Source organism: Micromonospora aridisoli, from assembly GCF_056150025.1.
Window position 1 is genome coordinate 114,616 of sequence record NZ_JAXCFK010000002.1, and the last position, 57,671, is coordinate 172,286.

At 70.1% G+C, this 57,671-nt stretch carries 47 protein-coding genes, 2 tRNA genes and 1 pseudogene (1 of these 50 running past the window's edge); 28 read left to right on the plus strand and 22 right to left on the minus strand.

The window, feature by feature from the left end; all coding sequences use genetic code 11:
* Nucleotides 1-78: 78 nt before the first annotated feature.
* The 4 genes from rplI to rpsF all read right to left on the minus strand — a co-directional run bounded on the left by rplI (nucleotide 79) and on the right by rpsF (nucleotide 1,719).
* Complete coding sequence (gene rplI, locus SM447_RS04000; protein ID WP_474571360.1) at nucleotides 79-525, minus strand: 50S ribosomal protein L9; 447 nt, start codon at nucleotides 523-525, stop codon at nucleotides 79-81.
* Between the two features lie 14 nt (nucleotides 526-539).
* Entirely contained in the window at nucleotides 540-779 is a 240-nt protein-coding gene (gene rpsR / locus SM447_RS04005) for a 30S ribosomal protein S18 (RefSeq protein ID WP_007073789.1), read from the minus strand.
* Between the two features lie 41 nt (nucleotides 780-820).
* Nucleotides 821-1,330 carry a single-stranded DNA-binding protein gene (locus tag SM447_RS04010; protein WP_093409371.1) on the minus strand — a complete coding sequence of 170 codons (510 nt, stop codon included), beginning with the start codon at nucleotides 1,328-1,330 and terminating at the stop codon, nucleotides 821-823.
* A 98-nt stretch (nucleotides 1,331-1,428) separates the two neighbouring features.
* Nucleotides 1,429-1,719, minus strand: a complete 291-nt coding sequence (rpsF, locus tag SM447_RS04015) for a 30S ribosomal protein S6 (RefSeq protein ID WP_089004747.1) — start codon at nucleotides 1,717-1,719, stop codon at nucleotides 1,429-1,431.
* A gap of 509 nt (nucleotides 1,720-2,228) precedes the next feature.
* Here rpsF and SM447_RS04020 point away from each other — a divergent pair.
* Nucleotides 2,229-3,020, plus strand: coding sequence for a deoxyribonuclease IV (locus SM447_RS04020; protein WP_474571361.1), 792 nt, complete (start codon nucleotides 2,229-2,231; stop codon nucleotides 3,018-3,020).
* Entirely contained in the window at nucleotides 3,017-5,368 is a 2,352-nt protein-coding gene (locus tag SM447_RS04025; RefSeq protein WP_474571362.1) for a hypothetical protein, read from the plus strand. The genes SM447_RS04020 and SM447_RS04025 overlap by 4 nt, the downstream gene beginning before the upstream one ends.
* Before the next feature lie 14 nt (nucleotides 5,369-5,382).
* On the opposite strand, the gene SM447_RS04030 is transcribed toward SM447_RS04025, so the two are convergent.
* From SM447_RS04030 to SM447_RS04040, 3 genes are all read right to left on the minus strand, one after another.
* On the minus strand, nucleotides 5,383-6,957 hold the full coding sequence (locus SM447_RS04030; RefSeq protein ID WP_474571363.1) for a glycosyltransferase family 87 protein: 1,575 nt from the start codon (nucleotides 6,955-6,957) through the stop codon (nucleotides 5,383-5,385).
* 435 nt (nucleotides 6,958-7,392) lie between these two features.
* Complete coding sequence (locus SM447_RS04035) at nucleotides 7,393-10,236, minus strand: transglycosylase domain-containing protein (RefSeq protein ID WP_474571364.1); 2,844 nt, start codon at nucleotides 10,234-10,236, stop codon at nucleotides 7,393-7,395.
* A 197-nt stretch (nucleotides 10,237-10,433) separates the two neighbouring features.
* Nucleotides 10,434-10,895: a DUF5318 domain-containing protein gene (locus SM447_RS04040; RefSeq protein WP_474571365.1), complete on the minus strand. Its 462-nt coding sequence runs from the start codon at nucleotides 10,893-10,895 to the stop codon at nucleotides 10,434-10,436.
* A gap of 174 nt (nucleotides 10,896-11,069) precedes the next feature.
* Here SM447_RS04040 and SM447_RS04045 point away from each other — a divergent pair, with 174 nt between their 5' ends.
* From SM447_RS04045 to SM447_RS04055, 3 genes are all read left to right on the plus strand, one after another.
* Complete coding sequence (locus tag SM447_RS04045) at nucleotides 11,070-11,708, plus strand: PadR family transcriptional regulator (protein ID WP_474571366.1); 639 nt, start codon at nucleotides 11,070-11,072, stop codon at nucleotides 11,706-11,708.
* Between the two features lie 23 nt (nucleotides 11,709-11,731).
* Nucleotides 11,732-12,811, plus strand: a complete 1,080-nt coding sequence (locus SM447_RS04050; protein WP_474571879.1) for an inositol-3-phosphate synthase — start codon at nucleotides 11,732-11,734, stop codon at nucleotides 12,809-12,811.
* Between the two features lie 504 nt (nucleotides 12,812-13,315).
* The gene (locus SM447_RS04055) at nucleotides 13,316-13,840 is read left to right on the plus strand and encodes a hypothetical protein (protein WP_474571367.1); all 525 of its coding nucleotides are present in this window, start codon (nucleotides 13,316-13,318) and stop codon (nucleotides 13,838-13,840) included.
* Nucleotides 13,841-13,925: 85 nt separating this feature from the next.
* Here the strand turns inward: SM447_RS04055 and SM447_RS04060 are convergent, their stop codons facing one another.
* From SM447_RS04060 to SM447_RS04070, 3 genes are all read right to left on the minus strand, one after another.
* Nucleotides 13,926-14,405 (minus strand): methylated-DNA--[protein]-cysteine S-methyltransferase, encoded by a 480-nt coding sequence (locus tag SM447_RS04060; RefSeq protein WP_474571880.1) that lies wholly within the window; start codon nucleotides 14,403-14,405, stop codon nucleotides 13,926-13,928.
* A gap of 147 nt (nucleotides 14,406-14,552) precedes the next feature.
* Nucleotides 14,553-16,823, minus strand: a complete 2,271-nt coding sequence (locus SM447_RS04065) for a S8 family serine peptidase (RefSeq protein ID WP_474571368.1) — start codon at nucleotides 16,821-16,823, stop codon at nucleotides 14,553-14,555.
* Between the two features lie 237 nt (nucleotides 16,824-17,060).
* Nucleotides 17,061-18,521 carry a CCA tRNA nucleotidyltransferase gene (locus SM447_RS04070; protein WP_474571369.1) on the minus strand — a complete coding sequence of 487 codons (1,461 nt, stop codon included), beginning with the start codon at nucleotides 18,519-18,521 and terminating at the stop codon, nucleotides 17,061-17,063.
* A gap of 125 nt (nucleotides 18,522-18,646) precedes the next feature.
* Here SM447_RS04070 and murJ point away from each other — a divergent pair, with 125 nt between their 5' ends.
* From murJ to SM447_RS04105, 7 genes are all read left to right on the plus strand, one after another.
* Nucleotides 18,647-20,398 carry a murein biosynthesis integral membrane protein MurJ gene (murJ, locus tag SM447_RS04075; RefSeq protein ID WP_474571370.1) on the plus strand — a complete coding sequence of 584 codons (1,752 nt, stop codon included), beginning with the start codon at nucleotides 18,647-18,649 and terminating at the stop codon, nucleotides 20,396-20,398.
* 441 nt (nucleotides 20,399-20,839) lie between these two features.
* A complete protein-coding gene (locus SM447_RS04080) occupies nucleotides 20,840-22,435 on the plus strand; it encodes a protein kinase family protein (RefSeq protein WP_474571371.1) in 1,596 nt (531 codons plus the stop codon).
* A 34-nt stretch (nucleotides 22,436-22,469) separates the two neighbouring features.
* On the plus strand, nucleotides 22,470-23,207 hold the full coding sequence (gene sigM / locus SM447_RS04085) for an RNA polymerase sigma factor SigM (RefSeq protein WP_474571372.1): 738 nt from the start codon (nucleotides 22,470-22,472) through the stop codon (nucleotides 23,205-23,207).
* A complete protein-coding gene (locus SM447_RS04090) occupies nucleotides 23,204-24,301 on the plus strand; it encodes a hypothetical protein (protein WP_474571373.1) in 1,098 nt (365 codons plus the stop codon). The genes sigM and SM447_RS04090 overlap by 4 nt, the downstream gene beginning before the upstream one ends.
* A gap of 174 nt (nucleotides 24,302-24,475) precedes the next feature.
* On the plus strand, nucleotides 24,476-25,429 hold the full coding sequence (gene trxB / locus SM447_RS04095; RefSeq protein WP_474571374.1) for a thioredoxin-disulfide reductase: 954 nt from the start codon (nucleotides 24,476-24,478) through the stop codon (nucleotides 25,427-25,429).
* Between the two features lie 17 nt (nucleotides 25,430-25,446).
* The gene (trxA, locus tag SM447_RS04100) at nucleotides 25,447-25,770 is read left to right on the plus strand and encodes a thioredoxin (protein WP_164448776.1); all 324 of its coding nucleotides are present in this window, start codon (nucleotides 25,447-25,449) and stop codon (nucleotides 25,768-25,770) included.
* A 203-nt stretch (nucleotides 25,771-25,973) separates the two neighbouring features.
* Nucleotides 25,974-27,140, plus strand: a complete 1,167-nt coding sequence (locus SM447_RS04105) for an N-acetylmuramoyl-L-alanine amidase (RefSeq protein WP_474571375.1) — start codon at nucleotides 25,974-25,976, stop codon at nucleotides 27,138-27,140.
* An 18-nt stretch (nucleotides 27,141-27,158) separates the two neighbouring features.
* Here SM447_RS04105 and SM447_RS04110 read toward each other — a convergent pair whose 3' ends face one another.
* Nucleotides 27,159-27,824 carry a GNAT family N-acetyltransferase gene (locus SM447_RS04110; protein ID WP_099848413.1) on the minus strand — a complete coding sequence of 222 codons (666 nt, stop codon included), beginning with the start codon at nucleotides 27,822-27,824 and terminating at the stop codon, nucleotides 27,159-27,161.
* 317 nt (nucleotides 27,825-28,141) lie between these two features.
* Here SM447_RS04110 and SM447_RS04115 point away from each other — a divergent pair, with 317 nt between their 5' ends.
* Together SM447_RS04115 and SM447_RS04120 are read left to right on the plus strand one after the other, a co-directional pair.
* The gene (locus SM447_RS04115; RefSeq protein ID WP_474571376.1) at nucleotides 28,142-29,455 is read left to right on the plus strand and encodes an aminotransferase-like domain-containing protein; all 1,314 of its coding nucleotides are present in this window, start codon (nucleotides 28,142-28,144) and stop codon (nucleotides 29,453-29,455) included.
* Nucleotides 29,456-29,463: 8 nt separating this feature from the next.
* On the plus strand, nucleotides 29,464-30,453 hold the full coding sequence (locus tag SM447_RS04120; RefSeq protein ID WP_474571377.1) for a D-alanine--D-alanine ligase family protein: 990 nt from the start codon (nucleotides 29,464-29,466) through the stop codon (nucleotides 30,451-30,453).
* 738 nt (nucleotides 30,454-31,191) lie between these two features.
* On the opposite strand, the pseudogene SM447_RS04125 reads toward SM447_RS04120, so the two are convergent.
* The 9 genes and pseudogenes from SM447_RS04125 to rpmH all read right to left on the minus strand — a co-directional run.
* A pseudogene (locus SM447_RS04125) lies at nucleotides 31,192-31,792 on the minus strand (hypothetical protein); the annotation flags it as partial.
* Nucleotides 31,793-32,975: 1,183 nt separating this feature from the next.
* The gene (locus SM447_RS04130) at nucleotides 32,976-33,992 is read right to left on the minus strand and encodes a ParB/RepB/Spo0J family partition protein (RefSeq protein WP_474571378.1); all 1,017 of its coding nucleotides are present in this window, start codon (nucleotides 33,990-33,992) and stop codon (nucleotides 32,976-32,978) included.
* A gap of 27 nt (nucleotides 33,993-34,019) precedes the next feature.
* A complete protein-coding gene (locus SM447_RS04135; protein ID WP_474571379.1) occupies nucleotides 34,020-35,309 on the minus strand; it encodes a ParA family protein in 1,290 nt (429 codons plus the stop codon).
* 286 nt (nucleotides 35,310-35,595) lie between these two features.
* A complete protein-coding gene (gene rsmG, locus SM447_RS04140) occupies nucleotides 35,596-36,384 on the minus strand; it encodes a 16S rRNA (guanine(527)-N(7))-methyltransferase RsmG (protein WP_474571380.1) in 789 nt (262 codons plus the stop codon).
* A 3-nt stretch (nucleotides 36,385-36,387) separates the two neighbouring features.
* Nucleotides 36,388-36,975 carry a Jag family protein gene (locus tag SM447_RS04145; RefSeq protein WP_474571381.1) on the minus strand — a complete coding sequence of 196 codons (588 nt, stop codon included), beginning with the start codon at nucleotides 36,973-36,975 and terminating at the stop codon, nucleotides 36,388-36,390.
* A gap of 212 nt (nucleotides 36,976-37,187) precedes the next feature.
* Nucleotides 37,188-38,177 carry a membrane protein insertase YidC gene (gene yidC / locus SM447_RS04150; protein WP_474571382.1) on the minus strand — a complete coding sequence of 330 codons (990 nt, stop codon included), beginning with the start codon at nucleotides 38,175-38,177 and terminating at the stop codon, nucleotides 37,188-37,190.
* A gap of 3 nt (nucleotides 38,178-38,180) precedes the next feature.
* Nucleotides 38,181-38,414: a membrane protein insertion efficiency factor YidD gene (gene yidD, locus SM447_RS04155; RefSeq protein ID WP_474571881.1), complete on the minus strand. Its 234-nt coding sequence runs from the start codon at nucleotides 38,412-38,414 to the stop codon at nucleotides 38,181-38,183.
* 50 nt (nucleotides 38,415-38,464) lie between these two features.
* The gene (gene rnpA, locus SM447_RS04160) at nucleotides 38,465-38,878 is read right to left on the minus strand and encodes a ribonuclease P protein component (RefSeq protein WP_474571882.1); all 414 of its coding nucleotides are present in this window, start codon (nucleotides 38,876-38,878) and stop codon (nucleotides 38,465-38,467) included.
* A gap of 35 nt (nucleotides 38,879-38,913) precedes the next feature.
* The gene (gene rpmH, locus SM447_RS04165) at nucleotides 38,914-39,051 is read right to left on the minus strand and encodes a 50S ribosomal protein L34 (RefSeq protein ID WP_013736606.1); all 138 of its coding nucleotides are present in this window, start codon (nucleotides 39,049-39,051) and stop codon (nucleotides 38,914-38,916) included.
* A 643-nt stretch (nucleotides 39,052-39,694) separates the two neighbouring features.
* Here rpmH and dnaA point away from each other — a divergent pair.
* From dnaA to SM447_RS04190, 5 genes are all read left to right on the plus strand, one after another.
* On the plus strand, nucleotides 39,695-41,494 hold the full coding sequence (gene dnaA, locus SM447_RS04170) for a chromosomal replication initiator protein DnaA (RefSeq protein ID WP_474571883.1): 1,800 nt from the start codon (nucleotides 39,695-39,697) through the stop codon (nucleotides 41,492-41,494).
* A gap of 777 nt (nucleotides 41,495-42,271) precedes the next feature.
* Nucleotides 42,272-43,405 (plus strand): DNA polymerase III subunit beta, encoded by a 1,134-nt coding sequence (gene dnaN / locus SM447_RS04175; protein ID WP_474571383.1) that lies wholly within the window; start codon nucleotides 42,272-42,274, stop codon nucleotides 43,403-43,405.
* A gap of 41 nt (nucleotides 43,406-43,446) precedes the next feature.
* Entirely contained in the window at nucleotides 43,447-44,319 is an 873-nt protein-coding gene (gnd, locus tag SM447_RS04180; RefSeq protein WP_474571384.1) for a phosphogluconate dehydrogenase (NAD(+)-dependent, decarboxylating), read from the plus strand.
* A 15-nt stretch (nucleotides 44,320-44,334) separates the two neighbouring features.
* Nucleotides 44,335-45,468, plus strand: a complete 1,134-nt coding sequence (gene recF, locus SM447_RS04185; protein ID WP_474571385.1) for a DNA replication/repair protein RecF — start codon at nucleotides 44,335-44,337, stop codon at nucleotides 45,466-45,468.
* Nucleotides 45,458-46,171 (plus strand): DciA family protein, encoded by a 714-nt coding sequence (locus tag SM447_RS04190; protein ID WP_474571386.1) that lies wholly within the window; start codon nucleotides 45,458-45,460, stop codon nucleotides 46,169-46,171. The genes recF and SM447_RS04190 overlap by 11 nt, the downstream gene beginning before the upstream one ends.
* 41 nt (nucleotides 46,172-46,212) lie before the next feature.
* On the opposite strand, the gene SM447_RS04195 is transcribed toward SM447_RS04190, so the two are convergent.
* Nucleotides 46,213-46,794 (minus strand): hypothetical protein, encoded by a 582-nt coding sequence (locus SM447_RS04195; protein WP_474571387.1) that lies wholly within the window; start codon nucleotides 46,792-46,794, stop codon nucleotides 46,213-46,215.
* A gap of 537 nt (nucleotides 46,795-47,331) precedes the next feature.
* Between SM447_RS04195 and gyrB the strand changes: the two genes are divergently transcribed.
* The 9 genes from gyrB to SM447_RS04240 all read left to right on the plus strand — a co-directional run bounded on the left by gyrB (nucleotide 47,332) and on the right by SM447_RS04240 (nucleotide 57,194).
* Nucleotides 47,332-49,278 carry a DNA topoisomerase (ATP-hydrolyzing) subunit B gene (gene gyrB, locus SM447_RS04200; protein ID WP_474571388.1) on the plus strand — a complete coding sequence of 649 codons (1,947 nt, stop codon included), beginning with the start codon at nucleotides 47,332-47,334 and terminating at the stop codon, nucleotides 49,276-49,278.
* Nucleotides 49,279-49,411: 133 nt separating this feature from the next.
* Nucleotides 49,412-53,191 carry an intein-containing DNA gyrase subunit A gene (gyrA, locus tag SM447_RS04205; RefSeq protein ID WP_474571389.1) on the plus strand — a complete coding sequence of 1,260 codons (3,780 nt, stop codon included), beginning with the start codon at nucleotides 49,412-49,414 and terminating at the stop codon, nucleotides 53,189-53,191.
* Nucleotides 53,192-53,195: 4 nt separating this feature from the next.
* Nucleotides 53,196-54,107, plus strand: coding sequence for a DUF3566 domain-containing protein (locus SM447_RS04210; protein ID WP_474571390.1), 912 nt, complete (start codon nucleotides 53,196-53,198; stop codon nucleotides 54,105-54,107).
* A gap of 293 nt (nucleotides 54,108-54,400) precedes the next feature.
* Nucleotides 54,401-54,474: transfer RNA gene (locus SM447_RS04215), tRNA-Ile, on the plus strand.
* Nucleotides 54,475-54,517: 43 nt separating this feature from the next.
* Nucleotides 54,518-54,646, plus strand: a complete 129-nt coding sequence (locus SM447_RS04220) for a DLW-39 family protein (RefSeq protein WP_210936323.1) — start codon at nucleotides 54,518-54,520, stop codon at nucleotides 54,644-54,646.
* Nucleotides 54,647-54,683: 37 nt separating this feature from the next.
* Nucleotides 54,684-54,759 (plus strand) — tRNA-Ala (locus tag SM447_RS04225).
* Nucleotides 54,760-54,843: 84 nt separating this feature from the next.
* On the plus strand, nucleotides 54,844-55,617 hold the full coding sequence (locus SM447_RS04230; RefSeq protein WP_474571391.1) for a methyltransferase domain-containing protein: 774 nt from the start codon (nucleotides 54,844-54,846) through the stop codon (nucleotides 55,615-55,617).
* 251 nt (nucleotides 55,618-55,868) lie between these two features.
* A complete protein-coding gene (locus SM447_RS04235; RefSeq protein ID WP_474571392.1) occupies nucleotides 55,869-56,159 on the plus strand; it encodes a hypothetical protein in 291 nt (96 codons plus the stop codon).
* A gap of 72 nt (nucleotides 56,160-56,231) precedes the next feature.
* Entirely contained in the window at nucleotides 56,232-57,194 is a 963-nt protein-coding gene (locus tag SM447_RS04240; RefSeq protein WP_474571884.1) for an L-threonylcarbamoyladenylate synthase, read from the plus strand.
* Nucleotides 57,195-57,254: 60 nt separating this feature from the next.
* Here SM447_RS04240 and SM447_RS04245 read toward each other — a convergent pair whose 3' ends face one another.
* A protein-coding gene (locus SM447_RS04245) for an HAD-IC family P-type ATPase (protein ID WP_474571393.1) crosses the window boundary here: on the minus strand, nucleotides 57,255-57,671 show its end. The gene runs 4,047 nt beyond the window's last position; only the last 417 of its 4,464 coding nucleotides appear in the window; its start codon lies off the right edge, out of view — the gene reads right to left on this strand; its stop codon occupies nucleotides 57,255-57,257.

Here is a 57,671-nt window from a genome sequence, read left to right on the forward strand (position 1 = left end):
GGATGATCCGTGAGCGACAACGACAGCAGGGCCCGCACCGTGCGCGGTGCAGGCCCTGCTGTCGTTCGTCGGCTGGGATCAGCCCTGCACGACGTTGAGGTTGAACGAGGCGGTCACCTCGGGGTGCAGCTTGATCCGCACAGGGTGCGACCCGATCGACTTGATGTGGCCGGAAACCTCCAGCCGCCGCCGGTCGAGCGCCGGACCGCCGGCCGCCTTGACGGCGTCGACGATCTCGGCCGGGGTGACCGAGCCGAAGAGGCGGCCGCCTTCCCCGGCGCGGGCCTTCAGGTTCACCTTGAGGGCCTCGAGCTGTGCCTTCACCTCGTTGGCGTGGTCCAGGTCGCGGATCTCGCGGGCCGAGCGGGCCCGCTTGATCAGGGTGACCTGCTTCTCCGCGCCCTTGGTCCAGGCGATCGCGAAGCCCTGCGGGAGCAGGTAGTTACGGCCGTAGCCGTTCTTGACCTCCACGATGTCGCCCGGGGCACCGAGCCCGGACACCTCCTGAGTCAGGATGATCTTCATGTCGGTGCCTTTCCTCAGCGGGCCGTCGCGGTGTACGGCAGGAGCGCCATCTCACGGGCGTTCTTGACCGCACGGGCGATCTGCCGCTGCTGCTGCGAGGTGACGCCGGTCACCCGCCGAGCGCGGATCTTGCCGCGGTCGGAGATGAACTTGCGCAGCAGCGCGGTGTCCTTGTAATCGATGTAGGTGATCCCGTCCTTGTCGAGCGGGTTCACCTTCTTCTTCGGCTTGCGCAGTGCCGCAGCCTTCGCCATTGCTCTTGCTCCTGGTTTACGATCACGGGCGCTCGGCGCCATTAGAACGGAGGCTCCTCGTCGAAGTTGCCGCCACCCGAACGGGAGGGGGCCGGTGCAGCCGAAGCCCAGGGGTCGTCGAAGTTGCCTCCGCCGCCCTGGCCACCACCGCCACCGCTACCGAAGCCGCCGCCACCGCCGCCGGACCGGGACATCTTCTGCACCTTCGCCGTGGCGTAGCGCAGCGACGGGCCGATCTCGTCGACCTCCAGCTCGATGACGGTGCGCTTCTCACCCTCGCGGGTCTCGTACGACCGCTGACGCAGTCGACCCGAGACGATCACGCGGGCGCCGCGCTGGAGCGACTCCGCCACGTGCTCCGCGGCCTGCCGCCAGACGGTGCACGAGAGGAACAGCGGCTCGCCGTCCTTCCACTCACCGGAGGCCTTGTCCATGAACCGGGGCGTCGAGGCGACCCGGAACTTGGCGACCGCGGCACCGGAGGGGGTGAACCGCAACTCGGGGTCATCGGTCAGGTTGCCGATGACCGTGATGGTGGTGTCTCCTGCCATGACCAACTCCTCGCGCGCTCATCCGTTCCGCCGTACAGGTTCTCAGAACCCTCCGACAGCGACGGTGAGGCTGATCCGGGTGGGGCCGGGTGGATTTGCTAGCGCATCTCCGGCCGGATGACCTTCGTGCGCAGCACGGACTCGTTGAGCCGCAGCTGGCGGTCCAGCTCGGCCACCGCCTCCGGCGTCGCCTGGAGGTCGATGACGGCGTAGATGCCCTCGGCCTTCTTGTTGATCTCGTAGGCGAGGCGTCGGCGGCCCCACACATCGGTCTTCTCCACCGAGCCACCCGCGGTCCTGATCACGTTCAGGTACGTGTCGAGCGACGGGGCGACGGTGCGCTCCTCGAGGCTGGGGTCGAGGATCACCATGATCTCGTAATGACGCAAGACGTGCTCACCTCCTGTGGGCTAAGCGGCCACGGTCCTTCCGTGGCAGGAGGTCGTGCGTCGTGGCCCGTTCCGGTACCGGGGGGACCCGGCCGGGGACGGGCAACCGGACCAGGATACCCGGCCCGGACGATCACCATCACCGAGGTGACAGGCACAGCGAACCGGGGGTCCGGCCGACGTCGCTGTCGGCACGGACCCCCGGCCACGGGGCCGCGGGGCGCCTGGTCCGCATTCCTTGGGTGGGACCTGGGGAGGAACGACCACACCGATGAGGTTGGACCGGAGACGCCCCGCGGAGCTTTATCATGTTGTTACCTGACGTTATCGCGGAAGTCGGCTCTTCATGGGGCAAATCCCGGAATTACCGACAATTTTCTCGGTCACCTCCGGCCAGGTCACTTGACCGGGAGGATCCACCGGAATCAACGACCGCCGTCGGTGCCGGTGACGCGGCCGGGTCGCGGGCATCGACGCGGGCGTCGGAGGCGGGACGTAGGCTCGCCTGCATGCGTATCGGAGCCCACGTCGATCCGACCGACCCGCTGGCGGAGGCGACCGCCCGAGCGGCAGACGCCGTGCAGTTCTTCCTCTCCGACCCGCAAGGGTGGAAGACGCCGCAGCCCCGTGCCGACGCGGAAGCGCTGCGTACCACCGACGTCGACGTCTACGTGCACGCGCCGTACGTCATCAATGTCGCGACCGGCAACAACCGCATCCGGATCCCCAGCCGCAAGCTGCTGCTCGCGCACGCGAAGGCGGCTGCGGCCATCGGCGCCAAAGGGCTGGTGGTGCACGGCGGGCACGTCAACGCCGGTGACGACCCGGCGACCGGGTTCGACAACTGGCGCAAGGCCCTGTCGTACGCGGCCGAGTCCGGCGGCTTCGGGCTACCGGTGCTGATCGAGAACACCGCCGGTGGTGAGAACGCCTGCGCCCGGCGGCTGGACGCACTGGCCCGGCTGTGGGACGCCGTCGGTGATCACGAGGTGGGTTTCTGCCTCGACACCTGCCACGCACACGCCGGCGGGGAGGAGCTGCTGGGCCTGGTCGACCGGGTGAAGGCGATCACCGGGCGGATCGACCTGGTGCACGCCAACAACTCCAAGGACGGCTTCGGATCGGGTCGGGACCGCCACGACAACCTGCCGGGCGGGACCATCGACCCGGAACTCGTGGTCTCGGTGATCCGCGCGGCGGGCGCCCCGGTCATCGTCGAGACTCCCGGAGGCGTCGAGGGGCAGAGCGGCGACATCGCATTCCTGCGCGGGCAACTCGCCGGGGAGACCGGGCCGCGATGACCACGGACCAGTCCGCCCCCGGCGGCCCGAGACCACCTTCACGCGACGGCCGGGCCGCCGACGGCTCGACGTCCGGCGGTACGCCGACGAACGAGGACCGCGCGTCGAAGAAGCGCGCCGGCACCGACGTCGCCTCCGAGCGCCCAGCCGCTCCGGCCGAGGGCAGCACCGACGGCACGGCCAAGAACGCTGCGGGTACCGGTGGCGGAGCCGGCGGTGCCGAGTCCGGCGGCACCGGAGGTGCCTCACCCGGTGCCGCCACCGGGGACCGGGTTCCGGACCAGGACCTCGGCCCCGAGCGGAGCGACGGCAACGACGACGCCTCCGACAAGGCCGCAGGCCACCGGGCCGGCCGAGCGGCGGAGCCGGACGCCGCCTCGGGCACGGCCACCGGGAAGGCCGAGGGCGCGGAGACAAACGCCGCCACCGAGAAGACCGACGACGCCGGGAAGGACATCGCCACCGGGAAGGCTGACGACGCGGGGAAGGACGCCGCCACCGGGAAGGTGGCCGGCGACGGCGAAGACGGGGCCGGCGGCAAGCAGGACGGCACTCCGGCGGCGGGCGGAAGCAAGCCGGACCGGTGGGCTGCCTTCGGGCCCGCGCCCGAGCCGGTCCCCACCTGGTACGGGCGACTGGGGCGGTGGTTCGGCCGGCTGCTGATCCACGAGTGGACGCTGGCCGCCTTCGCGTCCCTTGCGCTGGCCGTGCTGATGACCTGGCCGACGCTGCGCTACCCGGCACACACGCTGCCACAGGACTACTGGGACCCGAGTCTCCAGGCCTGGCAGATGGCCTGGTCCGGGCACATCCTGCTGACCGATCCGGCGCAGCTGTGGCACTCCAACGCGTTCTATCCCGAACGGTGGAGCTTCGCCTTCTCGGACACTCTGCTCGGGTACGCACCGGCCGGCATGATCGGCAGCGGCCCCGAGGCCGCCCTGGTCCGCTACAACATCATGTTCGTGCTGGCGCACGCCCTCGCCACCTTCGGCGCGTACGTGCTGGCCCGGCAACTCGGCGCGAGCCGCACCGGGTCCGCGGTGGTCGGTGCCGCCTACACCTACGCGCCGTGGCTGCTGGCCCAGGCCGGTCACCTGCACGTCGTCTCCAACGGCGGCATTCCGCTGGCGCTGGCCATGCTGGCCAGGGGGCACGGCTGGTCGCTGCGGCACGGCTACCGACCCGAGCGCCGGCACGAGGGCTGGGTGTACGCCGGCTGGCTGGTGGCCGCCTGGCAGCTGAGCCTCGGCTTCGGCATCGGCCTGCCGTTCGCGTACCTGCTCGCCGGCATCGTGCTGGTGGCCGCCGTCATCTGGTACGCGAAACGGATCTTCTGGCGGCTCAAGCGGCCCTTCGGCCAGCGGCTGTTCGTCGCCGACCTGATCGGTGGGCTGATCTTCGCCGGGGTGGGCGTCCTGATGGCCATCCCGTACTTCACCGTCGCGCAGCTGCACCCGAACGCGGAGCGGACGCTCGGCGACATCGCGATCTTCTCGCCGCCGGCGAGCGGCTTCGTCACCGCGCCGGCCGAGTCCCGCCTCTGGGGCGGGCTGCACGAGGGCGCCCGGTCGCTGCTGCCCTGGCATCCGGAGATGACGCTGCTGCCGGGCTTCGTGCTGTACGCGCTGGCCCTCGGCGGGCTGTTCTTCTCCGTCTGGAAGGTCCGCCAACGCCTGTTCCTGCTCGCCGGGGTGCTGGTGGCGATGCTCCTGTCGATGGGCACCGAGTTCTTCGGCGGTCGCTTCACCTACGCGCCGCTCTTCGACCACCTGCCCGGCTGGAGCGGCATCCGGACACCGGGGCGGCTGATGCTGTGGGCCACACTGCTGCTCGGGCTGCTCGCGGCCGGGGCGGTCAGCGCCTTCGCCGAGCGGGTCCGGGAGATCTCCGCCGAACGGATCCCCTCCTGGCCGAGCCCCTGGCTGCGGCTGGCGACGCTGGTACCGCTGCTGCTGGTCATCGCCGAGGGCACCAACACCACACCCCATCCGGTGGTGCCGGCCCAGCCGGCAGCCATGCGTTCGGTCGACGGCCCACTGCTGGTCCTGCCCAGCGGGCAGAACCACGACCAGCCGGTGATGCTCTGGTCGACCACCCGGTTCCAGGACATCGTCAACGGTGGCAGCGGGTTCACCCCACGCCAACTGGCCGACGTACGCCGGGTCGCCATGACGTTCCCCGACCAGACCAGCGTCGACTACCTGCGTACCCTCGGCGTCCACAACGTCCTCGTGCTGCGGGACAAGATCAAGGGCACCCCGTGGGAGGTCAGCGTCGACGCGCCCGTCGACGGGCTGGGCATCACCCGCGAGGAGATCGACTCAGTCGTCGTCTTCCGTCTCTGAGCGGCGTCACCGGATCACGTGGTGGTGGCCACGGGTGCCGGCGCTGCTTCGATCTTCCGGCCAGAGCTTCGCCAACGTTCCAGCCAGGAAGCGTCGGGAGCGCCGTCGAGCAGACCACCGTCCGGGTCGTCCGCGTAGGTCTGGCGCACCGCGTCCTGCTCGGGGTTGAGGATCTCGCGGACGACCAGGACGACCAGGGCCACCACGGCGGCCAGGCGCAGGCTCGCGGCCAGCACGAAGACGCCCTCCGGGAAGACCGGCGTGCCGGTCGACGCGCCGAGCAGCTGGCCGTAGAAGGCGACGAAGTAGCAGACCTCGGCGACCTGCCAGACGAGGAACGCTCCCCACTTGGGCCGGGCGAGCACCACCAGCGGCAGTAGCCAGAGCACGAACTGCTGCGACCACACCTTGCTGAAGATCAGGAAGACGGCGACCACCAGGAAGGCGAGCTGGGCGAGCCGGGGGCGCCGGGGTGCCAGCAGGGCGAGCGCACCGATGCCGAGGCAGGCCAGCCCGAACAGGGCGTACGACAGGTGGTTGAGGGTGGGAATGTTGCCGTCGAGCCACTGGAAGGGGCCGATGCTCGCGGGGTCGCCGAACTTGCCGTCCAGGTAGCGGCCGATGTACCAGAAGGTGCCCCAGTCGATGGGGCGCGTGGTGTTCAGCTCGAAGAAGCGGTTCCAGTTGTCCCGGTACGGGATCGCCACCGGCAGGTTCACCAGCACCACCGTCACGGCGGCCGTGATGATGGGCAGGATGCCCGCCCAGATCCGGCCGGTCCGGATCGCGAGCACCAGGATCGGGCCGAGGATGAACAGCGGCCACATCTTCGCTGCACCGCCCAGCCCGAGCAGCACCCCGGCCAGGGCGACCATCAGCACCCCGAAGAGAGACACACCTGGCGGCGACCCCCCGGGCAGGTTGGCGCCCAGCCCCCGCCCGCTGCGCGCCCAGGCCAGCAGGCCGAACGCGGCGAACCCGATGGCGAGGAAGTCCCAGTTGACGGTGGCGGTGAGCAGCAGCGCGGGCGCGAGCGCGAAGAGCGCGGCGTCCCACGGACGTCGTCGGCGCAGCGCCAGGATGACCGCCACGGTGGCCACCGCCAGCGCACCGAGCACGAGGGCGTTGAGGTTGTAGAACCACTGGCCCTGGTTCATGTCGGGGTTTCCGTCGCCGGCCGCGTGCACCGGCAACCCGAGCGCCCCCATGAAGTATCCGGTCAGCACCGGGTACTCCACCGGGTGGTCCCGGTAGGGCACCGCGCCCTCGTTGAGGCGCTCGGCGTAGTAGAGCGCCAGCACGTCGGTGTAGCAGAAGCGGGTGTACTGCTCGTTGTTCGCCCATGCGCCGTCCTGGCAGGGCGACTTCTGCACCCAGTGCAGGGCCAGCGTCAGACAGGTCAGCGCCAGGACGATCCGTACCGCCGTCCAGAACCGACGCTCCGCGCCGACGGGCCGGTCGCGGGCGACCGCGTGGTCACCGAGCGGGCCACCGATCAGTCCGGAGAGCCCTCGGACGAAGCCGTCGGAGCGGGACGGGTGATCGGGCGCGCCGGATCCATCGATGCCTGACGTCGACTTCGTGCTCATGACCGTGCATCCTGCCGTATCCGACGACCGCGTTGAAGCCGAAACCCACAGCGAATCCCCGAGGCGCTGCCGCCGTTGTGTGGGCACTCGGCCGCCCTAGGCACCCGGTACCCGGCGCTCGCGGTCTGCGGCATGTCGCGGTATCCCTGGGCTCGGAAACCCCGACATGCTGCATCTGGCGATCGGGCGGCCGGTTGCGCTCAGGTACGGAAGCTCAGAGCACGAGGAACAGGACCGCCGGGGTGATGGGCAGGGCGGCAAGTGCGATACGGACCGCTCGGGACAATGGTCTGAGGACTCGCCTGGCCCAGGATCTGGGGATCAGCGCGGGCCCAGAGGTGGAGCAGCTCTACCACCGACTCCTGGACAGGACGTACACGACGGCTTCGGGCGGCCGGACCCGAGGTCCGGCCGCCCGCTGCGGCTACGAGAAGATCACTCCCGGTTGGTGGTTCTTGGTGGCAGCAAGCCGCCGCCTTCACCGCCCGGCCGTTGATCACCATCACCGGGTGGGGTGAACGGGTTCCCACCGTTGTTGCCGCCGTTGTTGCCGCCGTTGTCACCACCGTTGTTCCCGCCGCCGGTGATCCGGCAGAAGAAGTCCGTCGGGTCGCAGTCGCGCTGGTCGCCGCCGGGCGGCGGCGGTGGCGGCGCCGGCTCCTCGCCGTTACCGGCGTCCTGGTCGCCAACGCCGGTCACGCTGGGCAGGTTTGACGGGTCGGAGCCCTTCAACGCCTCGTCCATGTACCGCTTCCACAGCGCGGCGGGGAGGCCGCTACCGCCGACGTTGTCGCCGTTCCGGTCGAGGATCGCCGGCTTCTTCGGGTTGCGGCTGCCGATCCAGACGGCGGTGGCCACGTTCTCGTCGTAGCCGACCATCCAGGCGTGCGCGTTCTTGTCGGTGTTGTTGTACTCCCAGGTGCCGGTCTTGCCGGCGGCCTGCCGGTTGTTCGCGAGCTGAGCGTTGCTCTTGCCGGGGATCTCCTTGAGCACCGCGGTCACCTCCTCGGCGACCTCCGGCCGGATCACCTGCTGCGGCTTGAGCTTCTCGCCGGTGCCGGGCACCTTGTCCCACTTGCCGGTGGCCTTGTTCTGCTTCTCCACCGTCCGGACGAAGTGCGCCTTGTTGTACTTGCCCTTGTTGGCGAGGGTGGCCAGACCGTTGGCGTGGTCCAGCACGGTGATCGGGTACTGGCCGAAGCCAATCACCCGGTCGAACTGCTTACGCCCGAGATCCTCGGGCTTCTCCTTGGTCAGGTCGTACGCCTTCGGCGGGTCCACCGTCCACATGGTGCGGACGCCGGCGCGGCGGGCCATGTCGATGACCTTGGCCTCGCCGATGTCCTCGGTGAGGTGGAAGAACGGCACGTTGTACGACCGGACCGTCGACTCCTGGAGCGAGCACCACTTGTTGCAGGTCTGCCGCACGTCTCGACCCGCGTTCTGGATCGGATTGGCGTAGTCGTCGGGCGTGAACGGCGTGGCGTCCCAGTGCGACTTCACGGAGATGCCGGCGTCGATCGCCGCAGCCAGGGTGTAGACCTTGAACGACGAGCCTGGCGGGTGACCACCGACGAGATCGCCGTTCTGGTTGGTGTTCAGGCCGGCGTAGTCGAAGTCCGCGCCGCTGTCACCACCGTAGTAGGCCAGCACCCGGCCGGTCTTCGGCTCGACGGAGACCACCGCCGACATCAGGTTCTTCGGCTGCCCCTTGAGCACGGAGCCATTGCGGTCCGGCTGGGCCGCCTCCTCCAGCGCCTTCTGCATCTTCGGGTCGATGGTGGTGGTGATCCGGTAGCCACCCTCGCGCAGCTCGTCGACGCAGCTCGGCTTGCCCTCGGCCCCGTAGTTGGAGCAGAGACCCCACTGCTCCATCTCCTGGCGCACGTAGTTGATCACGTTGCCGCGCGGGGAGGCGACACCGAAGCCGTTGTTCTTCTTCGGCTTCTCGACCTTCGGGTACTCGGTCGGCCGCTTCTCCTTGCCCGGGGCGTCCAGCCAGCCCTCCTCGACCATCCCGTTGATGACGTACTCCCACCGGCCCCTGGCCTCGGCCTCGTTGACGTCCGGGTCGTACCCCTTGTGGGTGGCGCTGGCGACCGGCTGCTTGATCAGCGCGGCGAGCACCGCGCCCTGGGCCACCGTCAGCTTCTTCGCGTTGGTGTTGAAGTACGTCTGGGCGGCCGCCTCGATGCCGTACGCACCTCGACCGAAGTAGATCACGTTGAGGTAGTTCTCCATGATCTGGTCTTTGGTGTAGTTGTCGTTCAGCTTCGAGGCGAGGATCGCCTCCTTCACCTTCCGGGCGTAGCTGTCGTCCTGGAGGTTCTCGTAGGCGTTGCGGGCGTACTGCTGGGTGATGGTCGAGGCGCCCTGCTTGTCGCCGCCGGAGAGGTTGTTCCACGCGGCGCGGGCGATGCCCTTGTAGTCGACGCCGGAGTGCCGGTAGAAGTTGCGGTCCTCGGCGGCGGCGACGGCGTCCCGCACATGCTGGGGGATGTTGTCGATGGTGACGAAGGTGCGGTTCTCGTTGCCGAGCTTGGCGACCAGCGTCTTGCCGTCCTTGGCGTAGACGGTGGTGGAGAGCGGCAGCGGGATCTCCTTGGGCAGCACCACGTTCGTCGAGTAGTAGGTGAACCCGACGACGCCGATGCCGGCCAGCATGATGAACACCGCGAAGCCGGCGATCAGGAAGTTCATCCGCTTGCGCTTGCGGGCCCGAGCCGCCGCGCCCGGGTCACGACCACCGCGCCCCGGCCCGGTCGGTCCACCCGGACCGCCGGGGCCACCCGGTCCACCGGGACCACCGACGCTGGCCCGGGCCACCGCGGCCCGACCGCCGGCACCGCCCACGGACGCCGAGCCGACGCTCGCCCGACCGGCCGAGGCCGCGCCGACGGCACCGACCGAGGCGCGCCCCGGACCGGCCGGCGACACTGGCACCGAAGCTCGACCGGCACGGCCCGGCGCGGGAGAGACAGGCACCGAGGCGCGCCCGGGACCGGCCGGCGAGACCGGCACGGAGGCACGTCCGGGACCGGCCCGGCCAACCGGGGCCGCTCCGCCACGAGGCGGGACGCTCGCCGAGCCGCCGACCGGGGCACGCCCGCCGACCGAGGCACGGGCCGACGGGCCGGAAGTCTCCGGGCCGGTCGACCAGTTGACTCCGCGCGGTTCACCACCCGGGCGGCGGTACGCGTCGTCCGCCTGCCCCGGGTCGTCCGGGCCCGGAATCCGGGCCCGGCCGCGCGAGGAGCTGGGATCGCCGTACGAGTTCATTCCTCACACCCTGCCGTCGCGGTGGGGCGCGGTCGCACCGCCACCGGTTTGCCGTGAGTTGTGACACCTGCCAGCCACGGCACGGGGGTGCCGTGGTCGCGACGTCAGATCCGCATCAATCGGACCATTCAGACCTACAAGCTGTCGGTCACCCCAGCCGCGTCGTACGCGGCCGGGGCCGGCCGATCGAGCTCGTTTCACCGTTGCGCCTCTCGCCTTCGCCGGACACCCGTTCCGTCGGCTGTCATGCCGCTCGCCTCACCATGCTCCGGCTCGCCGTCGACGACGCCGGTCAGACCGTCCCGCCCGAGCAGGTACTGCTCGACGAGATGGTTCCAGTCACAGCCGAGGCACACCTCCACCACGAAGACCTGGAACTCACGCAGCGTCATCGCCAGCATGGCCAACTCGGCCAGAGTACGGGCCTGGCCGGCCGACTGCTTGAGTTCGTCGCCGTAAATGTAATGGACGAGGGTCAGGTTCTCGCTGCGGCAGATCGGACAGCGCTCGTCGGTGGACTCACCATGGAACCGAGCGGCGTTCTTCAGGTAGGGCGACGCGTCGCAGAGGTCATAGGTGCCGACGCGGCCGGCGAGAAGCTCACGCAGCGCCGCTCGCTTTCGGAGCGAGTAGTCGACGACCTGGCGCTGCGTACGCATGCGGCAAAGGGTACGCGGTCTCTTCTGACGAGGCGACCACCGTGACGATCCGTGACCGCAACACCTCGGAGCGGGGGTTTGCCCTGACCGGAGCGAGACGCTACGGTGCGATGTATCGGTCCGATACATCGTGGTGGTTAGCACTCCACGCACAGGGTAAAGGGAGGGTGGCCGGTGCTCGAACTCGCCATCCTCGGCCTGTTGCAGGAGGCCCCGATGCACGGCTACGAGCTGCGCAAGGAGCTCACCGCCAAGCTCGGGGCGATCCGCGCCGCCATCAGTTACGGCTCGCTCTATCCGACCCTGCGCCGGCTCCAGGCGGCGGGATGGATCACCGAGGCCGACGAGACACCCGCCACCGCCGAGGAGGTTCCCGCGCTGACCAGCCGACGAGGTCGGGTGGTCTACGAAATCACCGCGGAAGGAAAAGAGCGCTTCGCCCAGCTCATCGCACAGACCGGGCCGGAGACGTACGGCGACACCGGTTTCGGTGTGCACTTCGCGTTCTTTTCCCGAACCGACCGGGCGACCCGACTTCGCATCCTGGAAGGTCGCCGCCGCACGATCGAGGAACGTCGCGAGGGGCTTCGCGACATGCTGGGCCGGGCAGCCGAGCGCCTCGACGCGTACACCCTGGAGCTGCAGCGCCACGGCCTGGAGGCCTGTGAGCGTGAGGTCCGCTGGCTGGAGGAGCTCATCGCCAACGAGCGCTCCGGCCGTGCCCCGACGGTCCCGCAACCCGGGACGGCCGGCGGCCCACGAGAAGACAACAGCCCGCCTCCGCCTGGCGAGACCAGGACAGAGCGGCCGTGACAGAGAAGAAGGAGGCACACGCGATGGGCTCCGTCCGCGTCGCCATCGTCGGTGTGGGTAACTGCGCCTCGTCCCTGGTACAGGGCGTCGAGTACTACCGGAATGCCGACCCCAACGACCGCGTCCCGGGTCTCATGCACGTCACCTTCGGCGACTACCACGTCTCAGACGTGCAGTTCGTCGCGGCGTTCGATGTCGACGCCAAGAAGGTGGGCATGGACCTCGCGGAGGCGATCGTCGCCAGCGAGAACAACACCATCAAGCTCTGCGACGTGCCGCCGACCGGTGTCACCGTGCAGCGTGGCCCGACCTTCGACGGCCTCGGGCAGTACTACCGCGAGATCGTCGAGGAGTCTGACGCCACCCCGGTGGACGTGGCCAAGGCGCTGCGCGACGCGCAGGTCGACGTGGTCGTCTCCTACCTGCCGGTGGGCTCGGAGGAGGCCGACAAGTTCTACGCCCAGGCCGCGATCGACGCCGGCTGCGCGTTCGTCAACGCCCTGCCGGTCTTCATCGCCTCCGACCCGGAGTGGGCGCAGAAGTTCACCGACGCCGGCCTGCCGATCGTCGGCGACGACATCAAGAGCCAGGTCGGCGCCACCATCGTGCACCGCGCCCTCGCGAAGCTGTTCGAGGACCGGGGCGTCGAGCTGCTGCGCACGTACCAGCTCAACTTCGGCGGCAACATGGACTTCATGAACATGCTGGAGCGCAACCGCCTGGTCTCGAAGAAGATCTCGAAGACCCAGTCGGTGACGTCCCAGGTGCCGCACGAGATGGCCAAGAGCGACGTGCACATCGGCCCGTCCGACCACGTGCCGTGGCTGGACGACCGCAAGTGGGCGTACATCCGGCTGGAGGGCCGTTCGTTCGGTGACACCCCGCTCAACGCGGAGCTGAAGCTCGAGGTGTGGGACTCGCCGAACTCGGCCGGCGTCATCATCGACGCCGTCCGCGCCGCGAAGATCGCCCTCGACCGGAAGATCGGTGGCCCGATCCTGTCGGCCTCGTCCTACTTCATGAAGTCCCCGCCGGAGCAGTACGCCGACCACGACGCGCACGCCGCCGTCGAGGCGTTCATCGCGGGCGAGATCGAGCGCTGAGCAGCTGACCAGCAGCACCGGCGGGGCCGGGTCCACACGGACCCGGCCCCCGCCGTCTTCCCTCAGGCCGGCATCTTCCGGTACGGGCCGGACGCGCACTCTGCCTCGATGACGGGACTCGGGCCCGGCCTGCCGACCCGACATGCGGCATCTCGCGCCCAACCGCCGGCCTGACAGCCCCGACTCACCGCATCCCGTGTACGACTTCCGCACGGCGGCCCGACCCTGCCACTGGGGTCGGTCAGGCTGCTGGTCGGCACGCATTCGGGGCATCGCCGTCGATGGCGGAACGTTACGCTGATCGCCGTGCCGTTCGACCACGCTACGCACGCCACCGGTGCCAGTGCCGAAGTCTCTGGCCGGCCTGCGACCGAGGGCGACGATCCAGGCCCTGGATCGGGGCGTCGGGTCGCCGTGGCACTCGCAGGCGCGCTGCTGTCTTCCAGCCTGCTCGCCTGCGCCATGCCGGGCAGCCGGCCAACGGCCGGCTCGGACGGAGAGGCCATGCCGCCCGCTCCTCTGCCGTCGGTGGCCGAGGCCAGCTGCGTCGCCGCCGCGATCACGCCGCCGGAGGTCGCGACCAGACCCGACACCGCCTCCGGCGCGTCGAGCGAACCGCCGTTGTCCGGCACCGGGAACCCGATGACCGACGAGCAACTGCGCGAGGAGATGTTCCGGCGTCAGCAGGCCGCCAACGACGCCTTCCGGCAGCGCGGCACGCTCGAACCCGAAGTCGCCAACGGTGCTCGCGCCTGTGCCACCGAGGTGCTCAAGAACCTGAACCTGCTGACCGCCGGCGGCCGGGACGAGCCCGACGAGAAGGCCGTGAAGCGGGCGGTGACCGCCACCGGTCTCACCGACGTGACCGTGCGGCCGCCCGGACGGCTCGACCTCGGCCCCGGGGACGGGCTGATCTTCGCGGGATGGACCGGTCGGGCGTGCGTCTTCGGCAGCGTCCGCCAGGACGACGTCACGGTGGAGATCGGTACCCGGATCGCCGACGGCGGTTGCCTACCCGCGCCGGACTGATCGGCCACCCGCAGGCCCAGGGCCAGGCCGGCGCAGCCGGGACCGGCTGTGTGCGACCACCATGATCTGGCAGCACCACGACCGGTCAGGACCAGGCGCGTTGCAGGGCCACCCGGGCCTCCAGCTCCAGGAGTCCAACCTTGCGGTCCAGGCCGCCACCGAAGCCGACCAGCTTCCCGCCCGCCCCGACGATGCGGTGACAGGGCACGATGACCGGGATCGGGTTGCGGTTGCAGGCCACCCCGACCGCCCGGGCCGCACCGGGATCGCCGACCCGTCGGGCCACCTCGCCGTAGGTCAACGTCTCGCCGTACGGAATGCGGGTCATCTCCCGCCACACCGCCCGCTCGAAATCGGAGCCGCGCGGCACCGCCACCGGCACGCCGAAGTCGGTCAACTCCCCGGCGAAGTACGCCCGCAGTTCCGCCACGGCCCGGCGGGAGGTCTCGTCGGTCGGCTCCGTCGCCGCGTTCGCGACCGCACCGAAGTGGGTGCCGCGGACGCTGCCCCCATCCGTGGCCACGGAGAACTCCCCGATCGGCGAGTCGAGCACCGTCCAACGCATGTCACCCATTGTCCCCCCTCGGTAGTCCGCCCCGCCGCCGGCAACAGGCCGCAGTTCACCACTACCGGAGGCAGGAACGGCGACGCCCGCCGGAGCAGGTCCCTGGGATCGGGTGCTCCGGCGGGCGCCGGGTTGTGCGGTGAGACGTCAGGCCGCCGATACGGTGAACTTCTCGCCGTTACCCGGAGTCGTCCTGAGACTCTTGCTCGCGATCAGCTGCTTGTTACCGTTCGGACCGGCGGTGACCAGCTTGTTGTCGCCGCCCAGCAACGTGATCGTGCCGTCCGGCAGGTAGTCGTAGAACGCGAACTCCTCCCAGTAGCCGACCGATCCCTTGCTGGCAATCAACGGATTCTTGCCGTTGTTCGGCGTGGTCACGTACTTGCCGTTGGACAGGGCCTTCAGACCGAAGAACCCACCACCACGGTTGACGATCTGGAACTTCGCCGACTTGGTGACGGTCTTGCTGCTGGCGATCAGCGGCTTGGTGCTGCTGGCGGCGACCACGTACTTGCCGCTGGCCTTCGACTTGATGCTGATCACCGGTGCCGGCGCCTCGACGGTGAACTTCTCGTTGGTGCCGACGGTGGTCTTGTTGGCCCGGAGCACCGCGGTGCCGGTCTTCGACGCCGTCACGTACTTGCCGTTGATCTTGGCCTTGAGACTGATGCGACCGTCGGTGTGGTTCACGATGGTGAACTTCCCGGAGGTGACGATCGTCTTGTGGCTGGCGATCAGCGGCTTGGTGCCCTTGCTCGGGGCCACCACGTAGCGGCCGGTCTGCTTCGAGCGCAGCGCGACCAGGCCGCTGCCGGCGTTGACGATGTCGTACTGCTGCGCCTTGCCCAGGCTCTTGCCGTTGTTGACCAGCGCCTTCGTGGTGCTGGGGGCGGTGACGAACTTGCCGTTGGAGCTGGCCTTGAAGCCGTACGCGCTGCGGGCCGGGGTGACCGAGCCGACCGTCAACAGCCGGTCGATCGAGCCCTTGGTGTCGTACACCGCACCGGCGATGCCGGTGGTGACGATCCGGTCACGCACCTGCTTCGGCTTCCAGCTGGGGTTGGCGTGTAGCAGCAGGGCCGCAGCGCCCGCCACGTGCGGGGCCGCCATCGAGGTGCCGCTCAACCCGACACTGCCGGTGTTGTTGTCGTGCCGCGCCGAGACGATGCTCACTCCAGGCGCGAACACGTCAAGGCACTTGCCGTAGTTGGAGAAGTTCGCCCGCATGTCGACCCGGTCGGTCGCGCCCACCGTGATCGCATCCGGCACCCGCGCCGGGGACACCTTGCAGGCGTCCTGCGCCTCGTTGCCGGCGGAAATCGCGTAGGCGATGCCGGAGCTGATGGACCGCTTCACCGCCGCATCGAGCACCGGGTCAGCTCGGCCACCGAGGCTGAGGTTGACCACGGCCGGCTTCTTCGCGTTGGCGGTCACCCACTCGACGCCGGCGAGCACGGTCTCGGTGTTACCGCCTCCGTTGCAGTCGAGCACACGTACGCCGACGAGCTTGACGCCCTTGGCCACGCCGTACTTCGTGCCACCGACGGTGCCGGCCACGTGCGTGCCATGGCCGTTGCAGTCGCCGTTGGCCTGGGCCTGCACGGCACCCGGGTCGGTCGGCTCCGTCGGCTCCCCGGTCGGCTCCGTCGGCTCCTCGGTCGGCGTGGGGGTCTCGGTCGGCGTGGGAGTGGGCGTGGGCGTGGAACTGGGGGTCACGCTGGGCGTGACCGTCGGGTTCACTGTCGGCGTCGGCGTCGGCGTCGGCATCGGCGACGGCGTCGACGTGGGGGTGGGGGTCGGCGTGGGCGACGGCGGCGGCGGTGGCGGGTTGAAGACGTCGAAGCCCATGCTTGCCCGACCGCCGAAGTCCTGGTGCTTGACGTTGATGCCGGTGTCCAGGATGTAGGCGGTGACCTTGCTACCCGTGTTCGGGTACTTGTAGGTCTTGTTCAGCTTCGCGGAGGCCTGGTCGATCCGGTCCAGTCCCCACGACGGCGGGCTGCTCTGCGTGCCGTTGATCGAGTAGGTGCGTACCGGCTCGACGGAGGCGACGGCCGGGTTGGTTGCCAGCTTCGCCGCCTGACGCTCGTTCATGGCGACCGAGTAGCCGCTCAGGGCGTTGCTGAACACCGTACGCAAGGTGCCACCGTTGGCGCGGGTCAGCGCGGACGCGGCGGCTCGGGCGGAACTGAAGCTGGTCCCCTGATCCTTCAAGACCACGATGTAGCGGCCGGGCACCACGTCGGCGCCCTCGCCACGGCGTACCTCGGCACCCTTGGTGACGCGTGCCTCGGATCGGCCCTGGTCGGCGGGACCTGCCACTGCGGCACCGCCGGACACGACGCTGATGATGGACGAGGCGGTGGCGAGGGCGAGCCCTGCCACCGCCGAGCGGCGCAGTACGCCACGGCGTTTCACTAGGTGTAACCCCCGTCGGTCGTCGACCGTTTCAGATGGACGGTCGGACAAACATTGGATCGTCCGCTGCGGCTGACGAGCAGCGAAACCGGCGGACGTTCCAACATCATGAATGAGCACGGAGAGAGCCGCGTCAACCTTTCGGTCGAAACGTAAGCGTCTCGTCGTATCGACCGTCCTGGCGTGCGCGTTCCGCAGTGGAGGGGGCCACCGATGACGCCGTCGCTCAGGCTGCCCTCAGCCGAGGATCCCCTCGTCACGGGCCCAGCGCAGCAGCTCCGCCTCGGCCGTGTCGCGATCCAACGGCCCACGCTCCAGGCGCAGGTCCTTCAGGTGCTTCCAGGCCCGTCCGACCACCGGTCCCGGCGGCACACCGAGCAACTCCATGATCGCGTTTCCGTCGAGGTCGGGCCGGACCCGGGCAAGGTCCTCCTCGGCGGCGATCCGGGCGATCCGCTCCTCCAGCGCGTCGTAGTCCGCCGCGAGCTGGGCCGCCTTCCGCCGGTTGCGGGTGGTGCAGTCCGAGCGGGTCAGCTTGTGCAGCCGGGTCAGCAGGTCACCGGCGTCGGTGACGTAGCGGCGTACCGCCGAGTCGGTCCACTCGCCCCGGCCATACCCGTAGAAGCGCAGGTGCAGCGCGACCAGGGCGGTGACCTTGGCGGTGACATCCTTCGGGTAGCGCAGCGCCTTCATCCGCATCTTGGTCAGTCGGGCACCGACCACCTCGTGGTGGTGGAAGCTGACCCGTCCGTCGGAGCCGACCGCCTTGGTCGCCGGCTTGCCCACGTCGTGCATCAGCGCGGCCATCCGCAGGATGAAGTCCGGCCCGTCCTCCTCGTACGAGACGGCGTTCCGGACCACGGTGAGGGTGTGCTCGTAGACGTCCTTGTGCTGGGCGTGCTCGTCGATCTCCAGCTTGAGTCCGGTCAGCTCGGGCAGAAAACGCTCGGCCAGGCCGGTGTCGACCAGCAGCCGCAGGCCGGAGATCGGGTCGGCGCCGCAGAGCAGCTTGGTGAACTCGTCGCGGATCCGCTCGGCGGTGATCCGGTCCAGATCGGTCGCCATCCGGGTCATCGCGGCCCGCACGTCCGGGTGCACCGCGAAGCGCAACTGCGCGGCGAAGCGGGCGGCCCGCAGCATCCGCAGCGGGTCATCGCCGAACGACTCGGCGGGCGTGCCCGGGGTACGCACGATCTTCGCGGCCAGGTCGGCCAGGCCGCCGTGCGGGTCGGTGAACCGGTGCTCGGGGACGCTTACCGCCATCGCGTTGATGGTGAAGTCCCGGCGCCGCAGGTCCTCCGCGAGGCTGGTGCCGTAGGCCACCACCGGATTGCGACTGACCTGGTCGTACGACTCGGCGCGGAAGGTGGTGATCTCCAGTCGTAGACCGTCGCGCTGGCAGCCGATGGTGCCGAACTCGCGGCCGGTCTCCCAGATCGCCTCGGCCCAGCCCCGCACGATGTCCAGCGTCTGGTCGGGGTGCGCGTCGGTGCAGAAGTCGAGATCCTCACCGAGCCGACCGAGCAGGGCGTCGCGTACCGAACCGCCCACGAGGTGCAGTTCGTGACCGGCGGCGGCGAACCGGCGGCCCAACTCGTCCGCGACCGGGGAGACCCGGAGCAGTTCGGCGACGGCGTTGCGCTGCGCGGTGGTGAGTTCGCGGCGGTCGGTGGCGTGGGATGCGGCGGCTTCGGACATCGGATCCGCAGCCTATCGGTCCTGGCCGGCATCTGATCCGCCGGGCGCGGGTAACGGGCGGGGGTTGACTAAGGTCTGTGGCGTGCGGGCCGGTGCCGGCTACCGCGTACCCCTTGGAGGCACAGATGAGCGGCGGGCTCTACCGCAGCGCGAACGCCCAGCAGGGCGGCGTGCCCGGCGGCCGGCCGGACGACGGAGCCACGTTCATCTCCGCCGAGCCGCTCAACCAGCCGGCGTTGGAGTCGACCGCTCCTCCGCAGGAGCAGGTGGCGGAGGGCAGCGCCGCCGCCAACAGCGCGGTCATGGCGCTGGGCAGCCTGGTCAGCCGGGGCACCGGCTTCCTGCGCAACCTGGTGATCGGCGCTGCCCTGGGTGGTGCGCTGGTGGGCGACGCCTACACCACCGCCCAGATCCTGCCGGGAATGGTCTACGAGTTCCTGCTCGGCGGCATCCTCACCAGCGTGCTGATCCCGGTGCTGGTGCGTCGGCGCAAGGCGGACAGCGACGGTGGTCAGGCGTACGCCCAGCGGCTGCTGACCCTGGCGGTGCTCGCGCTAGGTGCCGCCGCGGTGCTCGCGGTCGCTCTTGCCGTGCCGCTGACCTGGCTGTACGGCGCGAACGAGTCCGCTGAGGGCTACTCGAAACTGGTCACCGCCCTGGCCAGGCTCATGCTGCCGATGATCTTCTTCTCCGGCCTGAGCGCGTTGATCAGTGCCGTGCTCAACACCCGTGGCCATTTCGCCGCGCCGATGTGGGCACCGATCCTCAACAACCTCGTCGTCATCGGCACCGCCGGCCTCTACATCGCGATCTTCGGTGCCGAGATCGTCGGGCCCGATGACATGACGACCGGCCGGGTCCTGCTCATCGGTGGCGGCACCTTGGTCGGCGTCGCCATCCAGGTCGCCGGCCTGCTGCCGGCGCTGCGCAAGGTCGGTTTCCGGTGGAAGCTGCGGTTCGACTTCCGCAAGCTCGGCCTGGCCGAACTGGGCCGCCTCGGTGCCTGGATGATCTGCTACGTCGCGGTCAGCCAGCTCGGTCTCATCGTGCTGTTCAACCTGCTGAACCGCGCCGGCAGGGAGAACGCCGCCGGCCCGCTGATCTACAACAACGTGTTCCTGCTGCTGATGACCGCGCACGGCATCATCGCGGTGTCGATCATCACGGCGCTGATGCCCCGGATGAGCGCCGCCGCCGCCGACGGCCGGTACGCCGACCTTGCCGCCGACCTGTCCCGGGGGACCCGGACCGTGTCGGCCGTGCTCGCCCCGATCGCGGTCTGCTACGCCGTGCTCGCCACCCCGATCGCGTTCACGTTGTTCCGGTGGGGGGCGTTCACCGCCGACAACGCCACCGCGACATCTCTGGTGCTGCTGGCCGCCGCGCTCGCGCTGGTGCCCTTCGCGATCAGCCAACTGTTCACCTTCGCCTTCTACGCCCTGCCGGACACCCGGACCCCGGCGCTGATCAACATTCCGGTCGTGGCACTCCGGATCGGGGTGCAGATCGCCCTGTTCGCGCTCTTCTCGGCGAGCTTCGTCGGGGCCGGAATGATGATCGGCAACGCGGTCTCGTATCTGGCCGCGGCCATCGCCTCGGCCTGGCTGCTGCGCCCCCGGGTCGGTCGCATCGGGCTGGGCGCGATTCTGCGTACCCTCGGCCGGGTTACCGTCGCGGCGCTGGGTGCCGCCCTGGCCGGCCTGTTGGTGGTGGCCCTGCTGCCCGGCGACGACACGCCGACGCGGGCGCAGGCGATCGTGCAACTGGTGGTCGGCGGCGCGGTGATCGGCGGTACCTACCTGGGCCTGGCGACCGTGCTGCGGATCTCCGAGATCACCGAAGTGGTCGGCATGGTCCGCCGCCGACTCGGCCGCTGAGCCCGACGAGACGGACGTGCACCCAGAGTGAGCGAGGATCACCAGGCTGGGGATGTTCCTGTGGATAACCCCGCGCGTCGCCGCTCAGCCAACGGATCGGCCTGTGGATAACCAACCGGACGGCCGAGTATGCCGGGCCGATCGACGGGGAATCGGGCGAGGGCGGACCCGCCGACGCGATCGGGCCCGCCCCAACCGGAGCCGGTAGTGGGCAACCTCTAGATTGGCTGGTACAGGTACCAGCAACGTGGCCGACAACGGTGGTAACGGGACGAGTCCGTCGACTGCTGACGCCGCTGTCACCGCACGGCAGGAAGATGACATGTCGGGGAGCGGGCCAACCCGGGTAAGGTCGCTCTCGACGGGTACGGCAGACACCGGCGCGCGGCACCACGCTGCGACCGGCCGGCCGGTACCAGAAGAAGGCGGAGCGGGAAGCAGATGCCCAGCAGCGCGGGTCCATCGATCGACACGATCACCGAGGGAGGACGGGTGACCCAGGTCGGCGAGGGTCAGGACGCGGACGAGACCACTCCGCCGGTCATGACCTTCGGTGCTCCGACGGCCGGTGAGATCCTCGCCGAACGTTACGAACTGGTCGAGCACATCAACAACGACAGCGCGGGCCGGCTGGTCTGGCGCGGGGTCGACGTGGTGCTACGCCGGCCCGTCGCGGTGGTCATGCGCTACCCGGGCGGTGAGTCCGCCACCGAGATGCTCCAGGCCGCCGTCGCCGCCAGCCGCGTCGTCCACCCCAATCTGGTCGGGGTGTACGACGCCATCGACGAGGCCGAACGCGCCTACGTGGTGCGCGAGTGGGTCGACGGACAGTCCCTGCGGGATCTGGTCTCCGACGGGCCGCTGGACGCGGCCCGGGCGACCGCCGTCGGTAATGCCGTCGCCAGTGCCCTGGCCGCTGTGCACGCCACCGGGATGGTGCACGGCAACGTGCACCCCGGCACGGTGATGATCAGTGATGACGGCCGGGTGGTTCTCGCGGATGCCCGCACCGACGGTGACGACAGCCAGGAGAGCGACGTCCGGGCCGTCGGCGGCATCCTCTACTTCGCGATGACCGGCTACTGGCCGCACGCCGAGGCGCCACTGCGCGGTGCCACCGCCGGGCACGGCCGGGCGGCCATTCCCGACGCCGTACGTGACGCAAGCGGCACGGTGGCGGCACCCCGTCAGGTCCGGGCCGGTGTGCCGGCCTACCTGGACGACCTGACCATGGATCTGCTCGACGCCGGGATCGCCCCACCCTCGTCGGACGTCCTGGCGGCGGAGCTGGCCCGGCTCGACGTACCCGACGACGACTACCTCGACAACAGCGGTCCGCTGCGGTTCGCCGGCGAGACCGGCGACGAACCGTCGCCACTGGCCGCGGCCGGCGGACGCAAGGTCGCCCTGGGCATCGCCGGTCTGTTGGTGGTCGCCCTGGTCGGGCTCCTCATCGGGATCAGCGCGCTCGGCGACGACGACGATCCGCAGACCAATCCGGTTGCCGCGCCGACGTCGGCCCCCCCGGTGAGCGAGGAGCCGGCGACGCCCACGGTCCGCAACCTCAAGATCAGCGCTGCCCGGATCATCGACCCGGACAGCCGCAACCGCAGCGAGGTCCGCGACGCCGAGAAGGTCTTCGACGGCAACCAGGACGAGGGCTGGTCGACAGAGACCTACCAGCAGAGCAACTTCGGCAACTTCAAGCGGGGCATGGGCGTCTGGATCGACCTCGGTGCCGAACGGACGGTCAAGTCGGTGCAGGTCAACCTCTCCGGCACCGGCGCCTCGGCGGAGTTGCTGACCGGCACGATCGACGCGCCGTCGTCCAAGTCCGGCGACGAGCAGATCCTCACCGAGTACCTCAAGAACAAGATCGGTCAGCCCTTCGAGGAGCACGACGGCACCACGATGACCTTCGACGGCTTCGACGCCGACCAGAAGTATCGTTACCTGCTGTTCTGGATCACGGAGCTGCCGTCGAACAACAACGGCTTCAAGGTCGGCGTCCAGGAAATCACGGTCCAGGGGTCATGAGACACCGCCACGGCGGCAGCCACCGGGTCGGGTGATGGAGGTACGCGACGCCGGGCGCAACCACACGGGCGCGGCTTCCGTGGACGGCACGGTCAGCGACCTCGATCTGCTGCGCGCTCACGTCGCCGGGGACCGGGACGCGTTCGGTGAGCTGTTCCGCCGCCATCGAGACCGGCTCTGGGCGGTTGCCCTCCGTACGCTCGGCGACCGTGAGGAGGCGGCGGACGCCCTCCAGGACGCGCTGCTGTCCGCCCATCGTGCGGCCGACCGGTTCCGCGGTGACTCGGCGGTCACCACCTGGCTGCACCGGATCGTGGTCAACGCCTGCCTCGATCGGATCCGGCGCCGCCAGGCCCACCCGACCGTGCCGCTGCCCGACGGCGGCCGCGGTCCGGAGGACGGGCCGGGCACCGGTGGGGTGGAGCCGGCCGCGCCGGTGCGCGATCACGACACCGCGATGGTCGTCCGGGACGCCCTGGCCGCGTTGCCGCTGGAACAGCGTGCCGCACTCATTCTGGTGGACGTGCAGGGCTACCCGGTCGCCGAGGTCGCGCGGATCCTCGGGGTCGCCGAGGGGACGATCAAGAGCCGCTGCGCCCGGGGTCGGGCCCGACTGGCGGTGATGCTCGGGCACCTACGACCCGGCATCGGGGTCGCGGCCGACGGGCCGAGCGTGCCGGAGGTCACCGGAGGGAACCCGAAAGCGTCATCCGACGTCCGATCGGGGTCGGGGCGGTCCCGGCCGGCCGCCAGACAGCAGGAGGAAGCGTGAGCACCGGGGAGTTCAGCGGGGTCGACCACGACCTGCTCGCCGACTACCTCGGCGGCGCGCTGGACGGCACCGCCGAGCACGCTGAGATCGCCCGACTGGTCGCGCAGGACCCGGCCTGGGCCCGGGCCCACGCGCTGCTCGCGCCGGCCGTCGACGGCGTCCGGGCCGAGCTGGCCGGCTGGGGTGAACTGACGCCGGAGCTACCGCCGGAGATCGCGGACCGGATCAGCGCCGCCCTCGCCGGGCTGCCCACCGAGGTCGTCGCCTCCCCAGCGGATGGCGAGAAGGTCACGTCGGCGGTGGCGACCGGAGGTCCGGCCGCCGACGAGGACCTGGCCACCGGTGCGGGGTCGGAGTCGACCGGCGGGAAGGTCGCGCTCGTACCGGCCCAGCCGCTCGGCGGCGCTCGCCGACCCGGCGGTCCGCTACGGCCGGGACAGGACCGGACCGCCTCGTCCCGACCGGGTCAGCGACGGCGTCGCTGGGCGCGGGTGGCCGGCCCGGTCGCACTCGCCACCGTCGCGGTGGTCGGGTTGGGCGCACTCCAGCTGACCAGGCCGAACCAGGGCGATGACGCGGGGGGCGACATCGCCTTCAACGACCGGGTCGCCAGCCCCGCGATGCCGTACGGCTACCCGCAGGGCACCGCAGGTCAGGACGCCACCGAGTCGGGACCGGAACGCGCCTCCGCCGCGGCCGGCGAGCCGTTCCGGGTCATCGGCCCCCCGCAGCGCAGTGACACCGACTACACCCCGGAAGCCCTGGCCCGCTCGATGCCGACGATCAGACAGTTCTCCAGCAGTGGTGATCCCGGGATCGGCGCGCAGAACCAGGAGCGGCTGCCCGGCCCGGGGGATCTGGCCCGGCTCGGTGACCAGACGGCGCTGAGCGCCTGCCTCGCCGAGATCAGTGCCGAGCACGGCGGCGGCGCACTGGTCTTCAACGTCATCGACTACGCCCGCTTCCAGGGCCTTCCGGCGCTGGTCGTCCGCTTCACCGATGCCACCGGCACCGACTGGGCGTGGGCCAGCGGCCCAGAGTGTGGTGTACCCGGGTCCGGCTCGGACGCCCGTTACCGTACGCGGGTAGGGTGATTCCGCGGTCGCCGGACGTTTGACCGTCCACGTGACCTGACCCACCGGATGACCGGCTCGGGAATTCCCGCTTCGTACGATGACGTTCTGCACATCAGTTGCCGCCGCGTCGGCACTCGGATCGCCATCGGCCCGGACGCCGGTGACGACAGTCAACACGATTGGGAGACGGCAGTGGACGAGGTCCGCAACCTGGTCATCATCGGCTCCGGGCCGGCCGGATACACGGCGGCGGTCTACGCGGCGCGTGCCAACCTCAAGCCGCTGGTGATCGAGGGCGTGCAGTCCGGCGGCGCACTGATGACCACCACCGAGGTGGAGAACTTCCCCGGTTTCGCGGACGGCATCCTCGGTCCCGAACTGATGGACAACATGCGCAAGCAGGCCGAGCGGTTCGGTGCGGAGTTCCTGACCGACGACGTCACCCGGGTCGAACTGACCGACACCGGTCACCCCGGCACGGTGAGCACCATCTGGGTCGGCGAGACCGCGTACCGGGCCCGAGCTGTGATCCTCGCCACCGGCTCCGCCTGGCGCCCGCTCGGTGTGCCCGGTGAGCAGGAGTATCTCGGTCACGGCGTTTCGTCCTGCGCCACCTGCGACGGCTTCTTCTTCCGCAACCAGCACATCGTGGTCGTCGGTGGCGGCGATTCGGCGATGGAGGAGGCCAGCTTCCTGACCCGCTTCGCCGACTCGGTGACGATCATTCACCGCCGGGACTCGTTCCGGGCAAGCAAGATCATGGCCGAGCGGGCGCTGGGCAACGACAAGATCAAGGTCGAGTGGAACACCGTGGTGGAGGAGGTGCTCGGCGCCGACGGCAAGGTCTCCGGCGTACGGGTGCGCAACGTTCACACCGGCGAGGTCAAGGTGCTCGACGTCACCGGCGTGTTCGTGGCGATCGGCCACGACCCGCGCAGCGAACTGTTCCGCGGGCAGGTGGAACTGGACGACGAGGGGTACGTGAAGGTGCAGGCCCCGAGCACCCGGACCAGCGTCCCCGGTGTCTTCGCCGCTGGTGATCTGGTCGACCACACGTACCGGCAGGCGATCACCGCGGCCGGGACCGGCTGCGCGGCCGCCCTGGACGCGGAACGCTTCATCGCCACGCTGCCCAAGAGCGACTGACAATAGGAGGGTCAACAGTGGGAGCAACGAAGTCGGTCACCGACGCGAGCTTCGCCGCGGACGTGCTGAAGTCCGACAAGCCGGTCCTGGTGGATTTCTGGGCTGAATGGTGCGGGCCGTGCCGCAAGGTGTCGCCGCTGCTGGAGGAGATCGCCGGCGAGATGGGCGACCAGGTCAGCATCGTCAAGCTCAACATCGACGAGAACCCGGAGACCGCCCGGACGTACCGCGTGATGTCGGTGCCGACCCTCACCGTGTTCAAGAACGGTGAGCCGGTCCAGTCGATCGCCGGTGCCAAGCCCAAGGGCGAACTGGTCAAGCTGATCGAATCGGCGCTCTGACCCCAGGACGACGTTCGCCGTCGACCCCGTGCCGGGCCCACCGGCACGGGGTCGACGCGTTTTTCGCCGCCCACCACCCCTTCGGATCGCCCAGCGCATAACCTCGAACCGGGGCCGCCGGACGCCGGTGAGCACCTGGTCCCGGCCGACGGCGCTCGCACGTCCGGGCCCGGCAGCCACCGACCGTGCAGAGGGGGTCGTGCGTGCGTCCGATCCGTCCCGGTGACCGGGGACCCGCAGTGACCGAGATCCGTGCGGTGCTGACCGGCCTCGACCTGCTGTCGAAGGCGACCGGCCCACACAGTGACGAGTTCGACTCGGCCACCGAACACGCCGTCCGCGCGTTCCAGCAGTCACGGGGCCTCAGCGTCGACGGACGGGTCGGCGCCGAGACCTGGCGGGCCCTCGACGCCGCCCGCTGGCGCCTGGGCGCCCGCACCCTCTACCACGCGGTGCCCGTCCCGCTCACCGGCGAGGATGTCCGCTCCCTTCAGGAACGGCTGCTGGAGATGGGGTACGACACCGGCCGGGCCGACGCCATCTACGGCATCCGCACCTCCCGAGCGGTAGCCCAGTTCCAGCGTGAGGTGGGGCTCATTCCCGACGGCACCTGTGGCCCGCACACGATGAGCGCCCTGCGCCGGCTGGGCCGCAAGGTGGTCGGCGGTCGGCCGCAGTGGTTGCGCGAGTCGGATGCCATCCGGCAGTCCGGCCCGACCCTGGTCGGCCGGACCGTGGTGATCGACCCGGGCCACGGTGGCTCCGACCCCGGCGTCGTGGTGGCGGACGGCCCGCTGCGCTGGACCGAGGCGGATCTGATGCACGATCTGGCCAGCCGACTGGAGGGGCGCCTCGCCGCGTCCGGCGTACGGGTTCAGCTCACCCGGGGGCCGTCGCCGGAGACCTGCCTGCCCGACATCGACCGGGCGCAGCTGGCCAACTCGCTCGGCGCGGACGTGTTCATCTCGCTGCACACCGACGGCCACGCCAACCCGCTGGCCGAGGGGGTGGCGACGTACCACTACGGCACCGACAACGGGGTGACCTCCGCGACCGGTGAGCGGCTGGCCGGGCTGGTCCAGCGGGAGATCGTCGCGCGCACCGGGCTGCGGGACTGCCGTACCCACGCCAAGGCGTGGGATCTGCTCCGGATCACCCGAATGCCGGCGGTACGCGTCGAGGTCGGCTACCTCACCTCGCCGAGCGACCGGGAACGGTTGATCGCCCCCCGATTCCGGGACACGCTGGTCGAGGCGATGGTGGCCGCGGTGCAGCGGATGTACCTGCCGATCGAACGGGACGTACCGACCGGCTCGATCGACGTGAGCGAGCTGCGCGCGGCGGTGGCCGCCGGCACGGTGGTCGACTGAGCAGCCCGTCGGACCGGCTCAGCCGGCGGTGGAGCGGGTGGCCGGTGTCGGCCGGACCGGTCGCAGCAGTGACTCCGGGCTCATCGAGCCGAGCAGCTTCTCCAGCGCGTACTCGACGTCGGACTTCCAGCTCAACGCCGTCCGCAACTCCAGCCGCAGCCGGGGAAACCGCGGATGCGGACGAACCGTCTTGAAGCCCACCGAAAGGAAGAAGTCCGCGGGGGCCACGCAGGCCCCGCCCGGGTCGGCGGAGTCGCCGAACTTCGCGTCGCCGAACGCCTCGATCGCCTTGATCCCCCGCTTGGTCAGATCGCGGGCCACCCCCTGCACCAGCATCCGACCGAGGCCACCGCCGGAGAACGCGGGCACCACGTTCGCGGTCATCAGCAGCGCCGCGTCGGCGGAGACCGGCGAGGTCGGAAAGGCCATCGAACGGGGGACGTAGGCCGGCGGGGCGTACATGACGAAACCGGCCGGCATGCCGTCGACGTAGATCAGCTTGCCGCAGGAACCCCACTCCAGCAGGGTCTGCGAGACCCACGCCTCCTTCTCCAGCCCGGGGTCACCGGCGGCGCAGGCGCGGTCCGCGGAAACCGGATCAAGTTCCCAGTAGACGCACTGCCGACAGGGGCGGGGCAGGTCCTCCAGGGTGTCCAGGGTCAGACTGACCAGACGTCGCGACATTGACGCTTCCCCACACTAGGCTCGGAGGTGGGACCGGCCCGCACGGCACCGCCGCCTGAGCGGCCCGGACGGCACCGCCGTGTTCCTGCCCCCGACGAGCGATCGTACGCCGCCGATCGGCGGCACGGGAGCCTAAGGGCAAACGTCCACCTCAGGGGTGTCGGTCGCCGGTCCGCCATGTGGACGTGGGGGAAATGGAGGACGCGTCGCGCGGTGCCCGGCGGCTAGGATCGACACTCGGCGCGCCGTACCGCCATGGTCGCCGTTGTCCGGGGTATCCGGACCGGAGCCGTCCGAGCAGCCATCGGGGTGATGTGATGACCGGCACGACACTCGACGACTACACCGACCGGTACGCCCGCCGGGTGCGGGGGATGACCGCGTCGGAGATCAGGGCGCTCTTCGCGGTCGCCAGCCGGCCGGAGGTGGTCTCGCTCGCCGGTGGCGCGCCGTACATCGCCGCGCTCCCACTCGACGCCGTCGGTGAGATGCTCGGCCGGCTCGGTGCCGAGCACGGCACCACGACCCTGCAGTACGGCATCGGTCAGGGCACCCTGGAACTGCGGGAGCGGATCTGCGAGGTGATGGCCCTCTCCGGCATCGACGCCGCCTGCGGCGCCTCGCCGGAGGACGTCGTGGTGACCGTCGGCGGGCAGCAGGCGTTGGACCTGGTGGCCCGTCTCTTCCTGGACCCGGGTGACGTGGTGCTCGCCGAGGGGCCGACGTACGTCGGTGCGCTCGGAGTGTTCCAGGCCGCCCAGGCACAGGTCGTACACGTGCCCATGGACGAGGACGGCCTGCTCCCGGAGGCGCTGGAACTCGCGATCGCGGAGCAGGCCCGGGCGGGACGACGGGTCAAGTTCCTGTACACCATCCCGACCTTCCAGAACCCGACCGGGGTGACCCTGACCGATCAGCGCCGCGATCAGGTCCTCGACATCTGCGAACGCGCCGGCCTGCTGGTGGTCGAGGACGACCCGTACGGCCAGTTGGGTTTCGAGCGTGAGGCACCCGCGCCGTTGCGCGCACGCCGCCGCGACGGCGTCTTCTACCTGAGCACGTTCTCCAAGACGTTCGCCCCCGGGCTGCGGGTCGGCTGGATCCTCGCGCCGCACGCCGTACGCGACAAGCTCGTGATCGCCAGCGAGGCGCAGATCCTCTGCCCCAGCGCGTACGCGCAGGCCGCCGTCAGCACCTACCTCGGCACCATGCCGTGGCGCGAGCAGTTGAAGGTCTACCGGGAGGTCTACCGGGAGCGGCGGGACGCGATGCTCACCGCCCTGGAGGACCTGATGCCGGCCGGCACCCGGTGGACCACGCCCGGCGGCGGGCTGTTCGTCTGGGCCACGCTCCCCGACGGGCTCGACTCCAAGGCGATGATGCCCCGGGCCATCGCCGCGCGGGTGGCGTACGTGCCCGGTACCGGCTTCTACGCCGACGGCAGCGGCAACGGTCACATCCGACTCAACTTCTCGTTCCCGCCACCGGAGCGGATCCGTGAGGGCGTCCGTCGGCTGGCCGGAGTGATGGAGCAGGACATCGCCATGCGGCGGGTGTTCGGGGCGGTCAGTGGGCCGGGTGCCCGGCGAGGCCGGGCCGGCTGGGACGCGCCGGGACCAGACTTGGCATGATGCCCGGCATGGGTGTCACCGCTGCCGAAGAACCCGCCGTGTCGGGGCCCGAGACCACCGATCTGCACGTGCTCGTGCTCGCCGGCGGTCTGTCGTACGAGCGTGACGTGTCGTTACGCTCCGGCCGCCGGGTACTCGACGCGCTGCGGGCCGTCGGGGTGCAGGCCGAGCTGCGCGACGCCGACGTGGCCCTGCTGCCGGCACTGACCGCGGACCCGCCCGACGCCGTGGTGATCGCCCTGCACGGCGCCACCGGCGAGGACGGGTCGCTGCGCGGCGTCCTCGACCTGTGTGGCGTGCCGTACGTCGGATGTGACGCTCGGGCCTCCCGCCTCGCGTGGGACAAGCCGTCGGCGAAGGCGGTACTGCGTGAGGCCGGCATCGCCACCCCCGACTGGGTCGCGCTGCCGCACGACAGGTTCAGCGAACTCGGCGCGGTGGCCGTACTGGACCGCATCGTCGACCGGTTGGGGCTGCCGCTCATGGTGAAGCCCGCCCAGGGCGGCTCCGGCCTGGGCGCCGCCGTGGTCCGGGACGCGGCCTCGCTGCCGGCCGCCATGGTCGGCTGTTTCGCGTACGACTCGACGGCACTCGTCGAGCGATACGTTCCCGGCATGGACGTGGCGGTCTCCGTCGTCGACCTGGGTGACGGCCCGCAGGCGCTACCGGCGGTGGAGATCGTGCCCCGCAACGGCCTGTACGACTATGCGGCCCGCTACACCGCCGGCCGGACCACCTGGCACACTCCGGCCCGCCTGGAGCCAGCGGTCGCTGAGTCGGTGGCTCAGGTCGCCCTGGCCGCCCACAACGCTCTCGGCCTGCGTGACCTCAGCCGAGTCGATCTGATCGTCGACTCGACGGGTCAACCGCATGTACTCGAGGTCAACGTCTCACCGGGAATGACCGAGACCTCGCTGCTGCCACTCGCGGTACAGGCCGCCGGCCTCGACTTCGGTCGCATCCTCGGCACGATGGTCACCCGCGCCGCAACTCGCTGACTGCCGCGGCCGCGCTCACGATCGACCAGGTCGCTGGACAGCGAAGCCCGGTCGCCCGTACCGGCCATCCGCCGCGCTGCTGACCGCGGATCAGCGTCCGCGATCGGACGCCTGCCCACCGATCCTTCCCGTCGCCGATCGGTGGGCGTGCTGAGCCGACTCCTTACCGCCCGGGTCCACCGGGAGACGTCGTACCGTCCCTGGGCGGTGTGCCCGGTTGCGACCCTTCGCTCGTCGGAGCCGCTACCGCTTCCACCTCATCCGCCGTCCGGACGCTGTCGGTGGTGTCGACGCGGCCGCCTGGATCGGTGCTAGCGGTTCCGCCCGCGGTGTCAGCGCTGTCGGTGGTGTCGACGCTGCCGGCGTTGATCCTGTCGGCCTGGTCGGTGGTACCGCTGCCGGCCCGGCCCGTGGCATCGGCCTGGTCGCTGGCATCGGCTCGGCCGGTGAGGTCGGCCTGGCCGGTGGCGTCGGCGTGCGGTTCCGGCGTGCCGGGAGCCAGCTGTTTCGTCGATTCAGGGCGGGGCACCTCGGACACGTTCGCCGCCGGATGCTCCTGCGCATCGTCGGCCACCCGTTCCGGTACCGGATCCGTGTCCGGCGGCGGCGTTGTCGACGCTTCCGGCGGCTGGGAGTCCAGGCCGCCGCCTGGTACGTCGGGCGGCTCGGCCGTCTCGCCGATGACGTCCAGAAGCGACCCGCCGTCGGTCGGTTTCGGGTCGGCCGGCGTGGCCGACTGAGCAGCCAGGCTGGACGGTGCCTGCCACTGGATGCGGGGTGGCTCGGCAAGCGGTCGCCCGCCGAACTCGGCCAGCCAGGCGGCAACGAGGGCGAGGTTCTCCCGCCACTTCTCCTCGGAGATGGGCGGCAGGATCGAGTCCCACAGCGACAGGAAGGTCCCACGAAGCTGGAGCCGCCCGTACGGCCGAGCGAGGAACCACATGTGGAGATGGGCGGACCCGTCTCCCCAACGGTTGACATGCACTCGAGCCACCCCGTCCAGCGAGCGGATGGCCTTTTCGAGCCGTACCGTCATCACCCCCAGCTCGGCGGCGAGGAGGTTCGGTAGGTCGCCGAGGTCGAGGTGCGACCGCGACTCCAGGATGAGGACCATGGGCAGACCTGTCGGCCGGTCCATGGCTCGCACACGCCACCGTTCGCCGACCCAGATGTAGGCCTCGTCGGGTGCCAGGCAGGCGGTGCATTCTCGGTGAGCCTCACCCTTGCGGGGCGGCTCGACCGGAACCGGATCGGCGAGTTGCTTGACCCGGAGCTCGCCTTCGAAGGGGAAGGACGGCCACTGGGTGAAGTCCGGGATTGAGGGAGGGGTGTCGTGCACGACGCTGACCCTAACCGAGTCCGGGACTCGTGTCCCTACCCGAATCACCTTCGTCTCCCGGTGACGCTCGGATGGCGGGACAAGGAGCGTCAGATCGTTCTCCCCAGAGTTATCCACAGGCTGGCGGATAGGCTCGCGCACGCCGCGATGCTGGTTCGACAAGGGCTTTCGAGCCCTGTTTCACGTGAAACGATGTGAGCCTGTGGACAACCGGTGTGGATAACGTCGAGCAGACCGTGACCCGGTCGCTCGTCACCGTTCGCCATCGCCGTGCCAATCTGCATCACCCCTCACAATCGCCCGCCCTCGCCGCGCGGTCGCCGGTCGTCTGGCCACGCCCCGCTGCCCGGTCGCCGGTCGCCGGTCGCCGGTCGCCGGTCGCCGGGAGAGCGTTGCCGTTTCACGTGAAACGGCAACGGCGGCGCGTCATGGGTTGCCGACCGGTGTGCCGGCGGTTGTCCACCGCGCCTCGGTACTTCCGGCGGAGCCGGGCGGCCAGCACCAAGCGAAGCCTGGTTCTGACATCGCTTGAGGGGGCCGGCAGCGAACACGAGGTGCCCTGCTCCGTGCCGAGGCTGCCGCAGCCGGCGGTGCTGGCGGTGCTGGCGGTGCTGGCGCCACGCGACAGCCTCCAACGCCAACGGCCGGCGCGCCCGGGTCGTACCCCGCTCGGTGCGGGAAGGGTCACCTACCCGCGATGGCTTGTTTCACGTGAAACGGGGCGGTTGGTTATCGACGGCGTCGGTAAGACCTCGCCAGTGGTGGACCTCCTCCCGCCTGCCCGACACCTGGCGGGTTGCGGCACGTCGGGCCACCAGCGCGGCTCGACAAGCCGACATACGCAACCCGGATGTCCACGACGAGGCGCACCGCCCGCCCGGGCGAATTCGGATCCGCCACGACTGCCTCCGACAACCGGGCTTCCTCGGGGGCCGCAGACCACGGGGGGCGACGGTCCACTGACGTTCGACGTACCGGGCATCGGGCACCGGACCAGGCCGCGTTTCTTAAGGCTCGGTTCTATCCGGACGAACCTCCACGCCGCTGGTCGCCGTCTGGGTCTGGCGCGCCGGGCACGGTCGTATAAAACGCGGCCTAGCAGTCGGCTGAGAGCGGGCAGGGGCCTACACAGACGAAACGGCCGACTCCTCCGGTCGTGAGGAGTCGGCCGTTGGTCTGGGGATCAGTCTTCCGGCTCTTCGCGTTCGACTCCGATGATGCCGACGATCCGCTCAAGGTCGTCGACGGTGGCGAACTCGATTGTGATCTTGCCCTTGCTCCGCCCGATGTCGACCTTCACGCGGGTGTCGAATCGGTCGGAGAGGCGGTCGGCGAGATCGTTCAGTGCCGGCGCGTGCGGCTTGGGTCGGCGCTTCGCCGATTCCTTCTTACCCGGTCCTTCGCTGAGGGCGAGCGCGACGATCTCCTCGGTCGCCCGTACTGACAGACCCTCGGCGACGATCCGCAGCGCCAACTGCTCCTGGGTCTCCGTATCCTCCAGGCTCAGCAGCGCCCGGGCATGTCCGGCGGAGAGCACACCGGCCGCGACGCGCCGCTGTACCGGTGCCGGCAGGTTCAGCAGCCGGATGGTGTTCGAGATCTGCGGGCGGCTGCGGCCGATGCGCCGGGCGAGTTCCTCGTGGGTGGCCCCGAACTCCTCCAGCAGCTGCTGGTAGGCGGCCGCCTCCTCCAGCGGGTTGAGGTTCGCCCGGTGGATGTTCTCCAGCAGCGCGTCCCGCAGCATGGCGTCGTCCCGGGTGTCGCGCACGATCGCCGGGATGTTCTCCCGGCCGACCGCCTGCGCGGCTCGCCACCGCCGCTCACCCATGACGAGTTCGAACTTCTCGCCGTCGAGCTGTCGCACCACGATCGGCTGGAGAAAGCCGACCTCCTGGATGGAGGTCTTCAGTTCCTCAAGGGCTTCCTCGTCGAAGACCTGCCGAGGCTGCTTCGGGTTGGGCACGATCGAGTCGACCGGGATCTCGGCGAAGCGCGCGCCGGGGACCGGGCTGAGTGCCGACCCATGATCCGGTGCGGGCGCGAGCGTCGGCACCGCGACCGGTGGCGCGACGGATGGCGACCCGCTCGCTCCGGCCGTCGGCGCACCGACGCCAGCTGCGACGCTGGCGTCCTGCGCCGGACCGGTCGGAATGAGCGCTCCCAGGCCCCGCCCCAGACCGCCCCGTGGACGGTTCTTCATGCCACGCCTCCCAGCGCCTCGTCCGCACTACGCATTCCGGCCCACCGGCTCCTTGACGCCCCGCTCCGCGATCTCCTGCGCGGCCTCGAAGTAGCTCGTCGCACCCCGCGAACCGGGATCGTAGGTCATCACCGACTGGCCGTAGCTGGGCGCCTCGGAGACCCGCACGTTACGCGGAATCACGGCCTGGAGCACCTTGTCCCCGAAGTGGTTCCGGACATCCTGCTCGACCGCGTCGGCAAGCCGGGTACGCCGGTCGTACATGGTGAGCAGGATCGTGGAGACCTCAAGCCGCGGGTTGAGGTGCTGGCGAACCAGGTTGATGTTGTTGATGAGCTGGTTGAGCCCTTCGAGCGCGTAGTACTCGCACTGGATGGGGATCAGCACCTCCTGGGCGGCCACCAACGCGTTGACGGTCAGCAGGCCGAGGGAGGGCGGGCAGTCGATGAAGACGTAGTCGAAGTGGCCGGGGTAGGCGGTGATGGCCCGGTCCAGGCGTGACTCGCGGGCCACCACGGAAACCAGCTCGATCTCCGCGCCGGCGAGGTCGATGGTGGCCGGCACACACCAGAGGTTGGGGATGCCCTCGACCGCCTGGGTCACATCCTCCAGCGGCACGCTGTTGATCAGGCAGTCGTACACGTCCGGCACGCCGGTGTGGTGCGGCACGTTCAGGCCCGTCGAGGCGTTGCCTTGCGGGTCCAGGTCGATCACGAGCACCCGGTTGCCGTGCAGGGCGAGTGCCACCGCGAGGTTGACCGTGGTCGTGGTCTTACCCACGCCGCCCTTCTGGTTCGCGACGCACATGACCCGGGTCCGTTCCGGACGAGGCATGGTCACCTCGCCACTGGGATTCAGGATCTGCACGGCGCGCATCGCCTCCATAGCCAACGGTGGGTCATCCTCTTCGCGCGTCGGGGTTTCACGTGAAACGTACGCGGCCTCGGTTGCGGCTGGGTCGTAGGACCCGGCCTGAGGCGTGGGCGTGTCGGAAGCCGGCCGGGGATCCGGCACCACCCCGGAGGCCGCGGGGTGGGCCGATGCCGCTTCGAAGCGAGCGGATGCCGAGGTGTTCCGTCGGATCGGAATCACCCGCGCGTCGGGGGAGGCGTTGGCCGGCCGGCCGCTCGCGTCCATGCCGTCGCGCCCCTCGCCGCTGGCCGACCACGGAGCACCCGACGTCGGCGCATTCCGGCCGGGTTCCGATGAGTGCTGCACCTCTGAGGGTCGCCAGTTCGGATATTCGGTTTCACGTGAAACCGGGTCATCCCCTGACCCGGTCACGCGCGGATCGTCGTACCTGCCGTCGTCATGCACCTGTCATCCCTGCCCGCTTCGGATGGTCGGTCCGCACCCGTCAAACCGGGCCACTCGCGCGCTGTCCGCAGAGGTACCGCCCGGCGGGAGCGGCCGGGCCCCGAAGGGAGATCCATCGCCGCCCGCTCCACACTATCGACGCGCGGCCAGCCTACGGCGCACGGGCGCGGCCGGTCCACGTCGGGTTGATAACGCGCCGGCCGAACCGAGTCGGTTCGGCCGCAGGCGGGAACCGTTCAACCCGGCGGGTCAGCCTGAAAATAGCGAGGTGGTCGGGCGATTCGGCTCACCGCCGGCGGGAGCGTGTCTTCCTCGACGACGTCCGAGGCGTCGGGCCTACGGCCCGCTCGCGGACGATCTCGACCACGATGGTCGGCGGTTCCACCACTCCCGCACCGCACCGGTGCAGCACGGGCGTTCCACCGCCCAGTCGGTGCACCGCCTCGGCGTGCTCGGCGATCTCCTCGGCCGCCGAGGCTCCCTTCAGCGCGAGCAGTCGGCCACCGGACGCGGCCAGGGGCAGGCACCAGCCGGCCAGTCGGTCCAGTGGCGCCACCGCTCGGGCGGTGACCACGTCACCGTGCAGGGCGTCCGGCCCGGCGGCCGCCTCCTCGGCCCGACCGCGGAACACCCGCACGGAGCTGGTCAGGCCGAGCTCCTCCACCGCCTCCTCCAGGAACACGGTGCGGCGGGCCAGCGGCTCGATGAGCGTCACGGCCAGGTCGGGACGCGCGATGGCGAGCACGAGACCGGGAAGCCCGGCACCCGACCCGACGTCCAGCACGGAAGCGCCGGACGGGATCAGCTCGGCCACCGCCGCGCAGTTCAACAGGTGGCGGTCCCAGATGCGGGGCGTCTCGCGTGGGCCGATCAGCCCCCGCACCACCCCGTCGGTGGCGAGCAGCTCGGCGTACGCTGCCGCGAGGTCGAGGCGTACGCCGAAGAGCCGGCCAGCCGCCTCGGCCAGTTCGGGGGGCAGGACCGCCACGGTGGGCCGAGGCGGAACAGCCGGCGGCCCGGGTGGCGTACCACCCGGGCCGGAAGCCGCAACGCCGCTGGCGTCGTCTCGCGTCATTCGTCAGTCCGCGGGACGCACGACGATGCGCCGGCTGGGCTCGACGCCCTCGGACTCGCTCTCCACCCCGTCGATCGCATTGACCACGTCGTGGACGCACTTGCGCTCGAAGGCCGACATCGGCTCCAGCCGCACCGGCTCACCGTGCTCCTTGACCTTCTCGACGGCGTTGCGGGCGACCGCCGCGAGTTCCTTGCGCCGGTTGGCCCGGTACCCGCCCACGTCGAGCAGCAGACGACTCGGTGAACCGGTCTGCCGGAACACCGCGAGCCGGGCCAGTTCCTGGAGCGCCTCGAGGGTGGCACCGCGCTGGCCGACCAGGTTCTGCAGGCGACCGCCGACGACCTCGACCACCGGCCGTCCGCCCGACACCAGTTCGTCGATGTCGCCGTCGTAGTCGAGGATGTCGAGCAGCCCCTCGACGTAGTCGGCCGCGATCTCGCTCTGCCGGAACAGGTCGCTCTCGCCGGCTGCCTTGCTCGGCGCCGCTTCGGCGTCGGTCTCCTCCGGCTCGCCCTCGACCGGAGCCGCCGCGGTCGGCTCCTCGTCGTCCAGGGGCTGTTCGGCGCGGGGGATGCTGGTGTCGGTCACGGTGTCATCTCCGTACTCGCTCGGCCGGACCTCGGGTCCGCTGGTTTCCCGCGGCCGGCGGGACGTCGCCGGTGCCCACGGGCACGTCTGTAGGGGCAGTCTCGCCCGTCTACCACCACTCGCGTGGCGCTTCGCGCTCCGGCGCCTGCCATCTGGCGGCTGCACGGTGCGCGACGGGCCGCCGCCGGGGAACCGGCGGCGGCCCGGACGATTCAGCCCTGCCGCTTGGCGGGGCGGCCCTTCTTCGGGTTGGCCGGCTTGGCGCCCGGCTTCGGCCCGGCGACCTTCGGCGCGGCCGGGGGCGGCGGCACGGCGGCCGGCTTGCTCCGGCCGAAGAGCCCGCCGGTCTTGGCCGGCTGCGTCCCGTTACGCCCCGAGGTGCCCGTCTTGGCGCTGGTCGCGGTCACCGGCGGCGGGAACTTGCGGAGCACCCACTGCTGCTGGCCGAGGGTGAACAGGTTGTTGGTGACCCAGTAGATGATCACACCGATCGGGAAGATGGCGCCGGAGATCAGCAGGGACAGCGGGATGCCGTAGAGCATCAGGCGCTGGATCATGCGCTGCTGCGGGTCCTCCGCCCAGCCCGTCTTGAGGATCATCTGGCGGCTGGTGAGGTACGTGGTGCCCATCATCACCAGCACCAGCACACCGGCCATGATCTTGACCGTCGTGCCGTTGGCACCGAGCCGGGCCAGTTCCTCCGCGGTGGACCCGAACTTGCCGGCGATGGGGGCGGTGAAGAGCGTGGCGGTGGCGGCGCTGTCGAACTGGCCGACGGTCCACCCGTACAGCGTCTTGGCGGCCTCACCGCGATCCGGGTTGAGTCGACGCAGCACGTGGAAGAGGCCGAGGAAGACCGGGATCTGGAGGAACATCGGAAGGCAGCCCATGAGCGGGTTGGCCTTTTCCTTCCGGTAGAGCTCCATCATCTCCTTCTGGAGCGTCTCCCGGTCACCCTTGTGCTTCTCCTGGAGGGCCTTCACCTGCGGCTGGAGCGCCTGCATCGCCCGCTGCGACTTGATCTGCTTCACGAAGACCGGGAACAGGATGACCCGGACCGTGACCACCAGGAAGACGATGGCGAGGATCCACGCCCAGTTGGTGCCGAGGACCGCGGCGTCCGAGATCCCGACGGCCTCCCAGGCCGAATGCCAGGCCAGCAGGATCCACGAGATCGCGTAGTAGATCCAGTCGAGACTCAATTCTCAGGCTCCAGTCACGTCGGCAGGTCGGCGGCCGCCCGGCTCCGGCACCGGGTCGTATCCACCAGGATGGAATGGGTGGCAGCGCGACAGCCGCCGGACCGTCAGACCGGCTCCCCGGAGCGCGCCGTGCCGCGCCACCGCCTCCAGGGCGTAGGCACTACACGACGGGTAGAACCGACAGCGGGCCGGCAACGCCGGACTTATCCACCGACGGTACGCGACGATGGGCACCATCAGCACCCGGGCACCCGTGGTGGCCGGGCGGGACGGCGTCTGCTCGGCGATCACCGGGACCGCCGTCCCCGGCCGGACCGGGTCGCCGCGAGCGCCTCGTCCAGGTCGCTACCGAGCCGTTGGTACGTGGCATCGGCCGCGGCAGGCAGAGCGCGTACCACAAGGGTGCTGCCGGCCGGCAGAGCGACGAGTCGTTCCCGGGTCAGATGCCGCAACCGGCGGCGGACCCGGTTCCGGACCACGGCGGGGCCCACCGCCTTGGAAACCACGAAGCCGGCGCGGGACACCGGCGGGGAGTCTGCCTCCGCGCCGTCCCGCGCCGGCTTCGGCGCTTCGTTGTCAGATCCGGATGTGCTCGGCAGGGTCAGATGGACGACCAGCGCGCCACGGCCGGCTCGACGGCCACCGCGAACCGCTGCGGCGAAGTCGCTGCTGCGCCGCAGTCGTTGGGCGGTCGCCAGCACGACTGCCACGTCCTCCGGAGCGGACCTGACCGGCCTCAGGCCGACAGGCGGGCGCGGCCCTTGGCGCGACGGGTCGAGATGATGGCGCGGCCGGCCCGGGTGCGCATGCGCAGCCGGAAGCCGTGGGTCTTCGCGCGCCGGCGGTTGTTCGGCTGGTAGGTGCGCTTGCTCACGTCAGGCTCTCCGTTGTCGGACGCCCCGGGCGAGTGGATCGCCGGGTCGTGGTGGTCCGGGCCGCCGCTGCGGTGGCCCCGATCGGTGCTGCCCGGGCGGTGCGTGACCTCGGCTGTGCGATGAGCGACCGTGGGCAGCGAGCACCCATCACCCTAGCAGAGGGCGTGAGAGCAGCCCCTCCAGCCTAGGTCGGGGGGCAATCAGCGTCAAACCCGGCCACTCGGGCGGTGAGCTGGGGCGAAGGACGACCGATGCGGCGGTTTTCACAGATGCCGACAGCAGCGAGGTGCGTCGGCGGTTGAAGACGCGGCGACAACGCTGTTACCGTGCCCGATTGCGGTCAGCGTCGGAGTTGTGCCGATGTCGCCGGCAGGCAAGACCGGACACGGTAGTGAATCGTTCGGCACGGTGAACCCGCTTCAGTGCCCGGCCACGGCAGGGGGCAGGTCCGACCCGCGCCCGGCGGGGGCCACAATCGGTCGGTACACAGGCTGTGGATAACTTGTGGAGAACGACCGGTGCGGCGACCGGGTGGGTGGCGTCATCTCGCCCGCACGGTACGGGCCACCGGGAGACGGCGGCGTCCGGGAGCAGAGGCGAGGGGGTGGCACGACGGTGGCCGGTACGACCGACCTTGCCGCGGTGTGGACGGCGACGACAGACGACCTCGCCGACGAGATCATCTCCGCGCAGCAGCGGGCGTACCTGCGGCTGACCCGGTTGCGGGCGATAGTCGAGGACACCGTCCTGCTCTCCGTGCCGGACGCCTTCACCCGGGACGTGATCGAGTCCCGGCTGCGCCCGGCCATCACCGAGGCGCTCACCCGCCGACTGGGCCGGCCGGTCCAGGTCGCGGTCACCGTCCGGGTGCCCGAGGACGGGCGGGTCACCGGCACCGTCTACCGCAGCACCCCGGAATCGGACTCCGTCGACCACGCGCCCGGTGAGATCGACGGCCGGACGACCGGTCCCACGCCGGGCCAGGACGCCGGACGTCAGCTCCCGCTGATTCCCGAACAGCCGCACCCCGATCGTTTCGACCGTCCCCCGCCGTCGGACACACCACCCGCTGACGACGCTCCCCGGACCGGTCCCGGCGTCGCAGGCGGTCAGGACACCCTCTTCGGCGCCGGATTCGGCGAGCCCGCCCGCCCGGCGGAGACCAGCGGCCACCGGGCGCCGGACCGGATGGGCTTCACCGATCAGGCCGGCCACCTGGACCCACCGGCACACGGCCCCCGTGGCTTCGCGCCCCGCTACGGCGGTGAGCCCGGCGTCTCCCCGCGCGACCAGCACGTCATCCGGGCGATGCCCGCTGACGGGGGTACGGACAGCGGCCCCGGTCGCAGTGGCGCGGATCACCGGCCGGTCGGCCGGGACGATCGGCGGCTGCCCACCGGTGCGGACAGCGGCGGCAACCGCCTCAACCCGAAGTACATGTTCGAGACGTTCGTCATCGGCTCGTCCAACCGCTTCGCGCACGCCGCGTCCGTGGCGGTGGCCGAGTCGCCGGCGAAGGCGTACAACCCGCTGTTCATCTACGGCAGTTCGGGACTGGGCAAGACCCACCTGCTGCACGCCATCGGCCACTACGCCACGACGTTGGGCAACGCCCGCTCGGTCCGGTACGTCTCGACCGAGGAGTTCACCAACGACTTCATCAACTCCCTGCGGGACGACAAGACCAGCGCCTTCCAGCGCCGCTACCGCGACGTCGACATCCTGTTGATCGACGACATCCAGTTCCTGGAGAACCGCGAGCGGACCCAGGAGGAGTTCTTCCACACCTTCAACACGTTGCACAACGCCAACAAGCAGATCGTGATCACCTCCGACCGTTCTCCCAAACAGCTGGCGACGCTGGAGGACCGGCTACGGACCCGCTTCGAGTGGGGTCTGCTCGCCGACATCCAGCCGCCGGACCTGGAAACCCGGATCGCGATCCTGCAGAAGAAGGCCGCCCAGGAACGCCTCTACGCCCCGCCGGACGTCCTGGAGTTCATCGCCTCCCGGGTGTCGAACTCGATCCGTGAACTGGAGGGGGCGCTGATCCGGGTCACCGCCTTCGCCAGCCTGACCCGGTCGAGCGTGGAGCTGTCGCTGGCCGAGGAGGTGCTGCGGGACTTCATCCCGGACGGTGCCGGACCGGAGATCACCGCCGACCAGATCATGGTCTCCACCGCCGACTACTTCGGGGTCAGCCTGGAGGACCTGCGCGGACACTCCCGCTCGCGGGTCCTGGTCAACGCCCGGCAGGTCGCCATGTACCTGTGTCGCGAGCTGACCGACCTGTCGCTGCCCCGGATCGGCCAGGCCTTCGGGGGACGGGACCACACCACGGTCATGCACGCCGACCGCAAGATCCGTCAACAGATGGCGGAGCGGCGCTCGCTCTACAACCAGATCGCCGAGCTGACCAACCGGATCAAGCAGAACACCTGAGGGGTACGGCCGCCACGCCGTTCACGGTGAGGGTCCGACCGGTCACGGTCGGGCCCTTTTCGCATCCGACCGGTTGACCCTCGATGAGGTTCAGGCCACACCATCGGAGGCGTGTCCGGACCGGAAGCCGATCGTTGTCCACAGCTCGTCGTCCACCGACGGTGGATGACCACGAGCCGTCAACAGTCGGTTACCCACAGGCTGTGGAGAAACCCTGGGGACAACGCTGTGGACCCCTGTGGACGGCTGGGGACAACGATCGACGTTGTCCACCGACGACCGGTCGCCTGTGGGCAAGCTGTTGAAGGTTCTGGGGATGACGGCCGCAGGAAGGCCCGGCACGATCCACAGGTCTGGGGAGAAAGTCGGTGGATTACCGGTGGACAACCGGTGGACGACGGTGGACAACCGTGTGCACGGGGACCGCCTGTGGATCGCCGGCCGGGTTTTACCCCCGCCCATCCACAGCGAAACCACCGGTGGATAACGTGTCTGACCTGCCCATACGCGGGTTCTCCACAGTTTGCACAGGTGCGATGAAGACGATGAGTTATCTCTTCTGAAAGAACAAAAACCAATCATCACCGTTGGACTTCCTGTGGATCGGTCGACATCTGCCGGGCAGACCCCGTCAGCAGCGACACGATCCACGGGGTCGGGCACACAGCCGATACCCTCGCGCCCTAAGGTTCGAGGGGTACCCGCACGCCAGGCGGGTCGGTGGGCAGCGTCCGGCATGAGAGAGTTGACGACGTCGACGTCGACGCGGAGGCATTGATGAAATTCCGAGTGGAGCGCGACGCGCTCGCCGAGGCCGTGGCCTGGACCGCGAAGAGCCTGCCCAACCGGCCGTCTGTACCGGTGCTGGCCGGTGTGCTGCTGCGCGTCACCGACGGCAGGCTGCAGGTCTCCGGCTTCGATTACGAGGTCAGCAGCCAGGTGACCGTGGAGGTGCAGGGCGACGCCGACGGCGCCGCGCTGGTCTCCGGGCGGCTGCTCGCCGAGATCACCAAGGCGTTGCCCGCCAAGCCGGTCGACATCGCCGCGGTCGGGGCGCATCTCGAACTGGTCTGTGGCAGCGCCCGGTTCACCCTGCCCACCATGCCGGTGGAGGACTACCCCACCCTGCCAGAGATGCCGGCCAGCGCCGGTACCGTCGACGCGGCCGCCTTCGCCGCCGCGGTCGCGCAGGTGGCGGTGGCCGCCAGCCGGGACGAGACGCTGCCGATGATGACCGGCGTCCGCGTCGAGCTCTCCGGCGGCAACCTGGCCATGCTCGCCACCGACCGCTACCGACTGGCCCTGCGCGAGATGGAGTGGAACCCGGACGACCCGGAGATCAGCCTGAACGCTCTGGTACCCGCCCGGACCCTCAACGACACCGCCAAGACCCTCGGTCCCCTCGGCGGCCAGGTCGTCCTGGCGCTGTCGCAGGGTGCCGCCGGCGAAGGCATGATCGGCTTCTCCGGCGGCACCCGGCGCACCACCAGCCGGCTGCTCGACGGTGCCAACTACCCGCCGGTCCGCTCGCTCTTCCCCAGCACCCACAACGCCGAGGCCCGGGTGCCGGTCAGCACCCTGATCGAGGTCGTCAAGCGGGTTGCCCTGGTCGCCGAGCGGGCCACCCCCGTGCTGCTCAGCTTCAGCGCCGACGGCCTGGTGGTGGAGGCCGGCGGCACGGAGGAGGCCCGGGCCAGCGAGGCCATGGAGGCCACCTTCACCGGCGAGCCGCTGACCATCGGATTCAACCCGCAGTACCTCATCGACGGGCTCTCCAACCTCGGAACCCAGTTCGCCGTACTGCACTTCGTCGACGCCTTCAAACCCGCGGTGATTTCCCCCGCCGGCGAGGATGGCGAGCTCATCGGTGGGTACCGGTACCTCATCATGCCGATCCGCGTGTCCCGCTGACCGGCAGCGCACGTACCCGCACCCACGAAAGGTCACCAGAGATGCAGCTCGGCCTGGTAGGGCTCGGCCGGATGGGCGGCAACATGCGCGAACGGTTGCGCACCGCCGGTCACGAGGTGGTCGGTCTGGACCACAACCTGGAGCGCAGCGATGTAGCCAGCATGGCCGAGCTGGCCGAGAAGCTGGAGGCGCCGCGAGCGGTATGGGTGATGGTGCCGGCCGGCGTCACCGACGCCACCATCGACGAGGTGGCCGCCGTACTCGACGAGGGTGACCTCATCATCGACGGCGGCAACTCGCGGTTCACCGAGGACGCCCCCCGGGCGGAGCGGCTGCACGAACGCGGCATCGGCTACGTCGACGTCGGGGTCTCCGGCGGGGTGTGGGGCCGGCAGAACGGCTACGGCCTGATGGTCGGCGGCGCTCAGGAACACGTCGAACGACTCATGCCGATCTTCGAAGCGCTCAAGCCCGAGGGCGAATTCGGCTTCGTGCACGCCGGACCGGTCGGCGCCGGCCACTACGCCAAGATGGTGCACAACGGCATCGAGTACGGCCTGATGCACGCCTACGCCGAGGGCTACGAGCTGATGTCCGCCTCCGAGCTGGTGACGAACGTGCCCGGCGTGATCAAGTCCTGGCGCGAGGGCACCGTGGTCCGCTCCTGGCTCCTGGACCTGCTCGACCGGGCCCTCGACGAGGACCCCGAGCTGGCCCAGCTCAGCGACTACACCGAGGACACCGGCGAGGGGCGCTGGACGGTCGACGAGGCGGTCCGGCTCGCCGTGCCGCTGAACGTCATCACCGCCTCGCTCTTCGCCCGGTTCGCCTCCCGGCAGGACGACTCGCCGGCGTTGAAGGCCGTCTCCGCACTGCGTCAGCAGTTCGGCGGGCACGCCGTACGCAAGCGCTGACCGGCACCGCGACCCGTGTACGTCCGCCGGCTCGAACTGGTCGACTTCCGCTCGTACGAGCGGATCGGCGTCGACCTCGAACCGGGGCCCAACGTCCTGATCGGCGCCAACGGCGTCGGCAAGACCAACCTGGTCGAGGCGTTGGGCTACGTCGCGACCCTCGACTCGCACCGGGTCGCCACCGACGCCCCGCTGGTGCGGATGGGCGCCACCGCCGCGGTGATCCGCTGCGCCGTGGTCCACGACGGGCGGGAACTCCTGGTCGAGCTGGAGATCGTCCCCGGCAAGGCCAACCGGGCCCGGCTCGGCCGTTCCCCGGCCCGCCGGGCCCGCGACGTGTTGGGTGCGCTGCGGCTCGTGCTCTTCGCCCCGGAGGACCTCGAGCTGGTCCGGGGCGACCCGGCAGAACGCCGCCGCTACCTCGACGACCTGCTGGTGCTGCGCCAACCCCGCTACGCCGGGGTGCGTGCCGACTATGAACGGGTCGTCAAACAACGCAACGCGTTGCTGCGCACCGCGTACCTCGCCCGAAAGACCGGCGGATCGCGGGGCGGTGACCTGTCCACCCTGGCCGTCTGGGACACCCACCTGGCCCGGCACGGCGCCGAACTGCTCGCCGGGCGGCTGGAACTGGTCGCCGCTCTGGCCCCGCACGTGACCAAGGCGTACGACGCGGTGGCCGCCGGGCGCGGCGCGGCGGGAATCGCGTACCGCCCCTCGGTGGACCTGACCGAACCCACCACCGACCGCGAGGCCCTCGCGGAGGTGCTCACGACCGCGTTGGTGGAGTCCCGCAACGCCGAGATCGAGCGGGGCACCACCCTGGTCGGCCCGCACCGCGACGAGCTCACCCTCACCCTCGGCCCGCTGCCGGCCAAGGGCTACGCCAGCCACGGCGAATCGTGGTCGTACGCGCTCGCGCTCCGGCTGGCCGGCTACGACCTGCTCCGCGACGACGGCATCGAACCGGTGCTGATACTCGACGACGTCTTCGCCGAACTGGACGCCGGTCGGCGGGACCGGCTCGCCGATTTGGTCGGCGGGGCCAGTCAACTGCTGGTGACCTGTGCGGTCGCCGACGACGTGCCGGCCGCCCTCCGCGGCGCCCGGTACGAGGTGACGGAAGGGACGGTGCGCCGTGTCGGTTGAGCCGCCCCGGCCCGGTCCGGACGGAACACCCCCCGGACAGCCGCGTGGCCTTGCCCGGGAACGCGGTGCGCGTACCGCCAAGAAGAGTGGAACCGGCGACGCCGGCCGCACCGACCCACCCGCCGGCCGCACGGCGGAGCCGGCAGCTGGGCCACCACCGGCGGATGCCGGCGACACCGCGCCAGCGACGGCCGACGGCGAGGGTGTCTCCGGACCGCAGCTGGCGCGCGCGGTGCTGGACGCGGCAAAGGCGCGGCGGGAGGCCGCCCGTCCCCGTCGCCGCGCCGCGACCGGCGGCGGTGACGGCGAGCGTCGCCTGCGCGGCTACTCCGGCCCCGGACCGGACCCGCGCGACCCGCAGCCCCTCGGCGCGGTGCTCAACCGGCTGGTGAAGGCCCGAGGTTGGCAGCAGCCCGCCGCGGAGGCGACGGTCTTCGGCGCGTGGGAGCGGGTGGTCGGTGCGGAGGTGGCCCAGCACAGCCGCCCCGTGAAGCTGGAGAACGGCGAGCTGACCGTCGAGGCCCGCTCCACCGCCTGGGCGACGCAGCTGCGCCTGCTCGCCGGTTCACTGTTGCAGCAGATCGCCCGCGAGGTCGGCCACAACGTGGTCCGCAAACTGCACATCCACGGACCTGCGGCCCCGTCCTGGTCGCGCGGCCCACGCCGGGTACGCGGCCGGGGCCCTCGCGACACCTACGGCTGATCGACCGTCCGCGCCGCACCCGACCCGAGGCCGGGCTTCCGCTACGGCTGGGACGCCCGGCGAGGCGCCGCCGACTCGGCGTAGACGGCGAAGCCGTTGTCGGCACAGCGCCGGTAGAAGGCGGCCAACACGCTCAGCTCCGCGCAGGTGAAGGTCCACTGCGGCGCGGCCCCACTGTCGTCGCGCAACGCGTCCAGCCGGCTGTCCAACCACCGCAGCTGCTGCTCGGCCAGGCGGCCGTCGGCCAGCAGCGAACGCAGCACCGTGCCCACCGACTCGAAGGTGACCGCCTCACCGTGCGGACGGTGTGCGGCGACGAACCGCTCGATGCCACCCGCGATCCAGCCGCACCCGTCCGGGTCGATCACCGGGTCCTCATCCTCGGCGGCGGCGTCTGTGGCGTAGAGCACACCGTCCAGTCCGAGGATCAGATCCACCACTTCCGTGTACGCGGTGGCCCGGACCGTGCCTGTCTTCGCGATCAGCTCGGCGAGCGCGGCGGTCGGCGCCGAGATCCCCGGCACGTCGACGATGTCGCCGAAATCGACGAACTCGGCCGGTGCGACCGGGTCGTAGAAGCGGCCGGTCCGCGGCCACTGAACCGCGACGTTGTCCAGCCCCATCTGGTGTCACCTCTCAAGGCGGGCGAGTGGATCGGGTCGATCGTCCGGTTCCAACGTTGAAAGATCAAGGCCGCCCCGGCAACCCGGGGTACCGGATTCGCCCGTCCCAGGTCGTACCGGTCGGTACCACCCATCGTGCGGCGCCCGGCCCGGCAGCGCCGTCACGCGACGGATTCGGTGATCATGCCCTGGCGTGTAGGGGGAGTCGCGGACAGCACGATTCGGCCCGCTACGGAGATCTCAGCCGCTGCGAAGGGGTGCCGAGTGGTGGTTCTATCGCCTGCGCACAGTAAGATTGGAGTGAGACGAAGACCCGGTGCGGAGTCACGGGTCGCGGGTCCGGTGCGGGCCCGCGATCATTGTCCGACTCGGGTCGGAGCCGATCGCGATCCGCGGGCAACCGCGGCGACCGGTGCGTTCGACCCGTACCCCGGAATTGTCCCCGGTGCCGGTCCGCGTGCCGACGTCGCGTCCTGTCCGCCGAACCCGCGTCCGAACGTGCCCCACGGCGCGCCGGACGCGAGAAAGTGGCCGAGGGTGGCAGCGCAGGACAATCAGCAGTACGGCGCCGAGTCGATCACCGTTCTCGAAGGGCTGGAGGCGGTCCGCAAGCGGCCCGGCATGTACATCGGGTCCACCGGCGAGCGCGGCCTGCACCACCTCGTGTGGGAGGTCGTCGACAACGCGGTGGACGAGGCGCTGGCCGGTCACTGCGACACCATCGACGTGGTGCTGCTCGCCGACGGCGGCGTCCGGGTCACCGACAACGGCCGTGGTTTCCCGGTCGACCTGCACCCCAAGCTGAAGAAGCCGGGCGTCGAGGTGGCACTGACCGTCCTGCACGCGGGCGGCAAGTTCGACGGCAAGGCGTACGCGGTCTCCGGCGGTCTGCACGGCGTCGGCGTCAGCGTGGTCAACGCCCTCTCCACCAGGATGGCCGTCGAAATCCACAAGGACGGTTTCGTCTGGCGGCAGCAGTACCACCACTCCAAGCCGACCGCCCTGGAGAAGGGCGAGCCGACGGACCGTACCGGCTCGGCGGTCTCCTTCTGGCCCGACCCGGACGTCTTCGAGACCGTCGACTTCGACTTCCAGACCATCTACCGCCGCCTCCAGGAGATGGCCTTCCTGACCCGCGGGCTCACCATTCACCTGCTCGACGAGCGGGTCGCGGAGGGCGAGGAAGGCAAGCTCCGCGAGGTCACCTTCCACTACGAGGGCGGCATCGCCGACTTCGTCCGGCACCTCAACGCTTCGAAGACCCCGATCCACAAGACGGTCATCGAGTACGGTGCCGAAGAGGAGGGCATGTCGCTCGAAATCGCCATGCAGTGGAACGAGTCGTACGGCGAGTCGGTCTACACCTTCGCCAACAACATCAACACCCACGAGGGTGGCACCCACGAAGAGGGCTTCCGGGCCGCGCTGACCAGCGTCGTCAACCGCTACGGCACCGACAAGAAGCTGCTCAAGGGCGACGAGAAGCTCTCCGGCGAGGACATCCGCGAGGGCCTGGCCGCGATCATCTCGGTCAAGCTGACCAACCCGCAGTTCGAGGGTCAGACCAAGACCAAGCTCGGCAACACGCCGGTGAAGAGCTTCGTGCAGCGGGTCTGCAACGACCGGCTGGTCGACTGGCTGGACCGCAACCCGGCCGAGGCGAAGATCATCATCACCAAGGCGTCCCAGGCGGCCCGCGCCCGGATCGCCGCCCAGCAGGCCCGCAAGCTGGCCCGTCGCAAGTCGCTGCTGGAGTCCGGCTCGATGCCGGGCAAGCTGGCCGACTGCCAGTCCACCGACCCGCGCGAGTCCGAGGTGTTCATCGTCGAGGGCGACTCGGCCGGCGGCTCGGCCAAGCAGGGGCGTGACCCGCGTACCCAGGCGATCCTGCCGATCCGCGGCAAGATCCTCAACGTGGAGAAGGCCCGGATCGACCGGGTGCTGAAGAACAACGAGGTGCAGGCGCTGATCACCGCGCTGGGCACCGGCATCCACGACGACTTCGACATCGAGAAGCTGCGGTACCACAAGATCGTGCTGATGGCCGACGCCGACGTCGACGGCCAGCACATCCAGACGCTGCTGCTCACCCTGCTGTTCCGCTTCATGCGCCCGCTGGTGGAACTGGGTCACGTGTACCTGGCCGCTCCGCCGCTCTACAAGATCAAGTGGAACCGGAAGGGCGACGACGCGCAGTACGCGTACTCCGACCGGGAGCGCGACGGCCTGATCCTGCTGCGCCAGCAGAAGAAGCCGAACGCCAAGCCGGACGACATCCAGCGGTTCAAGGGTCTCGGCGAGATGAACTACCCGGAGCTGTGGGAGACCACGATGAACCCGGCCACCCGCACCCTGCGTCAGGTCACCCTGGACGACGCGGCCACCGCCGACGAACTGTTCAGCGTGCTGATGGGTGAGGACGTCGAGGCGCGCCGGTCGTTCATCCAGCGCAACGCCAAGGACGTCAGATTCCTGGACATCTGATGGACCAGGCAGCCGGACGAGACCTCCACCGACGGTCCGGCTGCCGGGTCCACAGAGTTATCCACAGCTTGGCCGGTATCCACAGCCGTTATCCACAGCACAAAAGCGACTCTCAGTCTGATAAGGGTTAACAGTGACCGATTCCCCCGAGTCCACACCTAGCGAGCCCGAAGTCCCCGAGGCGCTGGCCGCCGTCGTCTCGCACGACCGGATCGAGCCCGTCGGGCTCGAGGTGGAGATGCAGCGCTCCTACCTCGACTACGCGATGAGCGTCATCGTCGGGCGGGCGCTGCCGGACGTCCGGGACGGGCTCAAGCCGGTCCACCGCAAGATCCTGTACGCCATGTTCGACTCCGGTTACCGGCCGGACCGCGGCTACGTGAAGTGCTCGCGGGTCGTCGGCGACGTGATGGGCCAGTTCCACCCGCACGGGGACTCGGCCATCTACGACGCCCTGGTCCGGATGGCTCAGCCCTGGTCGCTGCGCTACCCCCTGGTCGACGGCAACGGCAACTTCGGTTCGCCCGGAAACGATCCGGCTGCGGCGATGCGATACTGCTTGTCCGGAGATGTTCGGATTCGCACTCTCGACGGCAGCATGCGGATCGGCGATGTGGTGGCCGACGCGGCGTCGAGCAGCGAGACCGACATCGACCTCAAGGTCCGCGACCGCAACGGCGACCTGGTCCGGGCCTCGAAGTTCTTCCACTCGGGCGAGCACCCGACGCTGCGGCTGCGCACCCGCGAGGGGTACGAGCTGACCGGCACCCACAACCACCCGGTGCTCTGCCTGGTGGACGTGGCCGGCGTGCCGACCCTGCTCTGGAAGCTGCTCGCTGAGATCTCCCCCGGTGACCGGGTGGTGCTCCAGCGCAGCGTGCCGGACGAGATCGGCTACCCGATGCTGGAGCACGTCGAGGCCGCCGTCCTCGCCGGTGCCTTCGTCAGCGAGGGGTGGGTCTCCGAGAGCCGCGCTGGGTTCAACAACATCGATCGCGAATTCTTTGTCCGGGTGCTTGCTGCCTACGACCTCGCGGTCGGCGGCCCCCGCTACGTCAGCGAGCGGACGATCGCCTCTGGCAGCAGGCTGCATGAGCTGGACATTCAAGACCTCGCTGCGCTGCGGGCCAGCGTCCTCGGCGAGCTGGTCGGGGCGCGGAGCGCCGGCAAGTTCGTGCCGGAGTTCGTCTGGCAGGGGCCGGCGGCGGTCAAGCGCGCCTTCCTCCAGTCGCTCTTCGAGGGCGACGGCTTCTCGTCGCTGCTGCCCCGCAACACCATCCAGATCAGCTACTCCACCCGCAGCGAGCGGCTGGCCCGCGAGGTGCAGCAGTTGCTGCTGGAGTTCGGCGTCGTCAGCAAGCAGTGCCGCTATGACAACGGCGAGTTCAAGGTGGTCATCACCAACCGTCGCGACGCCCGGATTTTCGCCGCTCACGTCGGTTTCCTCGGTCGCAAGCAGGCCAAGCTGGAGTCGGAGCTGGCGTCGGTGCCGGCGAGCAGCACCGCGCTCTCCAGCGACCACGTGCCGCTGGTTGGCGACTTCATCCGGGCGCACGGCGCGAGCCGGTGGACCGAGCGGGACTGGCTGCGTCGGCACAACGTCGACGGGGTCGAGCGGTGGGAGCGGGACCGCGACGAGATTGCCGCCCGGATCACCAACGCCCAGGTGCTCGACGTGGTCGAGCCGCTTGTCGACGGGCGCTTCTACTACGCCGAGGTGGCCGAGGTCGCGGACGCGGGTGTGCAGCCGGTCTACAGCATCCGGGTGGACACCGAAGACCACTCGTTCGTCTCCGACGGGTTCGTCAGCCACAACACGGAGTGCAAGCTCGACCCGCTTGCCATGGAGATGCTGCGGGACATCGACGAGGACACCGTCGACCTGCAGGACAACTACGACGGCCGGGCGAAGGAGCCCACCATCCTGCCGTCGCGGATCCCGAACCTGCTGATCAACGGTTCCGAGGGCATCGCGGTCGGCATGGCCACCAAGATCCCGCCGCACAACCTGCGCGAGATCGGCGCGGCGGTGCAGTGGTGCCTGGAGCACCCGGAGGCGGACGAGGCCAGCACCCTCGAAGCACTGCTGGAGATCGTCAAGGGTCCGGACTTCCCCACCCACGGTCTGATCGTCGGTCAGTCCGGCATCCAGGACGCGTACCGCACGGGTCGCGGTTCGATCCGGATGCGGGCCGTGGTCGAGGTGGAGGAGGACAAGCGGGGTCGGCCGGCGCTGGTGGTCAGCGAGCTGCCGTACCAGGTCAACCCCGACAACCTGGCCGAGCGGATCGCCGAGCTGATCAAGGAGGGCAAGCTCGGTGGGATCGCCGACATCCGCGACGAGTCCTCCGGGCGTACCGGCATGCGGATCGTGCTGGTGCTCAAGCGCGACGCGGTCGCGAAGGTGGTGCTGAACAACCTCTACAAGCACACCCAGCTCCAGGAGACCTTCGGCGCGAACATGCTGGCGCTGGTCGACGGGGTGCCGCGCACGCTGAACCTGGCGCAGTTCATCCGTTACTACGTCGAGCACCAGATCGAGGTGATCCGCCGGCGGACGGCGTTCCGGCTGCGCAAGGCGGAGGAGCGGGCGCACATCCTGCGGGGTCTGTCCAAGGCGCTGGACGCGCTGGACGAGGTGATCGCGCTGATCCGGCGTTCACCCACGGTGGAGGACGCGCGGCAGGGCCTGATCCAGCTGCTGGAGATCGACGAGATCCAGGCCACCGCGATCCTGGACATGCAGCTGCGCCGGCTCGCCGCGCTGGAGCGGCAGCGGATCCTCGACGACCTGGCCAAGCTGGAGCTGGAGATCGCCGACCTCAAGGACATCCTGGCCAAGCCGGAGCGGCAGCGCCGGATCGTCTCGGAGGAACTGGGGGAGATCGTCGCCAAGTGGGGCGACGACCGGCGGACCAAGATCGTCCCGTTCGACGGTGAGGTCTCGATGGAGGACCTCATCGCCCGGGAGGACGTGGTGGTCACGATCACCCGGACCGGGTACGCCAAGCGGACCAAGGTCGATCTGTACCGCTCGCAGCGGCGAGGCGGCAAGGGGGTCAGCGGCGCCACGCTGCGGCAGGACGACATCGTCAGCCACTTCTTCGTCTGCTCGACGCACGACTGGATGCTGTTCTTCACCAACAAGGGTCGGGTGTACCGGGCCAAGGCGTACGAGCTTCCGGAGGCCAGTAGGGTGGCCAAGGGCCAACACGTGGCCAACCTGCTCGCCTTCCAACCGGACGAGCAGATCGCACAGATCATCGAGATCCCGAACTACCAGGTGGCGCCCTACCTGGTCCTGGCGACGAAGAACGGCCTGGTGAAGAAGACGCGGCTTGAGGAGTTCGACTCCAACCGGTCCGGCGGCATCATCGCGATCAACCTGCGCGATGAGGACGAGCTGGTCGGTGCTGCGCTGGCCGGCCCCACCGACGACCTGCTGCTGGTCTCCAAGAACGCTCAGGCGATCCGGTTCAACGCCACGGACGAGGCACTGCGCCCGATGGGTCGGGCCACCTCCGGTGTGATCGGCATGCGCTTCAGCGAGGATGATGAGCTGTTGGCCATGGAGGTCGTCCGGGAGGGTTTGGACGTTCTGGTGGCCACGAACGGCGGATACGCGAAACGTACTCCGATCGAGGAATACCCGGTCCAGGGCCGGGGAGGTAAGGGTGTGCTGACTGCGAAGATCACCGAGCGACGCGGTGGTCTGGTCGGCGCTGTCGTGATCGACCCGGACGATGAGCTGTTCGCTATCACCAGCAACGGTGGCGTCATCCGGACTCCGGTGAAGCCTGTACGCCGTACGCGTGACCGGAACACAATGGGGGTCAAGCTGATGGACCTTCCGGACGGCGTGACTATCGTGGCGATTGCTCGCAATGCCGACGAGCCTGACGAACAGGACTAGTTGAATGACGGAGACACAGGCGAAGTCGGGGAACGCGGGGACCTCGGCCAACCCGGTCGACGAGGAGGCCGCGAAGAGCGGCACGCCATCGACCGGCCGCGCGGCCGTGGGTCGGGCCACCGTCCCCGCCGACGCGCCTGCCCCGAAATTCACTCGGGCTCCCGGTATGGCCCCGCCACCCGACAAGCCGACAGACTCGCCGGAGGGCGACGACGCCGAGGAGAAGGTGACGGAAGGAGGCAGCGCCGCGGACAGCACCGCGACCGTCGCCAGCAAGCCGTCGCCTCCCCAGTCGGCCGCCACTCCCGCAGGCAAGTCCTCCGTGGGTGCCACCGGGGTCCTGCCGACGGCCAGCACCGGCACGACCGGTACCCAGCCACGCGTGACCGGGGGCGGGACGAAGTCGGACGCGACCCGGCCGCTCGGGCTGGGCCGCCCGGCCAGCGGCGGCGGGCTACCCCCGGGGGTCAACCCGGCGGTGGGTGCCGCGCGGGTCGGTGAGGCGGTACGCGCCGCGCGTACCTCGGTCAGCTCGGCCGCCTCGCGCGGACCGCGCCGGGCCCGGCTGAACCTGAAGCGGATCGACCCGTGGTCGGTGATGAAGTTCGCCTTCGCGGTGTCGGTGGTGCTGTTCATCGTCATCGTCGTGGCGACCTCGGTGCTGTACCTGGCGTTGGACGCGATGGGTGTCTTCACCAGCGTGAACGACAGCCTGGGCGACCTGGTGAACGCGGGTGGCGGGCAGAGCACCAACGGCTTCCAGATCACCGCACGTGGTGTGATCTTCAGTTCGGCGCTGATCGGTCTGGTCAACGTCGTGTTGTTCACCGCGCTGGCCACCCTCGGCGCGTTCGTCTACAACGTCTGTGCCGACCTGGTGGGCGGCATCGAACTGACCCTCGCCGAGCGGGACTGACCCGATCTCCGACGCCGGCCCCGCCACCCTCCCCGGTGGTGCGGGCCGGCGTCGCCGTACATCCGGGCATGGCACGCCGGCGCGGGATGCGGCATATCGGGGTCCCCGGTGGCCGGGTTCGCGCGGGATACCGCATCCGGTGAGGCTTCGTCGGGGACGGTGGCAGGGGCCGTAACCTGGTGTACCGGCAACCGCCGCTCGGGTAGGTTCAGGGGGCGACGGGGAGGGGCCGGCACACTGGCCCCGATTTGGGAGCCGCTGGGCGGATGGGTTAACCTTGCTCGTCGCTACGCGGGGCTATAGCTCAGTCGGTTAGAGCGCAGAGCTGATAACTCTGAGGTCGCTGGTTCGATTCCAGCTAGCCCCACCGCATTGGTCCGACGGCATGTCGAGCGTGAGGGGTAGCCCCGATGTTCAAGAAGCTGTTGATCCTGGTCGGTGTCGTCGGCGTGGCCGCGGTGGTGGCCAAAAAGGTCAAGGAAGCCAACGACGAGCGTGCCCTCTGGCACGAGGCGACCACCTCGCCGGACCTGCGCTGACGGCGTCCGTTCCGACCTGCGGCGCTAACGCCGCCACGGGGCCCTAGCTCAACTGGCAGAGCACTGCCTTTGCAAGGCAGGGGTTAGGGGTTCAAGTCCCCTGGGCTCCACCAGCACCAACGCGGTATGTCTCTCCAGCACTCGCGTTCGCCCAAGACCCGGCGGGCCTGCGGGGGCTGCTGTGATTAAGTTGCTCAATGAGTCAGCTCACGGCGGCGACGACCGCACCTGATCAGATCGAGTACATGGACAGGGCAGCCGGCACTGCGGTGGGCTTGGACTACAAGCAGCGCTTTCTCTCCGCTCTCCAGGTTGAGAACGGTCAGGTCGTGGTCGATATCGGCTGTGGCCCGGGGACGGACCTCGGCCGGATGGCTGACGCAGTTGGTGCCGAGGGCACGGTGATTGGTGTCGACAACGATCCCCGGATGTTGGACGAGGCCCGCCGCCGTTATGCCGACCGACCGATTGTCGATCTCCGTGCGGGCGACATCCATGACCTTCCCCTGACCGACGGCAGCGTCGACCGGGCGAGGGTGGACAGGGTGCTACAGCACGTCCTGGACCCGACTGAGGCGATGGTTGAGGTCCGTCGAGTACTACGACCAGGCGGGCTCTTCGGCATGGCGGAGCCGGATTGGGACACGCTCGCTGTCGCGGATGAAGACCTCCAGACCAGCCGACGGTTCGCGGACTCCGCGGCAGGCCGGGTGCGCAACCCGACGATCGGTAGGGAGCTGGTGCGCCTGTGTGGTCAGGCGGGTCTGCGGGTGCGATCGGTCGATCCCGTCGCGGTGATGTTTCGGGACTTCGGCACAGCTGACCAGATTCTGGGTCTCCGCCGTAACGCCGCTCGTGCTGTGCAGGAAGGAAAGCTGGCCGAGACGAGAGCAGCGGAGTGGGTGAAGCGTCTGGCGAGTGGTCCTGTCGTCGCGGGATTCACGTTCTACCTCGTGATCGCCGAAGCCTGACTCGGTCTCGGGTGACTGGGCGTGCCCGGTCAGGGGGGGTGGCACGTGGGGGCTTCGGCGTTTCTCTACTGCTCGTGCAATCGGATCTGCTGGGGGCTCGGCAAACCGCTGCGCGAGCAGCCCGACGGCGCAGTGATCAGGTACGCCGGCAACCCGGGTCAACCGGTCTTCTCGCAGTCCCGGTCCGCGTCCGGTGCGCTGTGGAAGCTGCTCGCCGATCACGGCGGCCACCGGCTCCGGGTGGCCCATGAGTGGGATTCCGTGTCCTACTGCTCTTTCATTCGGGTGACCCGGGTGAGGTGGCCAATTCCCGGCAGCCGGAGTTGAACAGGGCTGCCTGGCGTTTCCTGACCGTGCACTTCGAGCATCCGCTGCGGGTCGTGGCGGGTCCGGCCGGGGAGCGTAGCCCGGTCGATGGCCCCGGTCCGCTAGGTGCAGCCGGTCCGACCGACGGACCAGGGGGTGCGGACTGGGTGACCGTCGGCGGTGGCGGGTCGGGTGGCCTGTCGCTCGCGGCGTACGTCGTCGACTTCACCGGCTGATCTCGGGGCGCGTCGGGCGGGGTGCCGGCCGCAGGCTAGCGTCGGAGCGTGAGCATCGGATCTCCCCGCGTCCTGCCTGCCGACGGTGACCTCGGCGAGGCGGCCGCCGTGCTGCGTACCGGCGGGTTGGTGGCCTTTCCCACGGAGACGGTCTACGGCCTGGGCGCGAACGCGTTGGACGCGCGGGCGGCGGCCCGGATCTTCGAGGCGAAGCAGCGGCCGAGCTTCGATCCGCTGATCACCCATCTCGCCGACTCGGCGGACCTGGAACCGCTGGTCGGTCCGGTGTCTCCGGCCGTGGCGGCGCTGGCCGCACGGTTCTGGCCGGGGCCGCTGACACTGATCGTGGACCGCCCGGAGGAGATTCCGCCGATCGTCACCTCCGGGCTCGACAGCATGGCGGTGCGAGTACCGGACCATGAGCATGCTCGGCGTCTGATCGCCGCTGCCGGGGTCCCGGTGGCCGCGCCGAGCGCGAACCGGTTCGGCCAGCTCAGTCCCACTCGTGCGGAGCACGTGGTACGCGGGCTCGGCGCGGCCGTGGACGTGGTGCTCGATGGCGGCCCGACCCGGTGCGGGATCGAGTCGACGATCGTGGACGCCCGGGAGGGCCGCCCGGTGGTGCTTCGACTCGGTGCGTTGCCGGTCGAGGAGTTGGAGAAGGTGACCGGCCCGGTGACGGTACGGCCGGGCAGTTCGGGGCAGCCGGTCGCGCCGGGCACGTTGGCCGCGCACTACGCGCCGCGTACGCCGTTGCGCCTGGTGTCCGGCGCGGAGCCGGCGGACACCGGCGGCATGGATCGAGGGTATCTGGCGTTCCGCGACCGGCCGGCCGGCGGCTGGGCGGCAGTGGAGGTGCTTTCCGCCTCCGGTGACCTGACCGAGGCGGCGGCCCGACTCTTCGACGCGCTGCACCGGCTCGACGCGGCGGGGGTGGCCGAGATCGTCGCGGAGCCGGTGCCGGACATCGGTGTGGGGCGGGCCGTCAACGACCGGTTGCGCCGCGCCGCCGCCACCTGGCATCCCGCCGCCTGACAGACACCGGACAGCGGACGGGCGCCGGCTGGGCAGGCAGTACCGGAACCGGACTGCCGGTCACGTTCCGTGTGCGGCATCGGGACGGCTGCCGGCCCGCCCAACGTCTGGGTGCTCGCCCGCGGCCGGCTCGTCGTCGGCGCGGTCGCCACCGGTTTGGGGGAGGCGGGCGACGAGCCGGGTGAGGGCGCCGTTGGCGAGGGTGGCGCCGAGCGCGGATCCGGTGGCCATGGTCCAGCCGACCGGACCCAGCGGAGTGCAGCCGAAGAACTGGCTCAGACCGGGGGTCTGCACCACCGTCGCCAGCACACCGAAGGACGCGGCGGTGGAGGCGAGTACGGTCGGGCTGGTGCCGCCGGCCAGCACGGTCTGGCCGAGTTGGGTACCGACCAGGGAGACCAGGGCGACGGTGCCGGCGCGTCGGCGGGTGCCGGTGTAGCGGGCCAGCGTCCAGCCGGCGGTGGCGCCCAGCGTGGT

What these genes read in the sequence shown, in the direction of transcription:
- rplI (WP_474571360.1), bottom strand. Translation starts at nt 525, where the DNA reads ATGAAGATCATCCTGACTCAGGAGGTGTCCGGGCTCGGTGCCCCGGGC.
- rpsR (WP_007073789.1), bottom strand. Translation starts at nt 779, where the DNA reads ATGGCGAAGGCTGCGGCACTGCGCAAGCCGAAGAAGAAGGTGAACCCG.
- SM447_RS04010 (WP_093409371.1), bottom strand. Translation starts at nt 1,330, where the DNA reads ATGGCAGGAGACACCACCATCACGGTCATCGGCAACCTGACCGATGAC.
- SM447_RS04020 (WP_474571361.1), top strand. Translation starts at nt 2,229, where the DNA reads ATGCGTATCGGAGCCCACGTCGATCCGACCGACCCGCTGGCGGAGGCG.
- SM447_RS04025 (WP_474571362.1), top strand. Translation starts at nt 3,017, where the DNA reads ATGACCACGGACCAGTCCGCCCCCGGCGGCCCGAGACCACCTTCACGC.
- SM447_RS04030 (WP_474571363.1), bottom strand. Translation starts at nt 6,957, where the DNA reads ATGAGCACGAAGTCGACGTCAGGCATCGATGGATCCGGCGCGCCCGAT.
- SM447_RS04035 (WP_474571364.1), bottom strand. Translation starts at nt 10,236, where the DNA reads ATGAACTCGTACGGCGATCCCAGCTCCTCGCGCGGCCGGGCCCGGATT.
- SM447_RS04040 (WP_474571365.1), bottom strand. Translation starts at nt 10,895, where the DNA reads ATGCGTACGCAGCGCCAGGTCGTCGACTACTCGCTCCGAAAGCGAGCG.
- SM447_RS04050 (WP_474571879.1), top strand. Translation starts at nt 11,732, where the DNA reads ATGGGCTCCGTCCGCGTCGCCATCGTCGGTGTGGGTAACTGCGCCTCG.
- SM447_RS04055 (WP_474571367.1), top strand. Translation starts at nt 13,316, where the DNA reads ATGCCGCCCGCTCCTCTGCCGTCGGTGGCCGAGGCCAGCTGCGTCGCC.
- SM447_RS04060 (WP_474571880.1), bottom strand. Translation starts at nt 14,405, where the DNA reads ATGCGTTGGACGGTGCTCGACTCGCCGATCGGGGAGTTCTCCGTGGCC.
- SM447_RS04070 (WP_474571369.1), bottom strand. Translation starts at nt 18,521, where the DNA reads ATGTCCGAAGCCGCCGCATCCCACGCCACCGACCGCCGCGAACTCACC.
- murJ (WP_474571370.1), top strand. Translation starts at nt 18,647, where the DNA reads ATGAGCGGCGGGCTCTACCGCAGCGCGAACGCCCAGCAGGGCGGCGTG.
- SM447_RS04080 (WP_474571371.1), top strand. Translation starts at nt 20,840, where the DNA reads ATGCCCAGCAGCGCGGGTCCATCGATCGACACGATCACCGAGGGAGGA.
- sigM (WP_474571372.1), top strand. Translation starts at nt 22,470, where the DNA reads ATGGAGGTACGCGACGCCGGGCGCAACCACACGGGCGCGGCTTCCGTG.
- SM447_RS04110 (WP_099848413.1), bottom strand. Translation starts at nt 27,824, where the DNA reads ATGTCGCGACGTCTGGTCAGTCTGACCCTGGACACCCTGGAGGACCTG.
- SM447_RS04115 (WP_474571376.1), top strand. Translation starts at nt 28,142, where the DNA reads ATGACCGGCACGACACTCGACGACTACACCGACCGGTACGCCCGCCGG.
- SM447_RS04120 (WP_474571377.1), top strand. Translation starts at nt 29,464, where the DNA reads ATGGGTGTCACCGCTGCCGAAGAACCCGCCGTGTCGGGGCCCGAGACC.
- SM447_RS04130 (WP_474571378.1), bottom strand. Translation starts at nt 33,992, where the DNA reads ATGAAGAACCGTCCACGGGGCGGTCTGGGGCGGGGCCTGGGAGCGCTC.
- rsmG (WP_474571380.1), bottom strand. Translation starts at nt 36,384, where the DNA reads ATGACGCGAGACGACGCCAGCGGCGTTGCGGCTTCCGGCCCGGGTGGT.
- yidD (WP_474571881.1), bottom strand. Translation starts at nt 38,414, where the DNA reads ATGGTGCCCATCGTCGCGTACCGTCGGTGGATAAGTCCGGCGTTGCCG.
- dnaN (WP_474571383.1), top strand. Translation starts at nt 42,272, where the DNA reads ATGAAATTCCGAGTGGAGCGCGACGCGCTCGCCGAGGCCGTGGCCTGG.
- gnd (WP_474571384.1), top strand. Translation starts at nt 43,447, where the DNA reads ATGCAGCTCGGCCTGGTAGGGCTCGGCCGGATGGGCGGCAACATGCGC.
- SM447_RS04195 (WP_474571387.1), bottom strand. Translation starts at nt 46,794, where the DNA reads ATGGGGCTGGACAACGTCGCGGTTCAGTGGCCGCGGACCGGCCGCTTC.
- SM447_RS04210 (WP_474571390.1), top strand. Translation starts at nt 53,196, where the DNA reads ATGACGGAGACACAGGCGAAGTCGGGGAACGCGGGGACCTCGGCCAAC.
- SM447_RS04220 (WP_210936323.1), top strand. Translation starts at nt 54,518, where the DNA reads ATGTTCAAGAAGCTGTTGATCCTGGTCGGTGTCGTCGGCGTGGCCGCG.
- SM447_RS04230 (WP_474571391.1), top strand. Translation starts at nt 54,844, where the DNA reads ATGAGTCAGCTCACGGCGGCGACGACCGCACCTGATCAGATCGAGTAC.